Annotated in this window: 49 protein-coding genes and 1 tRNA gene (1 of these 50 running past the window's edge); 31 read left to right on the top strand and 19 right to left on the bottom strand. The window is 45.8% G+C overall.

Annotated features, from left to right (window positions below; translation table 11 throughout):
* The first annotated feature begins 332 nt into the window (after positions 1-332).
* The 8 genes from CVV30_04460 to CVV30_04425 all read left to right on the top strand — a co-directional run bounded on the left by CVV30_04460 (position 333) and on the right by CVV30_04425 (position 10,087).
* Positions 333-2,027 carry a hypothetical protein gene (locus CVV30_04460; protein ID PKL70609.1) on the top strand — a complete coding sequence of 565 codons (1,695 nt, stop codon included), beginning with the start codon at positions 333-335 and terminating at the stop codon, positions 2,025-2,027.
* A 74-nt stretch (positions 2,028-2,101) separates the two neighbouring features.
* Positions 2,102-3,241 (top strand): N-acetyl sugar amidotransferase, encoded by a 1,140-nt coding sequence (locus tag CVV30_04455; GenBank protein PKL70608.1) that lies wholly within the window; start codon positions 2,102-2,104, stop codon positions 3,239-3,241.
* Positions 3,242-3,260: 19 nt separating this feature from the next.
* Entirely contained in the window at positions 3,261-3,875 is a 615-nt protein-coding gene (gene hisH / locus CVV30_04450; GenBank protein ID PKL70965.1) for an imidazole glycerol phosphate synthase subunit HisH, read from the top strand.
* A gap of 3 nt (positions 3,876-3,878) precedes the next feature.
* Positions 3,879-4,700 (top strand): imidazole glycerol phosphate synthase subunit HisF, encoded by an 822-nt coding sequence (locus CVV30_04445; GenBank protein PKL70607.1) that lies wholly within the window; start codon positions 3,879-3,881, stop codon positions 4,698-4,700.
* Positions 4,697-5,959: a hypothetical protein gene (locus CVV30_04440; protein PKL70606.1), complete on the top strand. Its 1,263-nt coding sequence runs from the start codon at positions 4,697-4,699 to the stop codon at positions 5,957-5,959. Before CVV30_04445 ends, CVV30_04440 begins: the two co-directional genes overlap by 4 nt.
* Positions 5,959-7,134, top strand: coding sequence for a hypothetical protein (locus CVV30_04435; protein ID PKL70605.1), 1,176 nt, complete (start codon positions 5,959-5,961; stop codon positions 7,132-7,134). The genes CVV30_04440 and CVV30_04435 overlap by 1 nt, the downstream gene beginning before the upstream one ends.
* Positions 7,131-8,294 (top strand): hypothetical protein, encoded by a 1,164-nt coding sequence (locus CVV30_04430; protein PKL70604.1) that lies wholly within the window; start codon positions 7,131-7,133, stop codon positions 8,292-8,294. Before CVV30_04435 ends, CVV30_04430 begins: the two co-directional genes overlap by 4 nt.
* Before the next feature lie 170 nt (positions 8,295-8,464).
* Positions 8,465-10,087 (top strand): hypothetical protein, encoded by a 1,623-nt coding sequence (locus tag CVV30_04425; GenBank protein PKL70603.1) that lies wholly within the window; start codon positions 8,465-8,467, stop codon positions 10,085-10,087.
* 374 nt (positions 10,088-10,461) lie between these two features.
* Here CVV30_04425 and CVV30_04420 read toward each other — a convergent pair whose 3' ends face one another.
* From CVV30_04420 to CVV30_04400, 5 genes are all read right to left on the bottom strand, one after another.
* On the bottom strand, positions 10,462-11,418 hold the full coding sequence (locus tag CVV30_04420; protein ID PKL70602.1) for a glycosyltransferase family 2 protein: 957 nt from the start codon (positions 11,416-11,418) through the stop codon (positions 10,462-10,464).
* A gap of 1 nt (position 11,419) precedes the next feature.
* On the bottom strand, positions 11,420-12,655 hold the full coding sequence (locus CVV30_04415) for a polysaccharide pyruvyl transferase family protein (GenBank protein ID PKL70601.1): 1,236 nt from the start codon (positions 12,653-12,655) through the stop codon (positions 11,420-11,422).
* Positions 12,648-14,042: a 4Fe-4S ferredoxin gene (locus CVV30_04410; GenBank protein PKL70600.1), complete on the bottom strand. Its 1,395-nt coding sequence runs from the start codon at positions 14,040-14,042 to the stop codon at positions 12,648-12,650. Before CVV30_04410 ends, CVV30_04415 begins: the two co-directional genes overlap by 8 nt.
* Positions 14,039-15,577, bottom strand: coding sequence for a polysaccharide biosynthesis protein (locus tag CVV30_04405; protein ID PKL70599.1), 1,539 nt, complete (start codon positions 15,575-15,577; stop codon positions 14,039-14,041). The genes CVV30_04410 and CVV30_04405 overlap by 4 nt, the downstream gene beginning before the upstream one ends.
* A 243-nt stretch (positions 15,578-15,820) precedes the next feature.
* A complete protein-coding gene (locus tag CVV30_04400) occupies positions 15,821-16,792 on the bottom strand; it encodes a gfo/Idh/MocA family oxidoreductase (GenBank protein ID PKL70598.1) in 972 nt (323 codons plus the stop codon).
* Positions 16,793-18,440: 1,648 nt separating this feature from the next.
* On the opposite strand from CVV30_04400, the gene CVV30_04395 reads away from it, so the two are divergent.
* The 4 genes from CVV30_04395 to CVV30_04380 all read left to right on the top strand — a co-directional run bounded on the left by CVV30_04395 (position 18,441) and on the right by CVV30_04380 (position 20,532).
* A complete protein-coding gene (locus CVV30_04395; protein PKL70597.1) occupies positions 18,441-18,725 on the top strand; it encodes a hypothetical protein in 285 nt (94 codons plus the stop codon).
* Entirely contained in the window at positions 18,722-19,531 is an 810-nt protein-coding gene (locus CVV30_04390) for a hypothetical protein (protein PKL70596.1), read from the top strand. Before CVV30_04395 ends, CVV30_04390 begins: the two co-directional genes overlap by 4 nt.
* Positions 19,532-19,868: 337 nt before the next feature.
* Positions 19,869-20,123 (top strand): hypothetical protein, encoded by a 255-nt coding sequence (locus tag CVV30_04385; protein PKL70595.1) that lies wholly within the window; start codon positions 19,869-19,871, stop codon positions 20,121-20,123.
* Entirely contained in the window at positions 20,098-20,532 is a 435-nt protein-coding gene (locus tag CVV30_04380; protein PKL70594.1) for a hypothetical protein, read from the top strand. The genes CVV30_04385 and CVV30_04380 overlap by 26 nt, the downstream gene beginning before the upstream one ends.
* A gap of 82 nt (positions 20,533-20,614) precedes the next feature.
* Here the strand turns inward: CVV30_04380 and CVV30_04375 are convergent, their stop codons facing one another.
* Positions 20,615-21,178 carry an N-acetyltransferase gene (locus tag CVV30_04375; GenBank protein ID PKL70593.1) on the bottom strand — a complete coding sequence of 188 codons (564 nt, stop codon included), beginning with the start codon at positions 21,176-21,178 and terminating at the stop codon, positions 20,615-20,617.
* A gap of 538 nt (positions 21,179-21,716) precedes the next feature.
* Here CVV30_04375 and CVV30_04370 point away from each other — a divergent pair.
* Positions 21,717-22,415: a hypothetical protein gene (locus tag CVV30_04370; GenBank protein ID PKL70592.1), complete on the top strand. Its 699-nt coding sequence runs from the start codon at positions 21,717-21,719 to the stop codon at positions 22,413-22,415.
* Between the two features lie 69 nt (positions 22,416-22,484).
* On the opposite strand, the gene CVV30_04365 is transcribed toward CVV30_04370, so the two are convergent.
* Both CVV30_04365 and CVV30_04360 read right to left on the bottom strand, forming a co-directional pair.
* The gene (locus CVV30_04365; GenBank protein PKL70591.1) at positions 22,485-24,404 is read right to left on the bottom strand and encodes a hypothetical protein; all 1,920 of its coding nucleotides are present in this window, start codon (positions 24,402-24,404) and stop codon (positions 22,485-22,487) included.
* A gap of 308 nt (positions 24,405-24,712) precedes the next feature.
* Positions 24,713-25,225, bottom strand: a complete 513-nt coding sequence (locus CVV30_04360) for a hypothetical protein (protein PKL70590.1) — start codon at positions 25,223-25,225, stop codon at positions 24,713-24,715.
* Between the two features lie 519 nt (positions 25,226-25,744).
* On the opposite strand from CVV30_04360, the gene CVV30_04355 reads away from it, so the two are divergent.
* From CVV30_04355 to CVV30_04325, 7 genes are all read left to right on the top strand, one after another.
* Positions 25,745-26,005 (top strand): hypothetical protein, encoded by a 261-nt coding sequence (locus tag CVV30_04355; GenBank protein ID PKL70589.1) that lies wholly within the window; start codon positions 25,745-25,747, stop codon positions 26,003-26,005.
* Entirely contained in the window at positions 26,002-27,792 is a 1,791-nt protein-coding gene (locus CVV30_04350) for a hypothetical protein (protein ID PKL70588.1), read from the top strand. Before CVV30_04355 ends, CVV30_04350 begins: the two co-directional genes overlap by 4 nt.
* 22 nt (positions 27,793-27,814) lie before the next feature.
* Entirely contained in the window at positions 27,815-28,666 is an 852-nt protein-coding gene (locus CVV30_04345; GenBank protein PKL70587.1) for a hypothetical protein, read from the top strand.
* Between the two features lie 8 nt (positions 28,667-28,674).
* A complete protein-coding gene (locus CVV30_04340) occupies positions 28,675-29,802 on the top strand; it encodes an ATPase (protein PKL70964.1) in 1,128 nt (375 codons plus the stop codon).
* A gap of 81 nt (positions 29,803-29,883) precedes the next feature.
* On the top strand, positions 29,884-31,119 hold the full coding sequence (locus CVV30_04335) for a hypothetical protein (GenBank protein PKL70586.1): 1,236 nt from the start codon (positions 29,884-29,886) through the stop codon (positions 31,117-31,119).
* On the top strand, positions 31,116-31,583 hold the full coding sequence (locus CVV30_04330; protein ID PKL70585.1) for a hypothetical protein: 468 nt from the start codon (positions 31,116-31,118) through the stop codon (positions 31,581-31,583). The genes CVV30_04335 and CVV30_04330 overlap by 4 nt, the downstream gene beginning before the upstream one ends.
* 3 nt (positions 31,584-31,586) lie before the next feature.
* Positions 31,587-32,363: a hypothetical protein gene (locus CVV30_04325; GenBank protein PKL70584.1), complete on the top strand. Its 777-nt coding sequence runs from the start codon at positions 31,587-31,589 to the stop codon at positions 32,361-32,363.
* A gap of 280 nt (positions 32,364-32,643) precedes the next feature.
* On the opposite strand, the gene CVV30_04320 is transcribed toward CVV30_04325, so the two are convergent.
* The 3 genes from CVV30_04320 to CVV30_04310 all read right to left on the bottom strand — a co-directional run bounded on the left by CVV30_04320 (position 32,644) and on the right by CVV30_04310 (position 36,227).
* Entirely contained in the window at positions 32,644-33,633 is a 990-nt protein-coding gene (locus tag CVV30_04320; GenBank protein ID PKL70583.1) for a hypothetical protein, read from the bottom strand.
* A 180-nt stretch (positions 33,634-33,813) separates the two neighbouring features.
* Positions 33,814-35,100, bottom strand: coding sequence for a hypothetical protein (locus CVV30_04315; protein ID PKL70582.1), 1,287 nt, complete (start codon positions 35,098-35,100; stop codon positions 33,814-33,816).
* On the bottom strand, positions 35,097-36,227 hold the full coding sequence (locus CVV30_04310; protein ID PKL70581.1) for a hypothetical protein: 1,131 nt from the start codon (positions 36,225-36,227) through the stop codon (positions 35,097-35,099). Before CVV30_04310 ends, CVV30_04315 begins: the two co-directional genes overlap by 4 nt.
* A gap of 395 nt (positions 36,228-36,622) precedes the next feature.
* Here CVV30_04310 and CVV30_04305 point away from each other — a divergent pair.
* Positions 36,623-36,694, top strand: a tRNA-Arg gene (locus CVV30_04305).
* Between the two features lie 176 nt (positions 36,695-36,870).
* Here CVV30_04305 and CVV30_04300 read toward each other — a convergent pair.
* Genes CVV30_04300 through hxlB form a run of 3 tightly spaced genes read right to left on the bottom strand, consistent with a single transcriptional unit; the run spans position 36,871 to position 39,630 of the window.
* Complete coding sequence (locus CVV30_04300) at positions 36,871-37,908, bottom strand: peptidase M42 (protein PKL70580.1); 1,038 nt, start codon at positions 37,906-37,908, stop codon at positions 36,871-36,873.
* A gap of 1 nt (position 37,909) precedes the next feature.
* Positions 37,910-39,016, bottom strand: coding sequence for an aspartate aminotransferase (locus CVV30_04295; GenBank protein ID PKL70579.1), 1,107 nt, complete (start codon positions 39,014-39,016; stop codon positions 37,910-37,912).
* A gap of 14 nt (positions 39,017-39,030) precedes the next feature.
* Entirely contained in the window at positions 39,031-39,630 is a 600-nt protein-coding gene (hxlB, locus tag CVV30_04290) for a 6-phospho-3-hexuloisomerase (protein ID PKL70578.1), read from the bottom strand.
* Between the two features lie 72 nt (positions 39,631-39,702).
* On the opposite strand from hxlB, the gene CVV30_04285 reads away from it, so the two are divergent.
* Positions 39,703-40,554 (top strand): DNA methyltransferase, encoded by an 852-nt coding sequence (locus CVV30_04285; protein ID PKL70577.1) that lies wholly within the window; start codon positions 39,703-39,705, stop codon positions 40,552-40,554.
* Positions 40,555-40,592: 38 nt separating this feature from the next.
* Here CVV30_04285 and CVV30_04280 read toward each other — a convergent pair whose 3' ends face one another.
* Both CVV30_04280 and CVV30_04275 read right to left on the bottom strand, forming a co-directional pair.
* Positions 40,593-42,107, bottom strand: coding sequence for an MBL fold hydrolase (locus tag CVV30_04280; GenBank protein ID PKL70576.1), 1,515 nt, complete (start codon positions 42,105-42,107; stop codon positions 40,593-40,595).
* An 88-nt stretch (positions 42,108-42,195) separates the two neighbouring features.
* Entirely contained in the window at positions 42,196-43,314 is a 1,119-nt protein-coding gene (locus tag CVV30_04275) for a hypothetical protein (protein PKL70575.1), read from the bottom strand.
* 129 nt (positions 43,315-43,443) lie between these two features.
* Between CVV30_04275 and cdhC the strand changes: the two genes are divergently transcribed.
* Genes cdhC through CVV30_04245 form a run of 6 tightly spaced genes read left to right on the top strand, consistent with a single transcriptional unit; the run spans position 43,444 to position 51,502 of the window.
* Complete coding sequence (cdhC, locus tag CVV30_04270; protein ID PKL70574.1) at positions 43,444-45,474, top strand: CO dehydrogenase/CO-methylating acetyl-CoA synthase complex subunit beta; 2,031 nt, start codon at positions 43,444-43,446, stop codon at positions 45,472-45,474.
* 7 nt (positions 45,475-45,481) lie between these two features.
* Positions 45,482-46,438 (top strand): acetyl-CoA synthase, encoded by a 957-nt coding sequence (locus CVV30_04265; GenBank protein PKL70573.1) that lies wholly within the window; start codon positions 45,482-45,484, stop codon positions 46,436-46,438.
* A 1-nt stretch (position 46,439) separates the two neighbouring features.
* Positions 46,440-47,774 carry an acetyl-CoA synthase gene (locus CVV30_04260; GenBank protein ID PKL70572.1) on the top strand — a complete coding sequence of 445 codons (1,335 nt, stop codon included), beginning with the start codon at positions 46,440-46,442 and terminating at the stop codon, positions 47,772-47,774.
* Positions 47,775-49,676 carry a ferredoxin gene (locus tag CVV30_04255; GenBank protein PKL70571.1) on the top strand — a complete coding sequence of 634 codons (1,902 nt, stop codon included), beginning with the start codon at positions 47,775-47,777 and terminating at the stop codon, positions 49,674-49,676. It begins immediately after the preceding gene.
* A 3-nt stretch (positions 49,677-49,679) separates the two neighbouring features.
* Positions 49,680-50,714: a hypothetical protein gene (locus tag CVV30_04250; GenBank protein ID PKL70570.1), complete on the top strand. Its 1,035-nt coding sequence runs from the start codon at positions 49,680-49,682 to the stop codon at positions 50,712-50,714.
* Between the two features lie 20 nt (positions 50,715-50,734).
* A complete protein-coding gene (locus tag CVV30_04245) occupies positions 50,735-51,502 on the top strand; it encodes a carbon monoxide dehydrogenase maturation protein (protein PKL70569.1) in 768 nt (255 codons plus the stop codon).
* A gap of 22 nt (positions 51,503-51,524) precedes the next feature.
* On the opposite strand, the gene CVV30_04240 is transcribed toward CVV30_04245, so the two are convergent.
* Together CVV30_04240 and CVV30_04235 are read right to left on the bottom strand one after the other, a co-directional pair.
* On the bottom strand, positions 51,525-52,067 hold the full coding sequence (locus CVV30_04240; GenBank protein ID PKL70568.1) for an arginine decarboxylase, pyruvoyl-dependent: 543 nt from the start codon (positions 52,065-52,067) through the stop codon (positions 51,525-51,527).
* A gap of 142 nt (positions 52,068-52,209) precedes the next feature.
* Positions 52,210-52,893: an HAD family hydrolase gene (locus CVV30_04235; GenBank protein PKL70567.1), complete on the bottom strand. Its 684-nt coding sequence runs from the start codon at positions 52,891-52,893 to the stop codon at positions 52,210-52,212.
* Between the two features lie 129 nt (positions 52,894-53,022).
* Here CVV30_04235 and CVV30_04230 point away from each other — a divergent pair, with 129 nt between their 5' ends.
* The 3 genes from CVV30_04230 to CVV30_04220 all read left to right on the top strand — a co-directional run bounded on the left by CVV30_04230 (position 53,023) and on the right by CVV30_04220 (position 56,351).
* Positions 53,023-54,336 carry a hypothetical protein gene (locus tag CVV30_04230; GenBank protein PKL70566.1) on the top strand — a complete coding sequence of 438 codons (1,314 nt, stop codon included), beginning with the start codon at positions 53,023-53,025 and terminating at the stop codon, positions 54,334-54,336.
* Positions 54,337-54,422: 86 nt separating this feature from the next.
* Positions 54,423-55,790: an MBL fold metallo-hydrolase gene (locus CVV30_04225; protein ID PKL70565.1), complete on the top strand. Its 1,368-nt coding sequence runs from the start codon at positions 54,423-54,425 to the stop codon at positions 55,788-55,790.
* A gap of 84 nt (positions 55,791-55,874) precedes the next feature.
* Positions 55,875-56,351, top strand: a complete 477-nt coding sequence (locus CVV30_04220) for a pyridoxamine 5'-phosphate oxidase (protein PKL70564.1) — start codon at positions 55,875-55,877, stop codon at positions 56,349-56,351.
* Here the strand turns inward: CVV30_04220 and CVV30_04215 are convergent.
* Positions 56,320-57,671: the 3' portion of a thioredoxin domain-containing protein gene (locus tag CVV30_04215; GenBank protein PKL70563.1), read on the bottom strand. 814 nt of this gene lie beyond the right edge of the window; the window shows 1,352 of its 2,166 coding nt (coding positions 815-2,166); its start codon lies off the right edge, out of view; the stop codon is at positions 56,320-56,322. The genes CVV30_04220 and CVV30_04215 overlap by 32 nt on opposite strands.

The following is a 57,671-nucleotide window of genomic DNA, read 5'->3' as shown; positions in this document are numbered from 1 at the left end:
TCAAATAAAAAAATGTCGATCTGATTTTGGCACTATTGGATTTTGTCGGACCTGAGAATAATTCTGTTCAGGACGACAGAATGTTGTTGAGGGGTCGGGAATTGGATGATAAAGTAAAATGTAGTGGGGAGGGAAAATTTTAACCTTTTTTTTAATGGAATTTTTGAAAAATCATTATTAATAAAACCTTATCCTGACCGGTTCTCACCCATATTTTTATTTTAATACTTAAAATGAAAAGATTAAATGGTATAATACCAGAAATATCTTAATTGGTTATTAATTAACATAAATGAGATTTTTTGTATATATCCGGTATTTCACGACCTCCCATGAACGAAAACACCGTGTCTTCGGAACAAAATAAAATATTAGATTCGCAACATCGAAATGACATGCAGGATCTCCGGATCAAGGCAGAAGAACCTGCAATAATTCCAGAGCCGCGACTGGCAGTTGTCATCCCGGTTCAAAATAGCGAATTATCTATAGGTAGTCTTGTCCTTTTTGCTCGGCAGTATACCCCCCATGTTATCGTTGTTGATGATGGCTCTCATGACCAGACCATTGCCATTGCTGAACATGCCGGTGCGGTTGTCCTCAATGCCGATCCATATGGTGGAGGCAGGGTCTATTCGATACTGGCAGGTTGCAGGCGTGCGCTGGGGTATGGATGTACCGCTGTTGTAATTATTGACCGTTTCAGTAAACACCTTACCCGGGATATTCCGCGACTTGCAGAGCCGATATTATACGGGGAAGCAGATCTTGTCATCGGGTCCCGGTATACCCTGGGAAGAAAAGGCATTCCCCCGTTCCGTTTCAATAATGGAAAAAAATCCTGTGAAATACCGGAGAGATCCGAGGAATTCCACAGCACAGATCCGGATTCAACATTCCGGGCGGTCAGTGTAAAGGGAATTACCCTGCTCGACCTGCTTCCTGACAATGACCAGTTTGAACCCTTGATGATCTCCCTTTTTTCCCGGCGCCACCTTGCCATTCAGGAAATCCCCCTGGGTCAAAGGATCGAGCTTCCGACACCGGGGGACAATGGGGAGGAATATCCCCATTATCGCGGGAGCAGTATCGCAGTTGTCGTGCCGGCATACAATGAAGAGTTGCTTATCGGTGACACTCTTGCCGGGATACCGGATTTTGTCGAGCGCGTCTATGTCGTAAACGATTGTTCCACTGACAGGACCCAGGAGGTTGTTGCCTATTATGCAGCACACGATCCTTCTGTCATTCCGATCCTGCACGAGAAGAACCAGGGTGTCGGCGGTGCGATCATAACCGGTTACCGAAGGGCGCTGGAAGACAACATGGACTGTGTTGCCGTTATGGCCGGTGACAACCAGATGGACCCGGATTTCTTAACTGCCCTCCTCGATCCCGTCATTGACAAAAAATGTGATTATTCCATGGGCAACCGCCTCATCAGCCCGGAGTACCGCAAAGGGATGAGTAAGTGGAGATACCTGGGAAACAGTGTTCTCACCCTGCTCACCAAAATTGCGAGCGGCTACTGGCAGATGATGGATCCCCAGAACGGGTACACGGTCATATCCAAGCGGGCGCTCGAACGCATCAACCTCAACGGAATCTATACCCGGTATGGGTACTGCAATGACCTTCTCGTGAAACTCAATGTTGTCGGTTTTAGGGTGATCAATGTCCCGCACCCTGCCCGCTATGGCATGGAGAAATCAAAGATCAAATACAGCACCTACATCTGCCGGGTCTCATGGCTTCTCCTGAGGGATTTTCTCTGGCGCTTAAAGATGAAGTACGTGGTGCTGAACTTCCATCCGCTCGTCTTTTTCTATGTAGCGGGGGCGATATTTACGGTCCTCGGTATCGTTGGCGGAATTTATGCCTTGCATTTTAAATTTATCCAAGGATATCCAATCTTTGTGCCGTTGATCTTATCAGTTATCATCTTTGGCATGGGCATACAGGCGATGTTCTTTGCGATGTTCTATGACATGCAGCAGGAGAAGGTTGCGAACGGGTGGTACGCGTGATGCATCGGAGTGAGATTTGTACTAAATTTTTCAAATCCATGATTGACAAAATAAAAAAAGAAGGGTGAAATAACTTGGTTTCTTCAAAAGGACAAATTTGTACGCGATGCATCCTTGATACTACTGTACCAGAAATTTCTTTTGATTCTAAAGGTGTATGTTCCTTTTGCAAAATCCATGACTCTCTAGAGAAGACTCATCCACTCCATGAAGAAGGAAAAAAATATTTTACTTCCCTTATTGAACAAATCAAAAAAGAGGGCGGGAACAATGCATATGATTGTATTGTTGGAGTGAGTGGAGGGAGAGACAGTACATATACATTATATACTGCAGTTGAAATGGGATTACGACCACTTGCGGTTCATTTTGACAACGGCTGGAATTCTGAAATCGCTGTCAACAATATTAAAAATGCGACAAATAAACTTGATATTGACCTTCACACGGTTGTTGCTGACTGGGAGGAGTTCAAGGACCTCCAGAAGTCATTTCTGTCGGCATCGGTTTCTGATGCTGAAGTTCCTACAGACTATGTAATTATTTCTGTCCTCATGCAGACCGCAAACAAATTTCACGTGAGGTATATTTTTAATGGCCATTCTTTCCGTACTGAAGGTGTAGCACCAATAGGCTGGACCTACATGGATGGAAAGTATATCCGAAGTGTCCATGCCCGTTTCGGGAAACAAAAGATAACCAGTTTTCCCGTTATGAGCCTTTCTGAGTTACTGTATTACACATTTATCAAACGCATCCGAATGATCGATGTCCCGGAATTCATCGAGTACAATCAAGCGGTTGTTGATGATGTCCTAAAGAACAAACTCGGGTGGAACTACTACGGGGGTCATCATCATGAGAATGTTTTCACAGAATTTTTCCAGTCATTTTATCTTCCGAAAAAATTCGATATCGACAAACGGAAGCTGGAGTATTCTGCCCTTGTCAGGTCAGGCCAGATGAAGCGTGAGGACGCCTTAAACGAAGTACAGCACCCATATTCGTACAATCCTGAGATTATCGATTATACTCTTTCCAAAATGGGGCTTAGCAAGGAAAAGTTCCAGGAAATTATGGATGCTCCAAGAAAATCGTTTAAAGATTACCCCACATATTACCCAATTATCAAAGCTGCCCGGTTTCCCATCGGACTCGCTTGTTCTCTTCATCTTCTCCCACCGGTTTTTTATGAAAAATATCTCGGTGGATAGTCAGGAGGATTTTTCGATGATAATTACAATTGTTGACTATGGAATGGGAAATCTCGGCAGTATCCGGAATACATTTCAGCGTCTCAACATCGAAACTAAGATAACCTCAAATCCCCAGGATATTCTCGATGCAGAAAAACTAATCCTGCCCGGGGTCGGAGCGTTCGACCAGGGTATGCACAATCTCACCGAGCTCGGGCTCCTTCCGGCTCTGCAAAAGAGCGTCCTTGCAAACCGGGTTCCAATTCTTGGCATATGCCTAGGGATGCAGTTACTCTCAAAAAGGAGTGAGGAGGGCCATGCCGAAGGATTGGGATGGATCGATGCAGAAACAGTTCGATTTGGTTTTGATATAGCAGATAATCACCGAAAAATCCCCCATATGGGATGGAACAGTGTAAATCCCGTACGAGAAGGTCCGATTGTGAGCGGTGTGGATGCTGGGGATCGGTTTTATTTTATCCATTCGTATCATATTTCGAACATTGATGAAAAACTGGTAACCGGTACAACTGAATACGGGTACTCCTTTCCCTCGCTTATCCGGCAGGACAACATTTTTGGCATCCAGTGTCATCCGGAGAGAAGTCACCGGAGCGGTTTTAAAATCCTCCAGAACTTCATGAGGTTTTGAATCATGTTCCGCCCACGCATTATTCCTTGTTTGCTACTCAAAGAAAAAGGACTGGTAAAAACCATCCAATTTAAGGATCCCCGGTACATCGGAGATCCCATTAATGCTGTTCGGATTTTCAATGACAAAGAAGCAGATGAGCTGGTTTTCCTTGATATTATGGCCTCGCGAGGCGGCGGTTTTCTCGGTTTGCGCAGGCAGGCTCCTATTGCATTCGAACTCATTGCAAAAATTTCCCGTGAATGCATGATGCCGCTTTCCTATGGCGGAGGCATTACCACTACGGATGAGATTAAAAAACTCTTCGGCATTGGTGTAGAAAAAGTGATTATCAACACCCAAGCGATAGAAAATCCCGAATTCATCAAAGAGGCGAGTGATATATTCGGAAACCAGAGTATCATCGTATCTATAGATGTTAAGAAAAATTCTCTGGGAGAATATGAAGTATTTATCCGGGGAGGTACCAAAGCAACGGGAAAAGATCCTGTGCAATTCGCCCGTGATATAGCAGCGATGGGGGCCGGTGAACTGATGATCAATTCAATCGACCAGGATGGAATGATGACCGGATATGATACAGTGTTGATCAAAACAGTTGCCGATGCGGTCAGTGTCCCGGTCATTGCCTGTGGCGGTGCAGGAAAGATTGAGGATCTTTTTGATGCATACGAGAATGGCCATGCATCGGCAATGGCTGCCGGAAGTATGTTTGTGTTCCATGGCAGGAAAAGGGCGGTCCTCATCAGTTATCCTACCCACAGTGAACTCGAGGAAATTTTTTTAAAAAAAAATTATAAATTGGTGTGCAGGAAGAGAATATGACTAAAATTTTGATTATCACCAGTGCATTTGCAAAAAACAAAGACGATCCGGGTGATTTCATTTTTGATCATGCAAAAAGTCTGAATCAAGGAGAGATGCAAATAGAAGTCCTGACACCACATATCGATGCATCAAAATTTTGGGAAGAGATTGGGGACATTAAAGTTTTTAGATTCCCATATTTTTTACCTTTAAAAATGCAAAGACTTGCATACGGCAATGGCATTCCATATAATATCAGAAACAGTAATTTAGCTATAATACAAGTACCATTATTCATTGCTTCCGAATTGGCCCATACAATAATAATCATTTTTAATCGAAAAATAGAAATCATAAATTCTCATTGGTTATTACCACAGGGATTAGTCGGGGGAATTTGTAAAAAGGTTCTTCAAATACCTCATATTGCCACACTCCATTCATCTGAAGTGACAATGCTCAGGAAAATACCTTTTGGGAGAGTATTTTCTCAATTTATCGCAATGAATAGTGATAGAATTATTTCAGTTAGTAAACATAGGGCTGATGAATTTGTATCATTATTGGCTCCAAGATATCGAGAAAAATGTAAACAGAAAATTGTAATAATTCCGATGGGGATTAAACACAGCACATCTAAAATTTTAATTGATACAATAAAACTGCGTTCTCAATTAAATCTTAATTCAAGACACATTGTTCTTTTCGTAGGTCGCCTTGATGAAGTAAAAGGATGCGAATACTTAATTGAAAGTTTTAGAACAGTTATTGCGCACAAGACAGATGCTTTGTTAATAATCATTGGCGGTGGTTCTTTAGAGGAAACCCTAAAAAAGAGTGTATCTGAGTATGGTTTGGACAATTGTGTTCGCTTCGAAGGATTTGTTGAACATGATAAAATATGGGACTATTATGCTCTTGCAGATATTGTTGTTATCCCTTCAATAGTTGACTCTTCTGGGTATGAAGAGGGCTTACCAGTTGTTTTATTAGAAGCCATAACTGCTGGAAAGGCAGTTATTGGAACAAATGTTAAGGGAATCTGTGAAGTGATCCAGGATGGGGAAAACGGTCTTTTAGTCAATCAAAAAAATTCAAAACAACTTGCAGATAAGATACTTGACCTTCTAAAAAACGATGAATTGCGTAATACACTTTCACAAAACGCATTATCTTGTGCAGATAATTATAATCAAGATTTTATCGCAGATAAATACACGGACATTATACATGAACTTATTTCATTGAAAAAAAGGGAGAGGGGGGGTATTGAGTAATGGTCTCAGTGATTATGTTAATAACATCGCTCGCTGGAGGGGGGGCCGAAAGAGTCGCTTCAGAGCTGAGTCTAAACCTTGATTCTCAAATTCAAAGGCAAATTGTTATATTAACTAATGAGGTGTCTTATGCAAGTAATAAACCCCCGATATCATTGGATTTTAATTTTCGATCTCCAAAAATATTGAGTATATTATGGGCTTTTTTATTCGGCACTCTAAAATATAGAAAACTCATGGTTGAGCACAAACCAGAAATATCAATGAGTTTTTTAACATTAGATAATTTTATTAATATTTTGGCCAATTTGAGGAATAAAAGGATTAAAACAATATTACAGGTTCATATTGCATTGTCAATGAAGTTTAGAGATTCTATTCTGGATGAAATTGCAAAGCACTTAATTACTATTTTATATAATCGTGCAGATTTGATCATAGCTGTTTCTGAGGGAGTGAAACAAGAACTAATTCATGAATTTAAGATAAATCCAGAGATTGTGAAGGTTATCTATAATCCGAATGATATTGAAAAAATTAAGATTTTGGCGGATCAGCCTGTTAATGATGAATGGTTCAATGGAGATATTCCTATAATATTTAATTTAGGTAGATTGACTGAGCAAAAAGGGCAATGGCACCTTATTCGGGCATTCTCAAAAACAAGAGAAGTCGTTTCTTGTAAATTAGTAATTCGTGGAAATGGGAATTTAAAACCATATTTAGAAAAACTAGTGTTAAATCTCGATTTATCATCTGATGTTAAATTTTTAGATTGGCAAGATAATCCATATAAATATCTCTCGAAAGCATCAATATTTGTATCGTCATCGCTTTGGGAAGCATTGCCATATTCAATTATCGAAGCAATGGCTTGTGGGTGTCCAATTATTGCTTCAGATTGTAAATACGGCCCCAGAGAAATATTATCTGATGGAAAGTTTGGAATTCTAACGTCTCCATTAGATGGAATAATGTATAGTGCTCTTGATCCTTTAACACCCCAAGAAATCGAATTATCAAATATGATGGTGGATATCATCCGTAATAGAGAATTGCGTTTACGTTATTCGAGAACTGGGATAGTAAGATCTAATGATTTTAACCTGAATATATCCACCGAGGCGTATTCATCCGTCTTTGAATCGATCGCGAATAGGGATAGATCACTATGAGATCAAATGATTGTATATGCCCAAAAGTTGCTATAATAACTGGCAACTGGGATATTAATAATCTTTCAATACGTCTAACTGCTCAAAAATTAGTATTGATTTTTCTGAAAATTTCAAAGAATGTTACAGTGATTTCTGCTAATCATGACATTAATATTGACAATCTCAATTTGACTCACAAAAAAATAAGTTGCGAGACTGATAGTCGTCATTTTGTTATCCGCGGTTTCAATCATATCATATATCAAATAAAAATAGTCCAAACTATATTCAAATTAGTAAAAAATCAGTATACGGTTTTTATTTTTTGTTTTGGTGCAGATTTATTTATTTTACCACTTCTCACTTTATTTATACTAAAGAAAAAAATTTTGATCCGAACAGATTCGCGCCCCTCGACGTCATTGCAATATTTTTGTCAACCGTCATGGAAGATATTTTTATTTGAGACTGTCGAGAAAATTAATTATTCAATTTCTGATATTATTATACCTGAATCTAAATATATGGTAAAATTTTATCATTTGGAGCGATATTCGAATAAAATTTTTATAGGGCCGCTTTTTGTTGAAGATTACTTTTTTAAACATAATATACCCAACATTGACCATAGGCCATTTGATATCGGTTACTTTGGTCGATTTTCTGAAGAAAAGGGTTTTGCAGAATTAATTGAATCGTTGAGAATCATCAGTAAATCTCATGGGCATATCTCCGCATTATTTATTGGAGATGGGCCTATGAGAAAATTATTGATGGATATTCAAAATGATAATAACCTCGATATATCAGTGATTCCGTGGTGCGAAAAAGAAGATATTCCGTCTTACTTTGCAAAAATAAAACTATTTATTTTACCCTCATATAAAGAGGGATTGCCCAATTCAGTGCTGGAATCTATGGCATGTGGCACACCAGTACTAGCAACACCAGTGGGTGGAATTTTAGACGTGGTTATCGATAATCAAACTGGGTTCATAATACCAAATAATTCACCAAGTGAGATTGCAAACATTATTCAAAAAGCCCTTAACAATTCAGATCTTAACCGAATATCATTTGCAGCCCGAGAAAAAGTAATGGAGGAATACAATAATAACTCCGTTTTAAATAATTACACTGATATATTATCTTATGTTTCGACTTCTTCAAAAAGTTGAAAATACTAGAGGAGCACCTTGTGAAATTAAACATTTCAGATCATTTTATAAAATATATAGCAATATCGCTTTTATTATATTCAATTTGTTGTTTATTTATGTTATTTCTTACACCTAGTTCCAGTTATGAATCCTCGATATATTTTTCTGTTTCTCCTTTTTATTGGTCAATGTTAATTTTGAATTTTATTTTTGGGATCATGCTAATATTAATAAGCACTAAAAAATATTTAGGTTTTTTTTTACTCTATCTAACTTACACTCTTTCAATATCAACCCATATTATTCATGGATATGTTTGGTGGAATTTATCTGGAGATACTGGAACACACCTTGGAATAGTTAAAGAAATTCTCTGGAATGGCTTTTGCCCTAAAGATATAATATATCCTGCATCACATGTCCTTTTAGCGGAATATAGCACTATTTTGAATGTTGATATTCAGATTTTGCATTTATTATTACCAGTTTTTTTTTCATTATTTTTCCCTTTAGGGATCTACCTCATCTCCAAAATTTTGCTTAAAAACCCAATAGAAAAAAATATTGCAACAATTATTGGATTTTCATTTCTACCTGGAGTTTGTATTGCTTTTTTTCCAAATGGATTGATTAATTGCCTATTTCCTCTTTTTTTATTTATAATTTTAAAAACAATGTATAACTTAAAATTTGCTTTCAAAATATTAACATTCATAGTTTTTCTATTGCTTACGACTTTTCATCCTTTAATTGGAATGATAATGGCACTAATATTTGTTTCAATGGGAATCAGCATTGTTTTTTTTGATAAGAAATATCATAAATACTTTAATAATAAATATGATCTAAAATTTTTTTCAGTTTTTTTAGTGTTTACAATTTTGGGAATAATATGGATGTCATGGCAAATGCAATTTCAAGAATTTAATATGATACTGTCCAATATTGTTAACACACTTAATGATGAAGAGTATTATAGGCAAGCGATTTTTTTAAATGATATTTCGGCAGCAAACAATTATGGATACAATATTTTAGATTATTTCATAAAAACATACGGGGTATATCTTATATCGATAATAATTTCTATAATTGCGTTAATAATTTTTTTCGTAAAAAAACAAGAAAAAAACAATATTTTTTGGATATGGATATGTTTGAGTTTTTTGTATACATTGGCGGTACTGGGATTATTTTTTGAATTTGGATTTGCACCTACTAGATTCTTATTTTATTCAATGGTATTAACAATTCCATTATTTGGGTATGTCGGTGGACTAGTAATTACAAATGATTTATTTTTCCGTGGCATTAAATTCAAAATTTTCTTTATTATAATTGGATTGTTGGTACTTATGTTTGTAATATTAAATGGGCTTTTCACAATATATCCTTCTCCATATACTCTTAGTAGCAGTTATCAATCTACGAACACAGAGGTAGCTGGAATGAATTGGTATTTTAATAACAAAGACACAGGGTTAGAGATTACTGGAATAAATCTGCCCACAACAAGATTCTATGATTTTATATTCGGAGTAGGAGATAAAAGACTTGTTTTAGGGGGCGTTAACTCCCTTTATAGTCCATTTCATTTTGGATATGACCACCACATATCCCTCTCAAATTCATACGATACTTCCCTTTATCTTGGAATAACTACGAGAGACTTATTCAAATATGTATATGTTTATCCCCAAATGGCCAAATATAGGTGGAACCCACGAGACTTTCAAAGAATAAATCGAGATTCTGGTATACAAAAAATATACACAAATGATGGATTTGAATTAAATTTTATTGGCGGGTGAAATTATAAGGGATATATTTGTACATACCCATTAAATTTTTCCTTCACTATAATTCCTAGATTATCCAGAGATCTTTGGGGAGCTCCGAGATATTCTTTGAATAAAAGTAACGTGTGTAATTAATGATTAGTAAAATTTCTCTTCGAATAGCGTCAAGTGTATTCCGGTATCCCGGTCAGTTTAATTGCATTATGGCACGATGTCAGAAAACAAATATACTTATGATCTGAGAAGAAGTAGTGCTCAATGTTTTGGTTTGCCATAACTTTTACAGGTGCAACTTATACTTAGATCTACCAATAGCTTAGGGTTTCGACAGAACCATCTTTCATACTAATTAAGAGATGAAAATGAGATACTTAAGGGAAAAAAAATCAAAACACTTTTGATTTTATTTTTTTAAGAATTATAAATATCCTCGATGGGACATATGTCCAGAATAAGGTCCAGTATTTTGATTTCCATAAATTTCGGGTTTCACAATTCATTAAAATCCTCCTCGCGAGATCAGGTCTACATGCATCTAAATTATGGCCAGCAGTCTGGATCTGTTTAGAGGCGATATATTCCTGAAGATCTTCTTGGAACTCACGAGGCACTTTTCCAGCTAGTATCGCTCTATGAGCGGAGGTTACAAAGATATTTTCCAATACCAATTCAATCTTTTTGGAGGCTCTATTTAATGATTCTGTGTGATAGATCCCCATGCCATCCCAACTAAAAGCAACAGGATACTTCAAAGCAATTCGTCCCCAGAGATCCGTATCTTCCCCCCACCATTCATTTGAGATAAAACCATCCATTTCTATTAATATACTTTTTGGGATCGCGACTGTTGATGATGATATTGGTGAATAACCAAGGGTTGCAGATTTAAAATAACTGGGGAGTAGACCTTCCCAAGGTTTCTGGGGTATTTCATTACTAAATGGTGCGATTTGAGCGGTCGCAAACTCTTTTTCTTTTATTAGATATGCTGTCCCATATGCCCCAGCCTCAGGATATCGGTTCCATAATCTCAATAAGGTTTCAAGATGATTCGGCAACCATTCGTCATCAGCATCCAGAAACGCAATCAATTCAGATCTCGTCTCTTCTATACCCCTATTCCTCGCGACTGATACCCCTTGGTTATCCTGCAGGATAAGCCGTATCCGAGGATCCTTAAATTTTTTAACAATCGTTGCTCCTTTATCCGTGGAGCCGTCATCGACAACTATTACTTCAAAGTCTTGAAAAGTCTGGGAAAGGATCGAATTTAACGCACGAGCAATGTAGGGGCTTTTATTATAGAGAGGAATGACAACCGAGATACTTGGTATCTCTGGCATATTAGTTTTCTCCAATGAGTCGTTTCAATTCCTTCCCGGCGTGCATTGCCGATCTCTGGATCACTGGGATCCGATCATGAAGATTCTTCTTAATCGAAGATTCTTGGCCGAGCATACAATTAATCTGATCAGTAACTTTCTTCGCATTTAGATCCTTGGGATCCATACAATAGTCAGTGTGACCGAAAATATCTCGGTTAATTCCCTTGGCCTTGATACTGTACGCAAAACTTAGGGTCGGAACACCCGATGAAAGCGCAGCAATGGTCGCGTGTGTTCGTGCCCCAGCAAATAACGCCATTTGACCAATGAGCCACTTTATCTCTGCAGCAGTATAATGGGGGGATACAAGTGTAATATTTTCTTTTCTCTCTGGAATCAAGGATAGTGCACTCTGCATGAAAGTATAATCATTAGAGCCTGAATTAGTCACATGAGGGATTAAGTAAACTTGCATCTCTGTTTTCCTAGCCACTTCACCAATGATCGAAGCTGCCATTGCTACCCACTTTTCAATATTGCCACTGGTAACAAATTTTCCCATCAAGGGGCTAAAGTTAAGACCGATGGCACCCTCCACTATGGGAGTATATACCTCCGGTTGAACCGGATCCATCAGAAAAGCCGGATCAGCGACCGGGTACACATTCTCACTCACTCCAATATTTCTCAAATATTCAATTGAAGCCGATTCACGAGCGAAGATTCCCGTGACTTTTTGAAGATGGTCTATCATAAATCGCTCGTATTCAGGGATTGCACTGAACGGACCTATTGAAGCCCCCCAAATCACAAGGGGCTTTTTACGTTCAAGAACAATGTCATCAATTGCAGTAAAGAGGGTCGGTACTCCATAGTCAAGGGAGTAGTTGTCCCCCCCAATGGAGAGGACTGCGCGGGCCTCATCAAGATACGGAAACATATCAGCATAATAGAATTTATCACGGTCAAAAAAATATTGAATGATTCTAGACCAAGTTTCTGGTTTCCAGATATTTTTGATTACTCTTTTTTTACTTAACAGACTTGAGGAGTGGTGGACAATCGCACAATCTGTTTCATGAAAACACTGTTCTTTATATTGTACGTCATTCAGGAAGTGGCTTATACAAATAAAACGAGGATCCGTAAAGGATTTCCGCAGGATTTTCGTCGTTCCCCTAACGATTGCTTCACAACCTCTGTTTTCATAAGGTCCATTTCCAGCTAAAATGAACAAGGGGCTTTCTTTATTCATTTAAGTATTCCTTGAAACGATAGATAATCCGAATTGGAAAGGTAACGCCAGACGAAAATTTTTGGAGCAGGTGAATTTGATTAATGTAGTGATTCATCGATTTACGTAGCATCTCACTATTAAAAACCTCATTTCCATTTACTGCAGCAGGATAACACCGCGTAGTAATTCGCATTTTTTCTTTTAATCTAATTATCTTGAGTATGAATGGATTCATTTTTTTCCCCATATCAACTCTTTTCTTAAGCGGAGTAATTCCATTTTTGTTCAACAAATACAGGTGATATGAAAGGTGATCTCTTTTTACAGCGATAACTCCTTCCTGACTTTGAACAACGTCCCCTATTGAAATTTCGTCAACATTAATAGCATGGTTCATTATTGCACCTTGAAAAATTTCGAGAGCTCGTTGAGAACGCACAATTATTAGATTTGTCCCCAGTGGATCGCTCGCATACTCAGGCAACCAAGCATCCATAAACGACACATCTGCGCACTCAGCGAAGATATCATCGCAGTAATTACAGGCATTTTGTGTAAACCATCTGTTCCCCCATGCTTCGGAAATACCGTCATTCCGATGAATTCTAAATTCTTTTCCGGAATTATCTTTGAATGAAAAATAGTAATTATTTGCAGTCTGCTTATAATCTTTTCCTCTAAAAAAAACTCTGGTTGGAGCAGCATTCAAGCCAGATAGCGCTCCAATATACGATGTGAAATATTTATTTTTTAGTTGGCCACACGTAAGTCCAAGAATAACTACAATCCTCTCACGCAATTTTTTGTTCCTCTGTTGTGCAAGTCGTATCGACTTTACAAAACAGGGAAGACCGATGATTGCATATTTACCAGGATTATCCAAAATAAATCTAATCACATTTGAGAGTTCAACCGGATAGTATGCAGAACCTGAAGCCGACCGTATCTCTTCAACTGAAGAAAAAATTGAAAACTTAAAGAGTTTCTCCGTATCAGGGTTGTGCGTTACACAAGCAACAGCATCGACAATTCCATCCTTGAGCAATGTTTCAAGCAACCATGTTGCCATTCCCCCCGACGAACCATGCTCACGATTTTCACCAATGTTTGAATACCCCGCATATGTTGCGAGAAAATAACCGGTCTCTGACCGGTGCTGAATATGGGCAATATTGAAAAAAAGTTCCTTTCCAATATCATCTTCATCCGGGTTTCCATCTGCAAACGGACAGACTTTCAAACAGAGCCCACATTCCTTAGTACAATCGCCTTTACTAACTGGGGTATACTCTCCAAATTTATTAAATTGTATTTCAAGAATTTGATCCGGGCATATGCTTGCACATACCCCACACCCAATACAGAGATCACAGTCAACGACAGAGGAAAGCACTGCGGGTTTCATTTGAAAAATCTCCTGACATTCAGAGGTAAATATGATGAGAATATATCCCGTTCAAATACATCAAGACCCAACGGCCAGATGGCGATCAAATAAACTATAACAATTAAACCTCCGGCAATAATGAGGGAAAAGAGACTTGCTATATAAAAGATCTGGGAAATGAAGGCAGCGCAAATTGCGATAATTATTGTTGCAACGATTCCCGGAAACATAGCTCGGGTGAAAGTATTCGTTGGAATGCCAAGAACCCGTGTCGCATACCAGGGTATGAAAAATGTATTTTTTAATGTAAGAACGATTGCTACTGCGATAGCAACACCATAATAACCCCAACCAGTATAAACAGAGAGAATTATTGCAAGTACCAGGTTCCCGATGCCCATAAATAATGTCAGAATACCGGGGATCTTCACTCGATTATAGGCAATATTTATTGAGAACAAGGGAAGAACCGCCAGGTTGATGGCAAGGTTTCCGGTTAGTATTATCATAAGTGGGGCGAGGAAGGAATACTCTTTACCTACCCAAACAGTGAGCAATTCCGGTGCAAAACCACAGATAAGACCGATCGGTAGCGCCATGGAAAGACCCATCATCTTTACGGCACTTTTTGAGACTTTGAGAAGAGATTCAGTTTTTTCTTTAGCATAATATGTCAGTACAGTTGGTGTCAGCACGCCAGATAATGTACCGGCTATTGCATAGAGTAGAGCCACCCATTGGGATGCAATAGCATATTCGCCAGTTAGGGTTGCCCCAAAAAAAAGGTTCACTACAATAAGACTAGAACTGAGAAATAGGAGAGAACCTATTTGATTGACAATCACCCACCACCCCATTCCGCTGAGTTCATGCAATCGAGATCGTTCAAAGAATTGAATATTTATCGTTAAATGAGGATTGTGACGGCGGGAGAAAATTATTGCAAGGACCGATGCGGAAACACTACCTATAAGAAACGCCAGCCCAACAAGAGCAAGCGAAGGTCCAATGAGTGAAAAAAATAATACTATCATCAGTACCTGAACAATGATATTGGTACTACTTACGAGGTTTAACAAGTCGAGACGATTGTACGCAAAAAGCGAGACGGTAAAATTTGCAGACCAGGAACGGATAAGGAATGCACTACTGACGCCAAGGAACAGAAGAATTGTTTCAGTCTCTTGTCCCAATGGTACATTGAATATTGTGGGTGCAAAGAAAGAGAGGGTTAGAACTAATGGCACCATAATGAGAATTAATCCGGAGATCGTGAAAAATGCGGTATTAAATGTTTTATTTGCTTTTGTGTAATCTTCTTTCTGAAGGTCTACGGTAAGAAAACGAGACACTGCGGAATTGAGAGAGTCTGTTAATATCCCTACATAACCGCTCAATGAAGTTGCGAGTGGTATAATTCCATATGCTGCAACGCCAAGTGTAGAGATGAAATAGGGGACGAGAAGAAGACCTATAATAAAATTCACAAAAAAATATACAATATTACCCGCAAGATTTCGGGGTAATTGTTCTTTGGAACTATAATTATTCATTAGTTTCAATATACATCATTAAGGTGATGGGCTTTAATAAATACTACCCAATTCATCCGGATTTATGCTATTTACCAAAAATTAAATGTGGAGCTGTAATAATGTCCTAATCTTTCCCCTAGACCCAACAAAATAAAAATCACATTGCAATCAAACCGGAACCGAGCATTATTGATCGGAATATCATATCACTTTATTAAGCACCGAGATAATCTTCTGACCTCGATACAACATGAACTCCAGTCAGATCCCTTTCTCCACCACCGCAGATCTCATGCCCTCCGGATATTGCACCTGCCCGCACCGGCACATCCCGGTATGGATCTGTTCGCAGAGTACCATATTGTTCAGCCCCTGTTTTGGCGTGACGGGGAACGTCTTCTTGTCCCGCACCGCCCGGAGGAATGTCTTGAGTTCTTTTTTGAGAGGCTCTGATTTATTGACCTGGACTTTTTCAATCGTTGTTTCCTGGGAATACCGCTCTCCTTCAATAGAGAACCGTCCTGGCTTCCGGTGAATATACAGTTCCTGGGCCATGAAGTCCCCCTCAACCGTGAAATGTTCCTCCTCGATGTAAATCCTGCGGACCTTTTTTGAGGATTTGCGGCTTGCCGTCAGGATGGCCGGACATTCGTTGATGGTGAAAAGTGCAGTGGCAACATCATCATTACCTGAGCAGGTAAGGCTCCAGCTCCTGATGGGGAAGAGATTGAAAAGAAGATCGATATCATGGATCATCAGGTCCTCGATAATGGAAGTTCCGGTGATACGGGTTGAAGCGGGATTATGCCGGTTGATCTCGATATAGAGCGGGTGCTTGATGATCTGGGCAAGTTCAGGAATAATAGGATTGAACCGCTCGATGTGCCCTACACCAACGGTCAGATCTTCCGGGATTAAATTCACGAGATCCTCAGCCTCTTTTACGGTCTGGCAGATCGGTTTTTCGATAAGAACCGGAATATGGGATTCGATCATCTGTTTTGCAACCGCAAAATGGTACTGCGTTGGTACACAGATACTGGCTGCATCGACATGCTGGATAAGATCTTCTATAGTAGGGCAATGAGTAACGAATTCACAATGGGACGTCAGGAACTTCACCGATTTTAGATCAGGATCATAAATATAGACCTGGTCGGCTAACTTGAGCTCCGAGTAAATCCGGGCATGGTTCTTGCCCATCATTCCGCATCCGATAACACCAACATCCATATATTTTCACTATCCTGATTTTTTCTTTTGACCTCGAAAGAATATGTTTTATAAAATTGCCAGAATTATTACTATTCTCACAAGTAGTGTAAAAATATTTCGATATTATACTGCGAGTAATAATATTCGGATGAAATTCATCTTTTAAAAATTTTTTAAATATTCATCATACCCTTCCCGGCATACATGAAAATTCGCTTGTTCTGAATATAGATTCTAGAAAGAATAGAGATTTTACCGGCCTTTTTCAAAAGTTCTGAAACCTAAACATCTAATCCCATCATTGTATTACGTGGGAACCTGAGCATACATCATACCAGAGAGGATCTGATGGAAAAACGGTCAAAATACCTCTAAATATTGTTCCGTTTCCCTCCGGAAAATTCCGGTGAACACCCTGCGACGGTTCATCTGTCCACCGCTGAAGAAATTTATATAATTACCCCCGGAATCACCAAATACCGATGAAAACAACATCTTCGGTTTTCTCTTTAATAGTATTATGAGAAGCCTATTTTGACATCCCATTACTCATTGAATAATCAGTTATTCTTCTCCAGGATAGTACAGGTAAAGGTATTTTTTGAAAAAGGAATCGAAAAAAATCTGATAAATAACTGGCGGTAAAAATCCAAAAAGCAGTTATTTCTCCCGGTACCCAGACTAAAAGGATCCAGCCCCCCCACACCACAAATACGCCCAAATTGAGCCCCGTTACCCCTCACCGGAATTTGGCGGACACGGCCATCAGGATCCGCTGTCCACTACAACAAAAAGTCGCAGGAAAATAATGGAAAACGGGAAAACGAAGGGCAAAATGAGGAAATATGTTTACTCTTTACCGGTGTTCAGGAATGGCACTTTTTTGGCCATATTACCGATTGTAAGGGCAGGGATCAGCACACATGACTCCACAGAAAAGACATTTTTACGCGAAGATATTTGCCGAATATGCACGCACCGTTTTTTAAAAGATCCCAACCCTTTCGGCCATCTCAGGAGCCATGCCATTCATTTACACGATCATTCCAGGCAGAATTACTCAACGGCAAAGTTTTCATCAACTAGAATACGTCTCCGGGTTTTCCGGGGGAGAGGAATAGCTCTCCTCAGACTCAAAATAACCCCAAATCAGCCTCCTTTTTCCTTGAGTACATTTTGGTGAACACAAAATCACGGGCCTCTTGTCCACCGCTGGAAAAATACTCGTAATCTGTAACCGGAATCCCCCAATCCCGCTAAAACAGGGACCAGAAATTTTCTCTTTGGCAGTGTTCTTAGAAGGCTGTTTTTGCCACAAATTACCTATTGGATACAAAAAGATCCTGCCACCGGATGCGGCTATGACCGTTTTTTTGAGAGGGGGTAAACGGAAAATCTGGTGGATTAATAAGGGGTGAGGAATATCCGGACAACAGGAACCCTTCTGGCTGCACCTGCCAGTTCCCGTTTTTGCGAATTCAATAACGCTAAATTCAGGCCCCGTTCATCCAGGATCCTTTGGAAAAGCCGTATTTTTGACATGCCAGTAGTTTATTCAGCCAGACCTATCCTGCTGAAGATCCTATACAGTAATGCCACACGGCCTGGCACAAACCGGGCAGCAACCGGGGCGAAACTCTCCTCTGGATGTATCAGCGGATAGCATATGCTCCGGAAATTTCCCGGCCAAACCGGCCAGGCATGCGGCAGGAGAAGAAAAAATATGAGAACTACGGAAGAAACCAAAACGTACACGGCAATGGATAACGACAGGATCGGGAAAATAATCCTGGCGGGAATACAGAGCCCGGGTACACAAAAAAGTTGCAGGAATCCGGTTAGGAAACCGCCCCGGCAACTTCAGGAACAGAAGGTTGAACAAAATGTCATGCCCGGATATTTCCGGTCACGGATCCCGGAACAGGACCCGGTAAATGGTGAGGCCGGATGACCCGGGGATACAAGCCGGTCGTTGCGATCGGCGAGGCCCGGCGCAAGGCAGTCATATGGGGATTCATGCTCATCGAGCTGGTGACAAAAGCAAAGTTGCCGTTCGATTTCGTAATCTGTGACCGGGAATGCCCCAGCCTTGTCCGAATCCGGCGACTGAAATATTCGCAGTATGGGGTTTCAGATATCCTGAGATCCTGCAGGCAGGAGATAGGGGAATTGCGGGCACTCAGAATTCCTGAAGGGATTTACCGGGAACTCTGGGTACGAGGTCCGGACAGGGCCTGGCACCGGTACCTCATCCTGGATGGGAGTATTGAAGTTCTCGAAAATGAGGAGAGCTGGCAGGATGAGGAAAATGAGGAAAACCGGCAAGAGCATAAAAATGAGGAGAGCCGGCTGGTGGAAGGAAATGAAGAAAACCGGAAGAATAATGAAAATGAGAAAACCCGGCAGGTAAATGAAAATGAGGACAACCGGAAGGGGGATGGAAATGAGAAGACCCGGCAGGTAAATGGAAATGAGGATAACCGGAAGAATGATGGAAATGAAAATTCCCGGCAGATAAATGAAAATGAGGACAACCGGAAGGGGGATGGAAATGAGAAGACCCGGCAGGTAAATGAAAATGAAGACAACCGGAAGGGGGATGGAAATGAAAATTCCCGGCAGGTAAATGAAAATGAGGACAACCGGAAGAATGATGTAAATGAGGATAACCGTAAGGAACTTGGAAATGAGGAAAAACGGCAGGAAGAAAATGTGCCAGCCGTAATTCCGGCATTCGACAAACCGGTTGCAGAATAATAAAACTTTTTTTTTCGGAGATATCGCCGGCACTTTATGATCACACTCTTTTCCCGGACTGGGCTTGCATCTCTGGCATGCAATTCAGATATCAAGGGAAAAAACCGGTCTTCATTTCATCCATGCAAAAAAATCACAGAATTCAGTTTATTTCACAAAACACATCAAATAGCATTACTTCAGTCCGACAGAGACCAACAGTTCTGCGGATTCAATTCATTTACAACAGGTATCTGGTAGCATCCTCTCATCTCCGCATATGCAAAACCTTACTTGAGATTTTATTTATTTACATTTCCAATATATTTAAATAAATCAAAAACATATGTAAATGTACATGGGCACCATTACCATAACAGTCGATGATGATACGGAGAGGCGCTTCCGGGAGGCGGCAAAAAAGAAACTGGGCGAGCGGAAAGGGTCTCTGGGCAAGGCAACAACCGAAGCGCTGGAACACTGGGTACAGAAGCAATCCCAGGAAGAGATCGCACGTGACGCACTTGCTCTTCTCGAGACCGGACATCGTCTCGGCAAGAGACTTTCAATGGAACGAAAGGATCTCTATGATCGCACTACCGGCTCTTATTGATACGAATATCCTCTGCTATGCCCTTGACGCGGGAGAGCCGGAGAAAAGGGCAGTGGCAGCAGAACTTCTTTCCCGGTGCTGGCGCTCCGAGATCGCTCTCTGTGTTTCAGTACAAAACCTTGCTGAGTTTTCCGTTGTTATGATGGAAAAAGTGAAACACCCGGTACCGGATACGGTTGTTACACGGTTTATCCGGGATATTGTCTCGTTCGATAGCTGGACGGTAATCGGCTATGATTCCGGGACGATTATGGATGCTGTTGATATCCGGAGTAAGCACTCCCTCCATTTTTGGGATGCCTTGCTAGCCGCAACCATGAAACAGCATAATATAGATACAATCTATACAGAAGATTCTCATTTTACCAAGCTTCCGTGGATAACCGTAATCAATCCATTTACCGGATAATTACCTGTTCTGGAATATTTTTTTTAGATTTCTTTATAAAAAAGATATCCCGGGATTATTAGGAAAAAAACCCCTCGAGTTTTCAGGAGTTATCATGATTAAGAATGATAACCGGTGGCACATCCTCAGTAACTACCGCTTCATCTGCCACCCGGGCACCGGCCCCGACACAAACCCCCGGGCTGATAACCGCATTTTTCCCGATGATACAACCCTCTTCAAGAATGATCCCCGGAGGTCTCGACGAAATTGCACCTGCATCGAAGGACTCGGACAGGAACCGGACACCGGGGCCGATAACCACATGACTGCCAATCCAGGTTGATCGGGGTACCCAGACTTCATCGCCAATGGTAACGCGGTCGGCTACCACAACATCGTTATCGATAAAAGACCAGTTGCCGATCGAAACACCGTCTCCCAGCGAGGTGTTGTCGCGAATGAGTACATTATCGCCGCACCTGAACTCATCCCCGATAAATACATTGCCGTAAATGATGCAGTGGTTTCCTATAATCGGATCCGATCCAATCCGTACACCGGGAAATTTATCAGACCTGATGGCAGATGGCGAGGGAAGGCCAATCAGGGAGGATTTGACCATCCGGAATGACAGTTGATTGTTCAGACAGTTATCGGGAATCATGATGAATACCTTCGCATCCTGTTAAGTCCGTGAAAATTATTGTTTATATTTTATTATAATAATGTCTATATGATAATGTTTTTCATTTGTATTTTTGAAAATAACGTTTTTATATGAGAGGCATAGGCAATCACCAGGGATTAACTGATGATATCTCTGCCCGGTAATTTTCCTGTCATTGATGCTTCTCTTACCCGGTAACAAAATCTTTGGATCGATTATCCTTGACCTATAAAAGAGAAAAATTTAATTACGCACCGTAAAAGGAAAACTTTTGATTTTTTTTTAAGGTTACACCAAATACTCAATTCTTATCAACGGGTAAACCTCGGCGATCAATAGTGATGATGGATCCTGTTTCAGAAATCGGTTCCAGAAAAATCTCCTGGTCCCAATAGTTAAAATTTTTATGAGATCTTTTTTCATTTCAGGTAAATCGCATTACCGATAGAGATACTGATCTTGCGATGGAGATACTAATCTTTCGATAGAGATACTGATCTTTTAATCGAAGAACGGTAATATATCAAATACCTCCATGTATTTTTTCTTCCACCTCCTCACCGGTCTCATTCTCGGGTTTCTTATCAGCGATCTCCTGGATGACCGACGATGGCTTATTCCCTGTACGGTTGGTGCAGTTCTTCCGGACCTGATCGATAAACCGATAGGCTATCTTCTTTTTCCCACAACAATCGGGTACGGCCGCATTTACTCCCATACCCTTCTTGTCGCCATGCTTGTCCTGGCATGCGGTCTTGTGATCTGGAAACTCAAAAAAGATCCCGGGGTCATGGGAGTTGGCGTGGGGATTCTCTCGCACCAGATCCTTGACCAGATGTGGCTGCAACCCCCGAACTGGTATTACCCGCTTCTCGGAAATTTTAAAGGAGTGGGAAACAGCGATTACTTTTTTTTCATGCTGTCCCAGGAACTCAAAAATCCCTTTGAACTGGTCCTGGCCGTCATACTTGGGTCTGGCGTCCTGCTCTTTTTTTACCGGCAGGATATAACCGGAATAGTCAATCAAAACCGCCCGGTTTTTTCCCTGGCCGCAACCGTATGTGCACTCCTGCTCTGTATCCTTTCAGGCATAATCATTGGATGGGGAATCACACAACATTCCCTCTCGGAGATCGGTTGGAGCAAACCCGGAGAATTAATTATCGGCGGCATAGTTATTGCCCTTTCAGCCGGTCTGGCCTGGCGTTGGCAGACTAAAATCAGCAAACGGTGAATTATGGCAGGAAATATCGGGTTCCCTGTAGCTCCCGATCAATAGTAATCATCAGGAAAAAATATCTTTTTAAAAAAGGGTTTTCACCGTACTTTTTGTCATGCCATTGGTTACTTTTTTGCCGTACATTAACTGTAATGCTTTGAGATCGATATCATCAAGTTGTGTGGCAGTGACGGTACCGGTATAAAACAAACTGCCAGGATATTTTGCCGTTTCCCCGTAAAATCCCAGGTTATTTAAAACCGCACGTAAAATCCATCGCGATCGTTCAGCTCCTTTTAAATCGGAGTTCACATAGGTTTTATCGTCCGTGCGAAGGAAATAATAATCTCCGGTCTGCATATTTTTATAAGAATATGTTATCTCTTCATCCTTTATCTGGGTTAACGCATTTCCCGGTAAAAAATTAAGCCAGATGTCCGAAGCACCTGACAAATCAATATTTTCTGATAATTTTGTGGTGGAAGAATACGTATTAAACTGGCTGATTAGATTATTCACAAGAACAATATCATCTTCATTATAGGTTCCTGAAATGGAGATTGCTACCCGGTCTTTTGTGGGTTTTTGAATTTTACTATTGTCAGGACCAAAGGCAATTTCCATAAGATGGTTCCCGATATCCGCTGAGCTATAGCTTTTTGGGGTAGGGGTGGCAGTGGGTTTTGCGGTCGTAGCTTTGGGTACAGCGGTAGCAGTGGGTTTTGCAGTAGTGGCTTTGGGTACAGCGGTAGCAGCAGGTTTTACGGTCGTAGCTTTTGGTGCAGTTGTAGCAGCGGGTTTTGCAGTTGTAATGTTTTTATCGATCACCGTAGTCGAGTTGGTGGTATTTCCTGCACCAAAAAGATCCCAGTCACCGGAAACAAACATGGTTCCGAAAATAAATAAGATGATTATTGCGACTCCGATAAAAACCGGTGCAAATTGCACTATTTCGGGTTTTTTCAGGGGTGTGTCAGACACCGTAGAAACGGTAACCGGAGACTCTGCCTGATGGGAAAATTCCGGACTTACACCGATATCAAATATTTTGAACCGGTTCGCCCGGGGTTCATCGGGATATGATGGAGACGGGACACCGGCAGGATATATCCCGTTATTGGATGATGTGGTTCCCACGGGCAATACCAGCGAATACTGGTCGGAAAGTTTCGCATTGCGCTCAGCCCAATGATCTCGCTGGACGGCAACCGCATCGGCAATAACTTTCAGCGGCTCAAAAATTGCGTCCCAGTTTATTTCCTTAGTTTGATCGTTTTTCAATATATCCGGCGTCTGGTTCAGGAGCGCTTCGAACTCCTCGAGTTCGCTGTCCTCATAATAGGACGGCAGTACCGAACGAATCTCGCGGAAGTCCACATCCTTGTTAAAATGAGATACAACTGCGGGTCCAACGAGCTGGAGGATGTCCAGGTCAAATTTTGGTTCCGGGTAGAGCTGGTTGAACCGGGCTGCAATAAAAGTTAATTCACGAAGAACCGAACGCCAGTTACGGTCGGTCCCCAGCCTCATCTGGATTATCCCGGCAAGGGGTTGTGCCAGGGTTTCGATAACTTCGCTCTTCAGCTCGTACCTGCTAACGGGATGTGAGGAACGGTTCTCTTCAATTACCCGGGAAAAAGTGCCGAGAATCATTAAGTAATTTGCAGAAATCCCCTGTTTCTGGATGAGACGGTAAATTTTTTCCAGGTCTTCGATAAACAAAAGAAGATCCGAACATACCCGCAGCTGGAGGAGCATGGTTGTATCTCCCTTCTCCCGGGTGCCGTTATCCTCTTTTTTTAAGTCATTGCATTTTAGTAAGAGGAGTTGCCGGACCTTGTTAATGTCCTGCTCTTCGAGCGGAATAATACCTTTTTCAAAAAGATCGAGGAATGCATGCAGGGATTGTATCCTCATGGCATCATGAATCTGGTAATATCTCAAACAATAATCATAATAGATCTTATAATCAGATTCTTTAAACTGAATCTGAATTTTTTCCATAAAATATTATCAGATGTCATAATATTCATCCGTTTTGGTTTTGTATCATTTACCCATCACCCTAGGATTGATCGATAGCAGCAGTATTCACTTTTAAGTTCGGGAGAACGCCGGAGAAATTCTCTGCCGCAGGAGCTGTTTATGTTTTAAAAAAAGGAGCGATAACCGGGAGTTAATGGAGAAAAGGCTCTCTGAAGAAACCCTCAGTTGAAATCCCAATAAACGTTTTCTTACTTCGATCATTGCAATATAGAGCAAAAATCAGGAAGGGTTTCAACAGAGCCGGATAAAAAGGGAAAATGGGTTACTCAGGCGGGCATGACCAGAGTATGGTGAACGGAAGGAATAAGATCCCGGTTATAAAACTCTTCAGAGTACCCGTCGGGGAAACTGACCCGGGTGATCTCTGGTGAGAAATCCGGACTGATGAATGAGGCAAACCAGTATTTCTTCAATACTTTATCCGCATTTTTAAAGGAGAGCGACGGCGTATTCAAAGAAACGGCCCCATCGTTAACCGCACGGGAGGCAAAATTTTCCACCTGGAACTGGGCAGAATTTCCCGTAACAGAGGTTACCTCCACATTTTTTTTAAACTGGGTCCGGAGCGCTTTTGCCAGCTCTGTGCCGGGATCTGCTATCCGGGAAAAGACCGCGATGCTCTCATACCACGAGAGATCATAGCTGAAAGTGATTATTGCATTGGTATTATCCTGGATGGAAATATCAAGGTTTTTTGCCGAGAAGGCCTGAACCGGGCACACGATTATTACCAGCACGAGAATAAGGATTCCCATGCCGGCGAGAGGATATTTTGTCATAGATATCTACCGTTCTTTATTATTGCCTTAATATGTAAAAAGTTTCTCTAAAAAAATCATGGTTTTTTAAGTGGGTATGAAACACCCAGCACTTTTCTTCGTATATTGGGGAGAACCATGGAAAACGTGCGGGAATTATTCACTCGAATACAAGAATATTAAACGGGACCCTCATTACCCGAATCGATCAAATTTCATTTTCCCGGACGAAACACCGGCAGATTCATTCCAAAAATATCCCGGGGGAGTATGCAGTTTCATGCCTGATGACCGGTGATTGCCGGGCATTTCCCGGACTGGACACCGGCAGATTCATTGCAAAAATATTCTTTGGGGAGTATGCAGTTTCATGCCTGATGACCGGTGATTCCCGGGCAACTCCCTTCCTTTTCATAATTATTTCTTATCGACATTGAGATACGGGGAATAAAACAATTATTAAGAGAGAGGGTATATCAAATCCGGCATATAAAAAAGAAAATTACCTATAGCCGGGATTCCTAACACTTAACCTGAACGATGAAAAAGAAGGTTCTCGCTGTCGTCATCATAGCAATCTGGCTCCTGATTATCTGCATTTTCATGCTCCTTGCCCAACGCATTGACATGGAAATCTTTTTTGTCCTCTGGTTAATCGGACTTCTCGTCATTGTTGAACTGATGGACACACGATTTTCTCTTCCTCCTTACATGAGATATCTCAAATATGTCGTTGCAGCAGGAATTCTCCTGTTCGGCGGGATTGTAGCATTAAAAGTCCTGGAGATATTACACAAATGAACACAAACGTTCGTTATGCAATTCTCGCAGTCCTTATTATCACGATACTCCTGGCGTTCTTTCTTACTACTTCAAATCCCCTCATCTATTCCCTTGAAAAAGACACGTTTCCTTCCTCGTTTCATGAGAACAGGGAAGCATTGAAACAACAGTCGCAGAACAGCACTACCGACATTCTACCGGAGATACAGGATTTCATCGATTTTACCGGGCCGGTTTCCTTAAATCTCCGGATCCATGATATTGAACAGGCCCGCAGGGATCTTGAACGCTTTGGAAAAAGCCGCGGATCGATAAAAAACCTGATTGTCCGGCTGGATATGAATGAGAGCGAGATCCAGAAAATTGAAGAGAACACAGCCCTGCAAAAAGAGATCCTGGAATCCCTGTTAAACACGTCAGCTTCATTAGATTCCCTGCAACTGATGGAGATCCAGTACAACAGCCAGAACAACCAGGATATGCTCTCGACCGTCAGGTTAAGGGGAGATGAGTTACGCAAGAAAGTGCGGGGCCTTAAGGAGCGCTACACCAATGCAACAGAAAATATTGCTGCAGCCAGTTCAAAACTGGGTCTCGATACAACCAAAAACAAAGAGAGCCAGAGCCAGGTCGCACAGATCGTTCAGGATATTGAGCAGCCAAAAACCACGTCGTTTCTCCCTGTTGACACATCGCTCATTCCCGGGGAAGATCGCGTATCATTGTTTGTCAAACCCGAATCGGGAGAATACTTAGATATTATTGAGTACATGGGAATCTCCCTGACACTCCGGGGAAACACGACCCTTCGTGCGGAGAACAAACCCATCATTCTCTATATCGATGATCAACCCGTATCAACGATCGCAACGGATATGTTCGGCTACTATAATGTCAAACTCCCCATTGAACGAATCGATGCTGGTACCCATACCCTGTATGCCCGATCCCCCACATCCCGCTCGGTGAACCGGACCCTCACCGTTATCCCGGTTGATTCAGTCACCAATCTTACGATAAGTAAACCCGACCAGAACGGTAACGTGAACTGTTCGGGTACAGTAATGGCAAATCACCCGGTAAGATCTGCAACAATCCAGATCTCGTGGGATAAGACCCATGTCATTGTTACCAAAACAGATCTGCACGGACAGTTCTTCCGGCAAATCCAGCTTCCCGCCGGAAGACATACCCTGATTGCAGGATTCTCAGGGGACGGGTACCCGGTGAATCCTTCAGAAAGCGAACCCCGTATGGTGGATGTCTCGCTCATTCAGGGTTTTGAGCCGGATTACGGCCTCATCGGGCTTATTATTTCCATTATTGCAATTATCATCCTCTTCTTCGGAGTTGCAGTATTCTACCTGCGCCGGATGACAAGGAAAAAAATCCCGGTGCCGGGGATTCCCCGTTCAGGACTCCCTGATACGGACAACAATTTTTCGTTATACGAGCCGGAAAATAAAAACCCGGATGATGATACAAGGGACCCGGGAAAAGAGACCCTGATCGAATATTATACCCGGCTTTTGAAAGACCAGGGATTGAGTACCGCTTCAAGGAAGGTCTATGAACAATTAATAGTGCGAATTGCCCGTGACTTCCATATTAAACGGTATAAGACGCTGACTGCACGGGAGATGTCCCGTAACTGCCGGGGAAAGCCGTATTGCGGGACTTTTGCCCGGTTTATCTCTATCTACGAGCGGATCCGGTATGGAGGAAATGTTTCGGTAAAAGAGCAGGCAATATTCGAGACGGCGATGCAATCAACAGATGACCTGATGGGAGGTGAAAAACATTAGGACAAAAACCTGGATTGCAGGAATGATACTCCTTGCAGCCGTGTTCATCCTTATCATACATATTTCTGCCAATAACATGGAGTTCTCGCGCTATAATGTTGGCTGGAATGGCACCTCTTCGTTTTTTTCCGATCTCGACCGGCACCGGTGCGTGGAAATTTCAGATCCGGATAAACTTGCCGGTTACCCACGCAATACTACTCTCCTGATTATTGCGCCATACCGTCATCCTGCAGCCGGGGAACTCACGGCGTACCGTGCATTTCTGCAAGGAGGCAACACGATCTTCCTTGCAGATGATTTTGGAACCGGAAATGAGATCCTGGACGGGATTGGCAGCAGCATTAAGATCCTTCCGGGGAACCTGTCGAGTCTTGACCGGAGTAATGCTGATCCCTATTCGGTCATAGCGTACCATTCTGCGGAAAAAAGCCCGGTAACTCTTCCCGAGGATATAGCATTAAACCGTGCCGCTCCGCTGGATGGCGGTTCTCCGCTTATGCTGACTTCAGTTATGAGCTGGAGCGATGGCAATGGGGATCGCAGGCTCAATACGGGAGAGAACATGGGAACTTTTCCGGTCATGACCCTTGATTCAATAGGATCCGGTCAACTCATCGTTCTCTCCGATCCGAGCATCTTTATCAACAGTATGTATTCCCCGGCAGAAAACGAGAATAACCGTTTCCTTATCCGGAATATTGTTGCCGGTGATAATTCAGTCCTGATCGACCAGATGAATTCCCGTACCGGCAATGCCGATGGAGTGGGCGAAATATTTCATGTAATAAGAAACACAGTAAATATAGAGATTTTCATATTATGCCTGTTGATGCTGGGCATGGCATGGGCATGGAAAAAGAAGATAATCTAGGGGGCAGGATGACGCAGAACAACCTGGAAAAAAAAATTGCTGACATATCACGAATCTATGCACGTGAAGAGAAAAAGGATAAACCGGACGGTTCCCGGGGATCTGCCACAACCGGGATTGGAGCAGATTCCCCCAAAATAGAGAATCCGGATATTGCCCGGCTGTCTGCATCCGAACTGGAAAAAGAGATTGGCGAGATTACCCGGTTATCTGCCGCAATCAATGAAAAACTGAATGAATTTGTTGTCGGTAACCAGGATATCATCGATTTGATCCTGATTGCCCTTCTTAACGAGGGCCACATTCTCGTAGAAGGAGTGCCAGGTACGGCAAAAACAACGATTGCAAAAACCATTGCGTTAATCACCGGTTGCAGTTTCAACCGTATTCAGGGGGCAATAGATACCCAGCCTGCAGATATGCTCGGGGTCCGGATCTATGATACCAATAAAAAAGAATTTGTCCTGCGGAGAGGGCCGGTCTTCACCAACATCCTGCTCGTTGATGAAATCAACCGTATCAACCCGAAATCGCAGAGTGCCTTTATCGAGGCAATGAGTGAACGCCAGGTAACCCTGGATGGGATCACCCTGCCGATGCAATCGCCTTTTTTTGTTATTGCAACACAAAACCCCCATGAATTCGAGGGAACATTTCCGTTAATCGAAGTGCAGCGTGACCGGTTCATGTTCAGCATCCGGTCGGACTACCTGAGTGCTGAAGAGGAACTCAGCATTATAAAACGTGCAAATGCCGGTCAGCTTCACTGGGATTCTTTTTCCAGGACAATCAGGCCGGTTCTCAATCCGCAGATTCTCAGGCACTATATCCAGGTAGTCAGGCAGGTCACTGTCGAAGAGCCGGTTTTAAAATATATCCGGGACCTGGTTGTTGCAACACGAACACACCCGGATATTGAACTTGGCGTATCAACCCGTGCCTCGTTAGCCCTCATCAACGGGGGTAAGACACTGGCTGCCCTGAATAATCGCACGTATGTCATTCCTGATGACATCAAGCATATTTCCAAAGAAGCGCTCTCCCATCGCATAATACTCTCCCAGGACGCAGAGATCGAGGGAATCACGCGGGGTCAGGTATTGGATGAGATACTGGCAAAAGTCGAGGTGCTCTGAGTTTTGCTGCTAAGACGATGTACCCAGGGATTATGCCTTACCGGCATCCTCCTTATTTCCTGTTCGCTTATCCTCGATGATATGGGGATATTTTTTGCCGGGGGTACACTCATCACCGCCATTCTGGGGCAGTACATCCTCTTTGAGCACCGCATGCAGGAAATTGTCAGGTCAGTAGAGATACAGCGGACACTCAGCCGGAATCCTGTCAGGAAAGGGACAAAACTCCAGGTGGTTTCCAGCATCTCGTTCAGGGGATTGCCCCGGATGCAGGTGCTGGTTTCAGATCTGCTTCCCTCGGGTACAATCCTTGCAGAGGGTGAAACAACAATAGCAACCCGTCCTGATCACTCGTTACCGGCACACCAGTGCAGTTACCAGATCATTCCTCTCACCCATGGATCTCATCCTTTCTCCGGGGTGTCGGTGACGGTTCGGAATCTTTTTTTTGAAGATTCTCTCTGCCTGGCACGGGAATCTGATCGACAGCCCGTTCTTACCGTCCTGCCGACAGGATTGTTCGCAGCACCGGTATCGGAGTTATCGGAAGGTACAAGGGATAACCGGAAAAAAAGTGTGCGAAGTGGGTTAGATATCCATTCCCTAAGGGAATATTGTCCCGGCGATGACCTGCGGCATGTTGACTGGAAGATCTCTGCCAAATACGACAAACTCTTTATCCGGAAATATACCGCGCTGATGAATCATCCCCCCCTGATTATTATCGATCTTCCCTGGTGTGGCGCTCCCTATCCGGAGAAGGAGTTCAACAGGATGGTATCTGAAGCTGCCGGCATGGTGAAGCAGACTATAGAGAAATACCAGCAGGTATCGGTGCTCATCATATCAGGGCCCAATATTCTTCACCTGATACGGGAAGAAAAGAACATTTCCCGCTGCATGTCCGAACTCCTGGAATGGATGCATCCGGCAGAACGACCGGTTCACTTCTACCACATGCCGGACCGTTCAGATCTCCGGTCACATGTCCGGGATAGTGAAAAAGCACTCCGGCTGGCTGAAGATTCGCCGGTAAAGGAATTTTATGAACTCCTGCGCAACCGATATCTCAGCATCCTGCAGTACCAGAGATCCCCCCTGTTTTCCGGGCAGGTTGCCCGGACACTCTCCCAGCTCCTGATGACTGAAGCCTATATCTTCTCGCTGGGATGCGGGGACAACAGCCATATCCGGCACGTGGAACGACCATTAAGATCCCAGAATATCCGGGTGCAGGTCAGGATTATGGATTCCACACGCCCGGGTAAATCCGGATTACGGGATTATCCTGAAAATAATCTCAGGGGGCATGCATGAAACCTCTCCTGCCGGAATACTGGTTTTTCATGGCCCTGGCTGCCGGGATCACCGCCATTACTATCTTCCAGGCTTTACCGGAGTGGTATCTCAATATGATCCTGCTCATCATCTTTTTTTTCGTCCTCATGCTCTCCCGAACAGGGCAGGATCGCGGGTTCTACCTGGCATGTAGTGGTGAAGCCCTTGTGGTTGCATGCAGTATAACAAATATCTGGGCGGGATTATTTGCCCTCTGCATGCTTGCCGGAATCATGAGTGGAGTATTGGGAATCCTTGAATCCCGCCAGGATTTTAAAAACCTGGCATTTTTCTTTGGCAGTTCACTGATTGTCGCACTGCTCGTCCAGGTCTCAAACCATGTGCTGTCCTTGCTCCTGGTTCTCGGGAGTATAATTATCCTAATCCTCGCGTTCCAGTCGGTCCGCACCTACCAGTTCAGGAAATATTATACCGGAACATAAACCATGAAAATTCCCTCATTAAACCCCAACTACCGTGCAGCACTGGTCCTGGTTATCATGGCAGGTGTCCTGATCAGCACCGCAATCCTGACCAACCGGGGCGATTTTACGAGTGCCGCGCTTGTCGTAGCCGCACTGGTATGCCTGCTGACGGGCATCTTTTTTGCAACATTATCCGGAAGCGATCCTCTTGATCTCCGGTACATGAGCCTTCTTCCGGTCCAGGGAAGTATTAACCTTGTAAGAATTTGTGCGGACCTGGGTATCCAGGGAAATGCCTGTTTCATACCAGAGGTTACGGAAAATAAAACTCATTCGGTTCAGTTCCTGCCGGTAGCAGAATACCATGGCGTGCCACTCTCGACTGAATCGTTTGTTATGGGAACGGATGCGGCCGGTCTCATGACAGAGCCGTCATGCGCACCCCTGCTCCGCCTTCTCCGGGAACGGGAGCATTTCACGATTCCCTTTGAGATGACGGCACTTCATAATCTGATTAAGGAACTTGGCGTAGAAGTTCTCGATGTGGCAGAACGGGTAGATTCCACTCACCAGGAGGAGATAATTACCGTGACAATGGAAAATTACCGGCTCATCAACGGGTGCAGGGCTATGATCCGGGAGTCTCCCCGATGCTGCATTGCAAACCCCTGCCCGGTCTGCAGTCTCTTTGCAACGGTTTTTGCCGAGGGAACGGGAAAAGTTATCCAGATGGAACGCTGTGCACCCGACCCCAAGCTCCCGAATGTCACCGCTGTCTTTTCGGTACTTCCCGAATAATTTTTTTATTTCCAGAGCGGGTGTGATCAAGTCAACGGACGATTCTTTTTTAATTTTCTTCATGAATGATTCTGACCCTACCGGTGCGGGGGAAAAAATTTGCCATCATGGCGGATAATAACCCGACCTTGTGTTCCCTTGTCAGGCAGCATCAAACGGGTGTAATAATTCGATGCGGGGAAAAATAAAAAATATTTCCGGTGCACGTTTTTTTTAGAGCCACGATCCGGGGAATACCCCGCGGATTCAACCGGGTAATTCACCGGAAAAGTCCTGCGTATCAGGGTACCGACCGGACCGTAACCCAGAGATGCAGGTCCCGGTAACTCTGGTTGATCCGGTCCATCCCCGTGATCTGGTCGTCAGGAACGGTTTCATTGAACAGGAGAAATTCTAACCGGTTGACGGATGTCGTTGTAGGAGTGAAAAAATACGGGTTGATGACCGTCTCGTTATGAGGAACCGATACCGTGAACCGGTCGAGACGATTCATGGATTCAAGGGAGGAAGTATTGGTCCTTTCATCGAAATTCATAGTTAAAAAATAGGTCTCAACGGTATAATTGACGGTGCGGTATTCATGGTTGCCAATGCCGATAAAAAGAGAATTGTTCATGCCAGTCATAATCCGGGTCGGGTAATCAGCGGCCTTCTGCTTTTCACCAAGGATAAAAAATTCCGAAAACTTCTCACCCTCCTTGGGAACAACAATCACATAAACGGTAGTCCCTACTGCCGCAATAATCGCGATGAGCAGGATGATGGAAAGAATACGATCGGCAGGGGAGCTTCCCTCTTTTTTGAAGAATTCATCGGAAATTGCCCGTTGTATTTCCCGGAATGGGACAGTGAACCGTTCTTCTTCCGGCAACCGGGCCCTGCGGTACTGGGCTGCAAGACATAATCCGACCGTAAGGATACTCAGGCAGGTCACAATAGGGTCAAGCCGGATCCCCCAGGGAGTATAGTTAAGCGCAAGACCGGTAAGGGGGACAATGGCAATGGAGAGCCCGAACGATAGTGCGACACGTTCGATCCCATCAATGTCCCGTGCAGCGGGAAAGAGAGCGGCGATAAGAGCATACCCCGGGATAAACAATACGAGCGGCACACCAAAAATAATCCGCAAAAAGGATTCATTCAGGAATGGCAGGTAGATCGCAAGAAGAGCTGCGGCAAGCCAGAGTTCACATACAAGAAGGTCCCGGGGGATCTTCATCAGGACGAATGCATCGATAAGAGTATCGTAGGGGTGCTGCATCCGTACCATGTAGTATCGGTTATGTAGTCTGACATATTATTTTTGTCGAATAATACGTTTTGACCGGCAAATGATATGTCACAGCATCGTTTTTCCGGGAAACTGAGATCGCTAAAAATTCATCAAAAAAATTACCTGGGCCGGAAAATCAGTTCCCGGATGGCGAGAGAATTCCTCTCCGGGATCCGGTTACAAACTGAGTTCCGGTAGCCCCTTGGATCTGAATGCTTTGTTAATTTCCTGCCGTAACTGTTCAACACGTTTTTCATTGACCCGGGTGGTGACATGCATGTGCTCGATAACCGCCTTGTCGTCACGGTTGCTCTCATCCGCCCACACGGGAGTACCCTCAGGTCCCTGCAGGATATCGATGATTCTCTTATTGACCGATATGCGCCGGGAAAGCTTGGCATATTCACAGAACATTTCCTTGTCAACACCGGCTTTTTTGGCTAAGACCAGGGAATCTTTCAACTTCTGTTTTCGTTCAACAATATTATCAATTGCTGCATAGAGATCATTGGGCTGGAAGGGTTTTGTGATATAATCATCGATACAGATATTGTATTGTTTTGCAGCACCTGCAGTGAGTCTTTGTCCGGTGAGCATCAGGACCGGGATCGATTTGGTTTCCGGGTTTTTCTTGATCTCTTCGAGCGCCTGCCACCCGTCCATGGGTTCCATCCGTACATCCAGAAGTATCAGGTCAGGAATTTGTTTCCGGAGAATGTCGAGACATTCCTTTCCACTGAAGGCTTTGAGCGTTGCATAGCCTTTTTTATCAAGAAGTATGTCTATGAGGTTGACAAGATCCGGTTCGTCATCGACAATGAGGACTACCTCTTTTTCAGGAGTCTGCACTTTGGTCTTGCGACGGATAGTCAGGATCGCCATTATCGCTGCGCCAATAACAGAGGCGGATAAGAGAGCAACAAGGACAAGACTGGTACCTGGATCAGGTACTGCAGATTTTGCTGCAGGGACTTGCGCAAGGCAATCGGGATCATAGGGATAATCGGTGCAGAAGGCTGCAACCGCAGGGAGGAGATCCGCTGAAACTAAAAGACTGCCATCCCGGGTGTCAGACAAGCTGAACTTCTGCATATCCTGCTGATATGGAATTGTGAGAACCATGTTCCCGTTCGCGGGACTCTCGGTAAATCCGATAAGACTGTCGCCACCCGCAGGCCCTAAAATATCTCCCTGGGCAACTCCCGGCGCCTGGAACGAGAAGGATTTTAATTCATTTCCCTTTGCATCGAGAATTACTCCTTTTAAGTTTCCGGTCCGGATATTCAGGTTGGGAGATTTCCCGTAGGTGATTTCCGGTGAAGATATGGAATACCTGCCATCCTGGTAATCCAGGTGTATCTGCAGAATTTTTCCATAATCGGGAAGGGGTTGCGCTCCGGAGACCGGATTACAGGCTAATCCTGTGAGAATGAGTAACAGACAACAGAGGGTGATCCATCTCATGGTCGTTCAGCTCCCGATTGTGACAGGACATAGTTGATTCGTTGTGTGGAAGCATCCCCGAATTTTCCGCCATACCCGTTAGCCATGATGTCCGGCATGGGATCCCATTGCCAGAAATCCTTAATGCACGACGTTGAAACAGAATTTTTTTTCTGTATCTGGCGGCACAGGTCCGGATCCCGGTTATTGGTTTGTGCATCAGTCCTGCACGACTCTTCTGAGGCCCAGACATTTGCGTGGGGATCATTCTGGTAATAATAGGTAGAGCCGCAATAGGTATCGATCAATTCGAATACCGCGTGTCCCGACTCGTGTCTGAATAACATCACCTGGTCAGCAGGGGCCTTCATCACGCTGCGTCCCGGCCCAAAGTTCTGGAAGCATCCTGTAGGCTGGCAGGTGGAATCCGCATAAATCCCATAATATTGCGGGTAAAGGATAACCGTCACGTCACTGAAGGTGACATCGTTCCAGTAGCTCTCAGGCACGGTTCCGGCACAGCCGGAAAATGCATCCGCCGGTGCAGACGGGTCATAATAATAATAAAAATTGAAATGATCCCGGTAGTTTTCAGGAAGAGGATTTGAGGGGGAAGTATACTGATCCATATTCATAAAAGAGTTATCAATAAGGTTCATCGCGTCCTCCTTAAACCGGGTCTCATTGGTCATATAGAGAGGGGTAGAAACTTTGGCATGGTCTTTGCAGTTATATGATGTCGATGAAGGATAGAAAATAATATTGATTGCGTTTTTTGCCGGACCCTCCGGGTTCAGGGAGACCAGGGATCCTTTGGATATTGATACTTCAACGGAAGGTTCTGCAGGGAAAGCAATTTTTTTCGTAACCTCCTTAAACCCGGGCCGGGTCACCCGCACGGTATGGGTTCCGGTTTTTACATCCTGGATCACCAGTGTCCCGGCCCCATTCGCAGAAGAAGTTGTTCCACGGTATCCGCCGTCAAAATAAACCTGGGCATCGTCCAGAGGTTGCTTGGTCCGGGTATCCTTCACCATCACAATCACAGAATTTGCCGCAGAAACCGCAGAAACCGTGTAGGTAAGAGCAAAGATCATGATAACGGCAAGAACCAAACCGGATTTTCTGAGGTACGAGAGCCAGGTCATAAAACGGGAGTGAACCTCGGTGTCTGAATAATTTGCAGGCTTTTATACTAGTATTTTATTCCATGATATATAGTATATTCTTTATTCCCTTTTTGGGGGATATCTTTGTTTAAAACCATTCCGGGAACCTGCCTAATCCGGATTGATGAACCGGTTTATAATTCTGCGATTGGCCGGATGGCAGGTCCTGATTCAGCTTTAAAGAAAGGAAAATAATACTCAATGTTCACTCCCACGCGAGAGCTTTAATACCCTGCGAGGTATTGTTATTATAGAACCGTGAATCATTGCAACCAGTGCAGTCTTTCCCGTCGTTGCTGTGCAGATAATTTGCAAAGCGTTACGCGTGCAGGGACAGGCAATGGATTGCAGTGCAGACAAACACGGCAATCTGTGCCTCGGTAGGGTAGCGGACATCCTAGAAGCCTCCGGAGCTTTTGACCCGGGTTCAAGTCCCGGCCGAGGCGTATTGTTTTATGGTTTTTTCTGGAGAGAAGCGGAATATTTCTCACGATTCATTCATCCCAGGAAAATTATGCGGGGAATTCTGAGAGAGAGTCTGAAACCTCTAAAAAAATTGCCAAAGGATTTTTTAGTATCCGGGCAAAGCCTGGATTTTCAATAAAAAATAGGGACTAAAAAATTATAAAACCGGCTTCTTCTTGAGTGCAGCTACCAGCATTTTCACACCGGCTTCGATATCATTGCAGTCCACCACTTCTACCGGTGAATGGATGTACCGGGAGGGGATACTGACCGTAGTGCTCGGAATTCCACCCTTGGTCAGGTGAATTGCGGTTGCATCCGTAGTCCCGCCACTGCCAACTTCCATCTGCACGGGTATTGAATTCGAGTCTGCGGCTTCCTTGAGCCACTTGACAACTTTGCGGTTGGCGATGAGTCCCCTTCCACTGCTATCGACAATAGTGATGACCGGTCCCTTACTCATCAGGACTGGCGCATCTTTCAGATCAATGCCCGGGTGATCGCCAGGGATTGTGACATCGGTGGCAATCGCACAGTCGGGATCAAGAGCAAACGCGCTGGTGCGTGCACCTTTCAGGCCAACTTCTTCCTGCACAGTAAAGACACCGAAAATAGTGAGCGGGGAGTCGGTCTCTTTCAAGGTTTTGATTAACATTACGACACCGGCCCGGTTGTCGAAAGCTTTTCCGGTAACCCTTGAATTCGCCAGCTCGCAGAATTCCCGGTCGATCGTCACCGGAGTACCGACTTCAATGCCGAGATAATCGACCTCATCGGGGTTTGTTGCGCCGATATCGATAAAGAGATCATCGACTTTGACCCCCTTCTTGCGCTCCTCTTCATCCATCATGTGCGGGGGTTTGCCACCGATAACCCCGATGACGGGACCGTTTGCGCCATGGAGGACTACGCGCTGGTTGTAGAGTGTGGGGCCGTACCAGCCGCCAAGTGCAACGAACCGGATGAATCCTTTCTCCTCCACGTACTTGACCATGAGCCCGATCTCGTCCATGTGGGCGGCCAGCATCACCTTGAACTTGTTGCCATGCTTGATGGCAATGAGGTTGCCCATAGCATCCTCGCGGATCTCATCGACATGCCCCTTGAGCTCCTTTTTGATCAGTGCACTTACGCTGCCTTCACTGCCCGAAACACCGTGGGCGTTGGATAATTTACGTAACAATTCTTTGACCATGTTAATCACCTATTACTTTTTGGATCCTATCAAGGGCACGCTTCAGGTTCTCCCGCGAGTTGGCGTAACTCATGCGGGCGTACTCCGGCGCATTGACCCCAAACGCAGAGCCCGGGACGATCACTACACCGGCATCAATTATTTTCTGGGTAAGCGCAGGTTGCATCGGCACAAACGCATAGAATGCACCTTCGGGAAGCGGAAAGTCCAGACCGAGGGCAGACAATCCTTTGCAGAAGAGATCCCGCCGGGCCTGGTATTCATCCCGCATCACCGAAACGGGGTGCTGGTCTCCCTCGTATGCCGCAACTGCCGCATACTGGGAAATGGAAGTGGCGCATGCCTGGCAGTACTGGTGCACCTTGATGCACTGGCTGATAATCTCGGGGGAGGCAGCAAGGTAACCAAGGCGCCAGCCGGTCATCGCGTAGGTCTTGCTCGTCGCATTGATGGTAATGACATTATCCCCGAACTGGCCGGCGCTCCAATGCTTTTTGCCGTAAATGAAATGCTCGTACACCTCATCGGAGATGATGGTTACACCAGCATCATCAGCATATTCAACAAGGGCTTTGATGGATTCTTTGCTCTCGACAGCCCCGGTCGGGTTTCCCGGGGAGTTGATGACAAAAAGTTTTGCCCCGTCCATCAGTTCCTTGGCCTTTTCCACATCGAGGTGTAAATCTTTCGTGAGAGGAACACTGACCGGGTGAGCACCCGCGAGAGTGGCAAGGGATGCATACGATACAAAACCCGGATCCGGGCAGAGCACCCGGTCTCCATCGCCGACCATGGCCTGCATCACGATATGGAGCGCTTCGCTTGCACCGGCAGTAACGATGATCTGGGCCGGCTTGTAAGAGAGTTCGTTCTCCCGTTTGAATTTTGCACTGATCGCATTACGGAGTTCAGGAATGCCGTTGTTGCCGGTATACCCGGTCTTTCCTTCCTGTATGGCCCGGATTGCAGCATCCTTGATATGCCCGGGCGTATCAAAATCGGGTTGCCCGAGCCCGAGGTTAATGGAATCGGGACCCGCGGCCTCGAACAATTTACGAATCCCCGAGATCTCGATATCTTTTACCCTTTCTGCAAATTTCATACTCATCGCAATCCACCATTTTATTCAATATTCGTATGCCGGTTCTTGAGCGCACTCTCGTCGGTCTTGGTGATCTCCATGAGGCGTGACACCACTGCATCGGCAAAGATCATGGATACCGTTTCAAACAGGGTGCCCAACGGGGCAAATGATTTGTGTTCGCCCATCATCTGCCGGATCTCAAATTCGACTGCATCGTTTTCAACGGAATCCCGGTGATGCTCAATGATAACAATGCAATCCGCTATTTTTCCGATACGCGAATCTGCATTTGACGAGATAAGGCAGATTCTTCCGCCGATATCCTTTGCGGTTTCTGCAAGGTCAGCAACGGTCTTGGTCCTGCCCGAACCGGAAAAGATGACCATCAGGTCACCCTTGTTCAGTGCAGGAGTGATGGTCTCTCCGACAACGTAGGCATGGAACCCGAGGTGCATGAGGCGCATGGCAAACGCTTTTGCCACGAGCCCGGACCGTCCTGCCCCGATCACGTAAATGCGTTTTGCGTTTAAGAGTTCGGTGATGAACTTCCCGATATCATCGTCTGAAATGGTATTGGCAATTGAGCGGATCTTCGATGCCATCAGCCGCATCATTTCCTGTACCCTGTGGCTCTCCATACTTCTCCCACACAAGATGCTATTGCATAGTAGATGAGAATTTCGTAGTATAAGCCTGAATACCCCTTAAGTATTAGTAATAAAAAATGGGTAGATGTGATTACACCGTTGCTGAAATGGGCGGGTGGAAAACGGCAGTTACTGGATAAGTTAGGAGAACGGCTTCCCCATGAATGGGATACCTACTTTGAACCTTTCATTGGCGGTGGAGCATTACTGGTAAAACTGCACAATGAACACCGGGCAGATAAGGCAGTAATTTCCGATCTCAACGGTGAACTGATCAACCTGTACAGGGTAGTCCAGAAAAAACCTGAACAATTGATTGAAGAGTTGCAGGATCCTGTTTTTCAGAATGATGAGATTACCTTCAAACAGATTAAAGCCGATTTTAATGAGATCATCGGCACGACAAAAGAACCGGTGAAGCGGGCAGCTTTTTTGGTATATCTCAATAAACACAGCTACAATGGATTATGGCGGGTAAACAACAAAGGAAAATATAATGTCCCATTCGGCCGCCATGCAAAACTGAGTCTTCCAACGGAGACCTCGATTTTAAAATTTCACGCCATGCTTGAAAATGTTACCATATTAAACAAGGATTTTGCTGAGACCGTTAAAAAAGCCGGAAAAAATGATTTCATATATTTCGATCCTCCTTACCACCCCATATCAAAAACTGCACGTTTTACCGATTATAATTCAAATGGTTTCAAATTCCAGGACCAGGAACGACTGGCGGATCTGTTTAAAAAACTCGATAAGCGGGGAGTTTTTGTGATGCTCAGTAATTCACTGAACCCGGTTATCGAAGACCTGTACCGGGAATTCACGATACAACCCGTTGAAGCAAAACGTTACATCAATTGTAACGGGAAACGCCGGAACGGAATTTTTGAAATTATCGTTACCAACTATTGACCGGGAATGGATGGGCACGGGAAAAAACCGGAAATAAATTATCCGGATTTCCCTGCTCCATACCGTTCAATCGATCCGGTCACCGTAAGTTTGCCGTTTTCCAGTACGGATACGGCACCGTGCCCCCCGCAGATCAGGCACCTTTTTCCGGAAGCGGCAAGATAGTCATCCGTTACCTGTGCCAGGTCAGAAAGTCCTTTTCGTTCCTTTTTTGCACTGTCACTGTCAACATTGACCGAGGTCACGAGAAATGCCGCAAGGGAACTGTAGTCTGCCCGTTCTTTTGAAAGGCTTGCAAAATTTATCACGCTGTCGGCAGGAAACAGCAGGCCATATTCACGGGAGTACAGGAACACCTGTCCGGCGGTATGCCCGCTGAGACCATCGAGTATCTCCAGTTCAATATCGCCAATCTTGACTGCACCGATGACAGGAAATATACCGCGGGTTGCACCTTGCGGGGCGGAAATGCATTCTGTCTTTTCCGGGGTGTTGAATTTCGAGAACAGGTTGATCATCTTGGTATAGAATTCATCAAGGGAAGCGTGATCGCTGCGGGAGCCATAGGCCCGGTTATTTGTCCGGATGATCTCGAGCGTACTGCTGTGCATCAGCGCCGGTGCAGTAAAGAACCCGGCAGCACCGCAGTGATCTGCATCGGCGTGGGTAATAACAATCCGGCCGATCTTTTTTGCATCCTTGATACCATACCGGGAGAACATCGTCAAGACGTCATTATGGTAGATCCCGTACCCGGTATCGATCATCAGCAGTTCTTCTCCGGATTGTATCAGGAAGATATTCCCCCCGCAGGGCACCTGGAAGCAGAACAAGGTCGTGCGGGCATCGATCTGAAATTGCTGGATATCCGCGTAAAAATGCTCTCCCGTGGTCGCTTTCATTGTCTGGCCGGATGCAAGCACGCTCTCAAAAACTTTTTTGGGATCGCACCCCCGGTCCATCAGTTCCTGGGCCATATGGTTGGTATCGGCAAGGAACGAGAGCAGGAATGTATCTTCCGATTCCCCGATAAGCTCACGGATTGCCTGGGCGTACCGGACGTAAAAGATGGTATCATCCAGTTGTTTTCCCGTGGTATCGTACTCGATAATATCCAGCCGGTACAGGGATTTTAACTGGTTGAGCAACTGTTCGACTACTGCACCCTGTTCCAGGTTCAGGCTCACCATAAGGCGATCCGGGTGCCGGCTTTTGTCATCGAAATCCAGAAACGAGATATTTGCGCCAACTGCCGTGGTCAGGCCCAGGAATTCATACAGGGCTCCCGGGCGGTGGGTCAGGTATACGCAGAACTTTAAGAAACTCTGGGGTTTTATGGTGCTCTGGAGATACCCGATCTCTTCGAGATTCCGGGTAATCTGGGTATAGGATTCGGCCGGGGCGGTAACTTCGTAAAAAACGGTCCCGGAATCTATGCGCCGGTCAAACTGTATACGATTGATATTCCCGTCATATTGCTTGATGATCTCGGCTGCACGGTGCAGGGATCCAGGAGTGTCGGGCATGTGAGCAATAAAAGAAAATTTCTTCACGGAAATCACCGGTTATGCCAGTACAAGTTACTGTTAAAATCGATATAGGTTATGGTAAAAATATCTTTAAAAAAAAGATTATTAGTTTTTACATTCTTCGCCATATCAGGGCGATTGCACCGGTAATGATAAGCCCGATAAGTACTGTCACGGGTGAAAGCGGGATTGCTGAGGGAGTTTTCTGGAGAATCGGCGACAGGGTAACCCGGGCACCATCGGTGAGAGTAACCTGAAGAGAATAGGGCTGGTATCCGGGTGTTTTTAACTCGATAAGGTGGCTGCCGGAAGGCAGGTTGTTCAAATCCATCGGTGTAGTTCCCATCATTACCGAATCGAGGAATACTGAAGCTCCTGTTGGCGTTGATGCAAGGGTGAGTGTCCCTGTACCGGGTAGATTCTGGGGAAGCGCAACCGGGTTCATAGCTGGCGTTGCTACACTGACGGGAATAATTCCCGGGGTCGTGTTCGCTGAAATCAATGCTTGTGGCGAGGCGATGGTAAGATCCATCTGGAGAGGGATTTTTATCGCCGGATTGCTCACCCGGACAAAATACTGGCCGGGTTGCATGTCAACATGGAAACCATAATTGAAATATCCGGAACCACTAACTGGCGATGTGTAGGTATGATAAATTTTACCGGAACTGTCGGTCACATCAATCTGGACATAAGACACTCCGCGTTCGGATGAACCGGTTATCGATACATAGTCATCCGTTGTTGCTGGATTCGGCGTGGTTTTCGCATAAAATTCAGCTTTTTTCATGACTAATGAAGTTGTTGAAGATATTTCAGGGTGAGTGAGGTCAGCAGCAGTAACATAGTAGCGTGCGGTCTGCATCTTTTCAACGGCTTTAATGTTCGATGTATACCATGCAATCTTCCAGGTACCATCAGGATTTACTTCAACGGAATTTCCCGATCCGGGTTTCCCATTGAGATCATATATGGGGACACCCTCGGAGGGAAGACCGGGGCCGGTGATCCGGAGAAAGGTAATATTACCGGCAGTATTCTGACCATCTAAAATCACCGTATCGCCAATGTAGCTGCCACCGGAACCCCGGTACGCTATGCTTACGGTTCCATCGGCACCCATCACCGGCTGGAACATACAGATTGCTGCAATCAGCAGCACAAGAATGGAAAAAACCTTGTTAATTCGCACAATGCTCATTTTCTGGCCTCTCATTAAAGAGAATAGCATTTAAAAGGGATATATATTTTTGTTATTACCGGCTGCAGAGCCGTAAAGCAGGTATTTTTTTTCCTGTTACCTTATAACGAAAGTATATCAATATTACAAAGAATACGTTGTATCCGAGGGACTTTTACCATGACCGACGTTGAGTTGGCAATAAAAAATGGACAACTCCATTTAAAAACCGCGATAACGACAATTGAAGGAACATTTTCCTATGACGATACCGCTTATCATCTTCCCATATCTTATGCCCTGACCGGCATACCGGTGCATGACCGCGATACCCTGCTGGATGTTTTTTCCCGGACAAAGGAGAATTCACTGGTTGCCTCAGAAATAATTCTTGCAAAAAAGACCGCACAGGAGGGAAAAGAGGCCTCGCCCTATACCGGTTTTATTGGCGATACAATTATCCGGAAACTCGGGTACTCCCTTGTTGACGGCAGTATTCTCGGCCTTGCCCTCATTGTCGGAAACCCCCGGAGTGCCGGTGCTGCTGCTGCGATCTGCCGCGAACTCCAGGAAAAATATATGCTCACGTTTCTTGCCGGCCCGGTCGTGCCTTCATTATCGTCTGCCGGTGTAAAACTGGGTCTCGATTATCGCCTAATCCCCCTTGGATCCAGCACGCTTCATGGGGTGCACTTTGTCGATATCATTGCCCGCGTAGCGATGATGTTTGGGGGAGTCACCCCGGGCGACATGCACCGGCTGCTGACCTATGCAGCGGAGCGGGCAAAGGCAATTGTGATCGTCTTTCCGGGGCTTTCCGATGAAGAGATCGCCCTTGTCGATGGTATGCGGGTGCTCGGATTTCCCATCCTGTCACTCGATGATTATTCCGGCGGCGCATGGATCCCGGCTACTGCTGATGATGTTGTCCGGATCGGCATGGAATCAAAAGGCATTCGTGTCACCGTGACCGCAATCCCGATCCCGATGGGATGCTCCCCTGCCTTTGAAGGAAAAAGCATCCGCAAAGAAGAGATGTACGTGGAGTTTGGTGGCGGCAGGTCACCTGCATTCGAACTGCTCCGGATGAAAAATACCGGAGAGGTCAAAGACGGACAGGTAACCGTCATCGGCCCAGAGATCGATTCCATGGCAGAAGGATCCGCAAATCCGCTCGCAATTATTATTGATGTTGCCGGTAAAACCATGAAAAAAGATTACGAGCCGGTGCTCGAACGAAGGATTCATAATTTTGTCAATTATGGCGAAGGATCATGGCACGTTGCCCAGCGGGATCTCATCTGGGTCCGGTTATCGAAAGAAGTTGTTGCAAAAGGCGTGAAGATCGAGCATATCGGCAAACTGCTGGCCAGCAAGTTCCGTATGGATTTTCCCCAGTTACTGGATGCCGTCTCGGTCACGCTGATCACGGATAAGGAAAAAGTCCTGGCGGCAAAGAAGGAGGCAGACCAGGTCTATGATGAACGCGACGCCCGTATCAAGGGCATGCGTGACAGTGATGTAAACACCTATTATTCCTGCACGCTCTGCCAGACCTTTGCACCGAACCACGTCTGCGTGATCACTCCCGAACGGCCCGCCCTGTGCGGGGCCATCAGCTGGCTGGATGGCAAGATCGCGTATGAAATATCGCCATCCGGAGCGAACCAGCCGATAGAGAAAGGCCAGGAACTCAATGCCCAGAATGGTGAATTCGAAGGCGTCAACCGCTTTGTCAAGAAAGCCAGTCACGGGGAAGTGGACCGGTGCTCACTCTACAGTGTGATGGAATACCCGATGACCTGCTGCGGGTGTTTTGAATGCATTGCCCTGATGCTGCCGGAAGTGAACGGGATCATGGTGGTGAACCGTGAATTCAAAGGGCTGACTCCTTCGGGAATGTCATTTTCTACCCTTGCCGGTACCATCGGCGGCGGTGCACAGACCCCCGGGTTTGCGGGAATATCCAAAGGCTACATTCTTTCAGACCGGTTCTTACAGGGAGAGGGGGGTATCGAACGGCTCGTCTGGATACCCGCACAACTCAAAGAAGAACTCAAACCCCGGCTGATAAAAATACTGGCTGAACGGGGCAAACCTGACCTGTTTGAAAAGATCGCAGATGAGACAACGGCAGCCACAATCGAAGATCTCATGGTATATCTTGAGAAAATAAAACACCCGGCCCTGACCATGAAACCGCTGGTGTGATGCCATCATGGGATTTGACCTGAAATTTGACTGGAGTGGATCCGTAACCGAAGTGACTCTCGGTGCAACAAAAGCAGAAGGGGGAACCCGCCGCATTTCCTACCGGATTGGGGGAGGAAAAACACTCCCGTTCCTTGAGACAATCCCGGACTCACCCGCTCCACTCATAGCCTATGAGATTTGCGATAACCCGCAGTACTGGTCCCCGATTGTCCAGGCCTTTTGCGGGGATCTCGTAAATGATTGCGGGAGTTGGGCACATGCAGCAGATACGGTCTACAAGGCAGATATTGTCCGCCTGTTCCTGACCAGCACCCGGCAACGGGATTTTTCCGATATGGCATCGGTGGGAAAGAACGTAGAGACCGTGCTCTCTGCAACAAGCCTGCCTCTCATCATAGAGGGAAGCAATGAACCGAAAATTGACAGCGAGGTGTTCTTAAAATGCGGGGAGACCGGCCAGGGTGAACACCTGCTTTTAGGAACGGCTGAGGCAGGCAGGTACCGCAGTATCGCTGCTGCAGCCATGGCTTACGGTCATTCGGTAATAGCCCAGTCCCCGATAGATGTCAACCTGGCAAAACAGCTCAACATCCTGTTAAAGGAGATTGGCGTAACCCGGGACCATATCATCATCGATCCCTACACCGGCTCGCTGGGGTATGGCTTTGAATATTCCTATTCTGCCATGGAGCGGATCCGGTTTGCTGCGTTGAAAGGCGATGCCGATCTTGCCATGCCACTCATCTGTTCTGCGATTGACACACTGACCGCAAAGGAAGTGCGTGAGGCAGACCCGGCGATCCAGGACGATATTGCGGTCCAGTGGGAATTCACTACCGGTCTTGCCGCTGCGGCAGCGGGTGCAGAGATTATCTGTGTGCGGCATCCACGGACTATTCCCCTGCTCAGGAAAGCTTTTTCCAGCCTGAATACCGGAAAAACTACCGGGGGGGAAACATAACATGGCGCTCAAGGCACTCGACATCTACAAACTCCTGCCCAAGAAAAACTGCAAGGAATGCGGTGACCCCACCTGCCTTACATTTGCCATGAAACTTGCCGGGGGCAAAGCGGATGTGGACCTCTGTCCCTACCTGGATGATGCTGCCAAAGCTGTGCTGGGTGCAACGACACGCCCGCCAATCAGGCTTGTGAAGCTCGGAATCGGGGAACGGTCCTTTGCTGTTGGTGAAGAGTTTGTACTCTACCGTCACGAAAAGACGTTCTATCACCCCCCGGGTATATTGTTTAAGATTAGCGACACGCTGAGTCCTGATGAGATTTCAGCAGTAACAGCGCGTGTCCGGGACGAGTCATTTACCCGGGTGGGAGCGGATCTCCGGTTTAACGGGATTGCGATAGAAAATGCCAGCGGCTCTCCCGAACAGTTTGCCCGGGCTGTCGAGACCGTTGAAAAAACTGCCGACCTGCCACTCATACTGATGGCAACGGACACAACAGCCCTTTCAGCAGCCCTGGCCCATTGTGGTACCTACCGCCCCCTGATCCATGCGGCAACGCAGGAGAACCGCAAGGAACTCTGTACCCTGGCAAAACAGCACGGGTGCCCGCTGGCAATCCGGGGTAAAACAATCGAAGAACTCGTGTTACTGGCAAAAGACTGCACGGCTGATGGCGTGCAGGACCTCATTTTGGATCTTTCTCCGGAATCATTGCAGGCATTTATTGTCCGTTCTACCACGGTACGCCAGCTTGCTATCACCCGGGAAGCCCCCGATCTCGGGTACCCGGTATTTCTCGATGCTTCTGTCATGGATCAACAGGATGCGGCAATTACCTTAGGCATAGCAAAATATGCTGCCGTGATCGTTTCCACTCCCCTTCCCCCGGCAACGACAAAAGCCGTCCTGACCCTGCGCCAGAATATTTACACCGATCCCCAGAAACCCATCCAGATGAACCCGGGCCTGTACCGCGTGGGTAACCCGGGAAAAGATGCACCCGTCCTGATGACTGTGAACTTTTCCCTCACGTTCTTTACCCTGCAGGGCTATCTCGAATCCACCCGTATGCCCTGCTTCATGCTGATTGTCGACACGGAGGGGCTCTCGGTACTGACAGCCGTTGCCGCAGGAAAACTGAGCGAGATACTGGTACGGGATTCGATAAAGAAATTCGCAGTCGAAGACGAGGTATCTCACCGGAAACTTATCATACCGGGCTACGCATCCCCACTTTCGGGAAGGATTGAAGAGGCAACCGGGTGGAAAGTGTTAGTCGGTCCACGGGACGCTGCCGAAATAGGGGAGTACCTGCACGAGGAGTGGAAGCAATAAATGCGGACCGTCACGTTCCTCCCCGGGTATCGCAAGATCGAGATCGCACGGGGCAGCACTATCCTCGATGCGGCCCAGCGGGCCGGGCTGAACATCAACGTTGTCTGCGGGGGCCAGGGGAAATGCGGGAAATGTGTAGTGTATGTCCAATCGGGAAAGACTAGCTTTGATGCGCAAAAATACGGGCGGTTTATTACCGAAGATGAACTCAAACGGGGTGCCTGCCTTGCCTGCGAGACAACGATCGATAGTGATCTGCAGGTGTTTATTCCCGAGAGCACGTTGATACAGGAACAGAAGATCCTCATCGAAGGCCAGGATACTGCCATTGAATTTCACCCGTCTGTCAGGAAATATTACGTGGAACTCCAGCCCCCCACACTCTCCGATCCTTCACCGGACCTTTCCCGTCTGCTCTGGGGCATCCAGAAAAGCGGGGGTCCGGCCGCTGAAAAGATGTATGTGCCATTGGAAGTGCTCAGGGAAATCCCGGCAATCCTGCGCCATGCCGAATGGAAATCAACCGGCACAGTCTCTCTTGTACCGGGAGGATACCGTCTTGTGGACCTGCAGGAAAATGATACCTCCAAAAGACTCTATGGTGCAGCAGTTGACCTTGGTTCTACAACAATTGTCGTGTACCTCTGGGATCTTGTATCCGGCAAAATTGCCGGGATTGCATCGAATTATAACCGCCAGATCAGTTGCGGCGAGGATATTTTAGCCCGCGTAAATTTTGCCCGTAAGAACGGGCTTAACAAACTCCAGGCACTGGCGACCGAGAGTATCAACACTGCGATCACTTCGGCATCCAATACCGCAGGAGTCGACCGGGAGGATATCTACGAAGTGGTTGTGGCAGGAAATACCGTAATGACTCATATGCTGCTTGGCATCGATCCGGCATACATGATCGCAGAACCCTATGTCCCGGTAGTCCGCAGGGCACTTTCGGTGGCTACGGGCAGGATCGGCATTGCCTGCAATAAAAACGGCGGGCTCTTTGTTTTCCCCGCGGTAAGCGACTTTATCGGTGGCGATATCATAGCCGATATTCTCACCTGCGGCATGGGTGAGAGAGAAGAGATCTCCCTCCTGATCGATATTGGTACCAATTTTGAAATCGTGCTTGGCAATAACGAGTGGATGTTCTCGTGTGCGGGCGCAGCCGGCCCCGCTCTTGAAGGTGGCGAGGTACTATTTGGCATGCGGGCAAACCCGGGGGCTATCGAGAAACTGACGCTCGATCCGGGCACGCTCAACCCGGTCTATTCCACGATCAATGGCATCAAACCCCGGGGCATCTGCGGATCCGGCCTTATCGACCTCCTCGCAGAACTTCTCTGCACCTGTGTCATCGACCGCACCGGCAGGATCAACACCGGTATAGCCAACCCACGGATACGGACTAACGGTCACTTCCCCGAATTTGTTGTTGCCTGGGCAGCTGAAACCGATCTGGGAAAAGATATTGTCATAACAGAAAATGATATCAAAAACCTGATCATGAGCAAGGCATCGGTGCATGCGGCCTGCCTGACCCTGATGAAACAGGCCGGCATTACCCACCGGGAAATTACCACCATCTATTTTGCCGGGGCATTTGGCAATTACATCAACAAGAAGAATGCCACCATCATTGGCCTGATACCGGAGATAGGCATCGACCGGATTATCAATATCGGCAACGGTGCAGTAACCGGGGCCAATATTGCACTCATCAACCGGAGAAAGAGAAAGACCCTTGATGAGATTGCCTGCCGGATTGCCTATATCGAGCTGAATGCCGAGTCGTCATTCATGGATGAGTACACCTCCAGCACATTCCTGCCCCATACGGACCTGACGCTCTTTCCCATGGTCCAGAAACTGCTGGATACCTGCCGGATTGCAAAGGAGTGAAAAATGGCAAAGATGATCACTTCCCCCCATTCACAGGCAACCGGTGTCGGTGCCCTCCCCCACAAGGATCCCCGCGAAGCATGCAACGATGTTTTGGAAATCTTTCCCTCCTTTCCCTACATCCCCACATTACCCGACCGGGGACAACTGGAGAGTATCGTCTTTAACGACTCCGAACAGTTGCCCGGGAGGATTATTCGCGATGACCGTCTCCTCTTTGACAGCACCACCGACCAGACCGCAGCAATGGAACAGGTATACATGGATTATGTTGAACAGAATTTCACTCCTTATGCCCTGCACAAGGACTATGCCTCAGCATTTTCCGAGATGATGACGCGCGATCTCGCCAATACCGGTATATTGAAATTCCAGGTAACCGGTCCGGTCACGTTTGGCATGCAGGTCGTAGACGCAGACAAGCGCCCGATCTATTACGACAGCCAGCTCGCCGATGTGCTGGCAAAGATGCTGGCCTTAAAAGCCCGCTGGTGTGAAGTCGAGATGCAAAAGCAGACCGGAGTGAAAGAGACCTTAATCGTTCTCAATGAACCCTATCTTGCGTCCCTTGGGTCTTCGGTCGTGCCTGTTGACAAGGAGACGGTGAAAGCCGGCTGGGAAGATATCGCATCGCTGGTAGAAGGAGGCCTCGGCATCCACTGCTGCTCGAATACGGATTGGGAATTTGTCCTGGGACTCAATCCTTCGGTTGTCTCCATCGATGCCTATACAACGGCAAAGGAATTCCTGCTGTACGCTGATACCATCACCGGCTATATGGAACGGGGCGGGGTTGTGGCATGGGGCATTGTTCCTGCGGATTTTCGGATCTTTGTCACCGAGACTAACGGTTCTTTGTACCAGAAATATCTCGATATCCGCACGCAGCTCTGCGCTCGCATGCCCGAAGATCTCTTCGATGCGCAATCCCTCATCACGCCGAGTTGCGGCATTCGTTTTGCCGATCGCGCCTCTGCCGGTTCCATCATGCAGGCTGCCGCGGAAATTTCAAAGCGAGTTCACACCATAAACAGTTGAACTTAAAGACAGGTTTTTTTATGCTCCACCACCCATTCACGATAGTTGTTTCCGGTAAAGGCGGAACCGGTAAGACTACTCTTAGTTCCCTGCTCGTGCGTTCATTCATCGAACTCGGGGATAAACCGGTGCTTGCCGTAGATGCGGATCCGAATGCAAATCTCCATGAAGCGCTTGGCGTGACCATCCATGAGACCCTTGGCAGTATGCGCGAGGAGGCATTTACCCGGAAGATCCCTCCGGGTATGAACCGGCACGGTTATGTCCGGTTCCGGTTCCGGCAGGCACTTGTTGAAGCCGAAGGATTCGATCTGGTTGCCATGGGGAGACCGGAAGGCAGCGGGTGTTACTGTTTTGCAAACGATCTCCTGTCAGAATGCATGACCGAGCTTGAGCGGGAGTATCGTTTTATTGTTATTGACACGGAAGCGGGCATGGAGCATATCAGCAGGGGGACCATAGGAAAACCCGATATGCTTCTTATTGTAAGTGACCCCGGTGCCCGTGGACTGAGAACAATCTCACGGATACGGGAGATTGCCACCCAGCTCGGGTTGGAACCTGAAAAGATCCATATTGTTTTCAATAAGTACAAAACCGGCACGGCACCGGTCGATATCGGTACGGAAACTCCTATTGCATTACTCCCGGATGATCCGAACGTGGAGGCAGCGGATCTTGCTGCAACACCGGTCTCACAAATCCCTGTTGGGAGCCCTGCCCGCGTTGCCGTGCTGGAACTGGCAGAGAAAATACGGGCACTCGCAAAAGAGCATTCAACCATTTAAAAAAAATATTTAAAAAAAAGTTTTAAAGGAAAACGGCTACGGCAATTGTTGTCGTCCAGAGGCCGTTTTTGTCCCCTTCAGCGGACTGACAGGTGTTTTTTGTTTTGATAATCTTGCCACTTGCTTTGTATATCTGCTCGCGTTCCTGCCAGGCAAGATTCACATCGAATTCAATACCGAGGGTGGTAGCCAGCATCGTTGCAGCAAGATCTTCGGCATATTCTCCGGTCTTTTCCTGGGTTTCCCCATAAGCATGATGTTCGGAAAGATACCCGTATTCCTCGGAATCTTTGGGCAGGGCAAGACCTATTGCTGAAGAGACCAGGCGGTTGGGCTCGTTGGTATCGTTCCGGGCCATAACACAGTACGTGATACCCCCGGGAAGCAGTTGATTTAACCCCTCTTTCCTGGATACCTGTTTGCAATTGGGAGGGAATATACTTGAAACATACACAAGATTACATTTCTCTATCCCGGCCTTTCTCAGAGCAAGCTCAAAGGAAGCGAGATGATCTTTATGAACGCCTACTCCCTTAGTGAAAAAGATCTTTGTCGGAACAAACATATTTTAAAAATATTATCCGTTTCCCTTTTTAAGTTTTGGACATTATAATCCAAATTACATCAAATCAAAGGTTTTTGTCAGCGAAATATCCTGCCGCGCCCTTTCAGATTTTTTGACCGGGCAGCCTTCAACCACAAAAAAATCATTTTGAAGCAAGACCGGCAATAATTCCGGGCAACTCATCCATTGCATCGATGGTAAAATCTGCTTCAGATGCGCTTTTGGCATCAGAGAACCGGTCACCATAACGGGCATAGACCGAACGAATGCCCAGCAGCCTGCAGGGCTCGATATCCCGCCGCAGGCTGTCTCCCACTAAAAGCACCTCATGGGTTTTTGCCCGCATCATCTCAAGGGCAAAGAGGAAAGGGTCAGGTGCGGGTTTCTTTACCCCAACCATATCGGACGTTACCATGCCACAGAAAAACGGGAGAAGCCCGACTTTTTCAAGACGGAGGGTCGCATCCTTCGAATGGGCGTCCGTGATAATTCCCATCGGGTACCCGGATTGCCGGAGCAGTTCAAGCGTTTCTTTTACTCCGGAGTAAGGCGTAATGGAAAGGAGTTTTTCCGTCTCGTAAATCCGGCATGCAGTTGAATACATTTTATCCGGAGAGAGCGAGTTGTCCGTCATGTAATCGAGAATATTTTCATGTGCTTCAAATCCCCGTACAGGGCGCAGGAAATACTCAAACAGTGCGTCACCGTCTCCAGTTCCTAAGAACTCTGCGACCGCATGGCAGGACGCGATCTGTGCGTCGACCAGATCAAAAAGAGTATTATCCATGTCGAAGAGGAGTGTTGTTATTTCCCTGCCCTTCTGCATTTCCGGCATTATCATTGCTACCATAATGGTATTGCCATAACCAAAGGATTATTGATCAGGGCATTTTTCTGATCAGAGAGTTAACATAAAAATGCGTCATCAAAAAGGATATTGACCGGAACCCTGACCATGGAAGATACCTATCTCATTGAGATCCGTCTTGGAAAGACCAAATGGCGGGTAAAAGAGACAGTTTTTGCTATCGGTAGGAAATTCCACCTGGGGCCATTTATCGAACGGCATCCTCACGTAACCCTGTTCGGGCCATTAACTCTCAATGACGGTATCAGTCAGGAACAACTCCTTGATACCATCGGGAAAATTGCATCGGGATTTGATCCTATCCCTTTCATGATTGACGGATGGGAAAAACGTGAGGGCATGCATGGCAGTGTCATTGCCTTTCCGGTAAAATCCTCAGAATCCTTACGGGAGCTTACTGCATTGCTCGCAAATGCCCTTACTCCCCTTACCCAGAGCCATAATGGCTGGGATGCATATCCTGACAAGAAATGGTTCCACGTGACTGTGGCAAACCGGCTCGAACTAAAAAAGGCCGCAGATATTTTTTCTGTTATTAGAAAATCAGCAGATGTTCTTCCCCACATCGATCGATCACACTTTCGAAAACTCTCGGGTTTTCTGGCAAGGCTGAAACAAACCCTGCACCTGAAACACAGGATAATTATCTGGCCGGTTACGCTGGATGAAACCGGGCTCAGGATTACCGTTATGCACGGAGAAAAGATCGAGGCCGAATACGATCTTTTATTGAAATGCTGGGTCTTTGGAGAGGGCAGCCATTCTTCCCAGTCATGGCAAAAAACGCTCTGTCACTATCGCTGCACAGAGGAATTTGAACGTACTGACAGAAAACCGGAAACTTCTGATGACCTGTTTGTGATTTCAGATCTTCATCTGGGTCATGCCAATATTATCCGTTATTGCTCCCGGCCATTCCTGTTTTCCGATCCCGGTGAGATGGACCGCGTGCTTATCGCCAACTGGAATTCTGTAATTTCTGAAACGGGGAGAGCATATTTCCTGGGTGATTTCCGCTATGGGGCCCATGCACAGGTGGCTGATTATTATCGTGAACAACTGCAGGGCAATATCACCTTTATTGCCGGGAATCATGATGGAACGGATCTGGATGCAATTCCGTGCTCGGAACTCGATTACCAGGGATTTTCATTTCTGTTGATCCATGATCCCGCAAATGCCCCGGCAGATTTCAAGGGCTGGGTGATTCATGGTCACCACCATAACAATGATCTTCATCATTATCCTTTCATCAATTTTTTAGAGCGGCGAATCAATGTGAGTGCAGAAGTGATTGGGTATGTACCCATCAGTTTACGCGAGATCTGCCAGATCATACAATCCCGTCTGGCGAGCGGGAATACAGAACCGTTGCTCCTGAAATATCCCTATACAAGATAGGCGTGCAGGTCCTGATACGAGTCCTCCACTCTTCAGAACATTTTTACCAACCGGAAATATAGTTCCAGAGTACTGGTGAAAAGACAATGTTGTTTGAGCGGATTATTTCTGAAGGAATTTCTCATATTTCCTATCTTATCGGTTCAGGCGGGCAGGCTGCGGTAATTGACCCGCGCAGGGACTGTGAGATTTATCTTGAAATTGCCCGGAAAAATGATCTGGTGATCACCCATATTTTCGAAACGCACCGGAATGAAGATTATGTCATCGGATCGCAGGAACTTGCTTCCCGCTGCGGTGCTGCGATATACCACGGTGCAGCCATGGCTTTTTCGTATGGCAGACCCGTTCGGGAAGGCGATGTTTTCCGGTTTGGTTCGCTTGAACTCAGGGTAATAGAAACCCCGGGACATACGGAAGAGAGCATCTCTCTTGTCCTCACCGATAAGGAAGTTTCACCACAACCCTACATGGTTTTCTGCGGCGACACTCTTTTTTCCGGCGATATTGCCCGGACAGATTTCTATGGCACGAATCGCAATGCAGAGATGGCAGCAAAAATTTACCAGAGCATCACGACAAAAATCCTCCCGCTCGGGGATGGCACCATCATATGTCCAGCCCACGGTGCCGGCTCAGTGTGTGGGGGGGATATTGCCGATCACCCGTTTACCACAGCCGGATACGAAAAAATAACAAACTGCTGGCTCCTGATGGACCAACAGGCGTTTGTCTCTGCAAAGATCAAAGAATCTCCCTATGTTCCCCCCTATTTCAGGAAAATGGAGCAGTACAACAAGGAAGGTGCCCCGCTCCTGCAGAGAATTCCTGATCTCAGGCCCCTTTCGGTCAGTGAAATAAATACCCTCAGGAAATCGGGATGCCAGGTACTGGATATCCGTTCACCCACGAGCTTTGGCGCAGGGTATATCCCGGGAAGTATCTCTATCTGGCGCGAGGGGCTCCCCGCGTTTATGGGATGGATCCTCAATTACGAGCAGCCGATCGTTATTATCGATGATTTTAATCTCTCGCTTGATGCCGTGCAGCGTCATTTCATCCGGCTGGGTTACGACAATATTGCAGGATATCTTACCGGTGGTTTTCCCCTGTGGACAAAATCTGCCCAGGAGATCGCTGTTCTTCCCACCTGCTCCGTGCAGCAGCTCAGGGCACGTCTCGAGAACGAATCCCCGTATATTCTTGACGTAAGGGATAGCAAAAACTGGAATTCCGTGGGTCATATCCGGCATGCGCACCACCGGTATATCGGAGAACTTCCCGATCATTTCGATGAGGTCCCAAAAGATGTACCGGTTATCGTCATCTGCGATGCAGGTTACAAGGGAAGTCTTGCAGGAAGCATCCTCGCCTTCCATAACTATACAAACCTGACCAATGTGCTGGGAGGAATGACCGCGTGGAAACGTGCAGGATTCGCTATTGAAAAATAATTACCGGGATCTTTTTTTTTTATCCGGGCAAAAATTAACAAGGTTTATCTCCTTTGGTAAGGAAATGCAGATTGTTGTGAATATATGGAAATAATCAAGATCCCAAGGATGGAAAAACAGGAATACGACCACCTGATCGAGAAAGGATACATCTGCCGTATCGCATTCCAGGGGGAAAAATACCCGTATATAGCACCGTTTTTATACGTTTTTGACGGTTCGTTTCTCTATTTCCTCTCGACAAAGTACGGGAAAAAGATCGATTATTTCCGCAAAAGCCCCTATGTATCGGTAGAGATCGAAAAATACACAAAAGATCTCTCATCCTACACGTTTGTGACCCTGCAGGGATATTTAGAAGAAGTCCACGATTCGATCGAGAAGAAGATCATCCGGGAAAAGTTCGTGGACCTTATTGTCGAACGTAACCTGTCGTGCAATATCCTTGCAGCACTGGGTCATTCACCGCTGGACCCCCCGGCTGCAATCGGTAAAGAAGAACGCTCGCTTGTCTGGAAACTGGTCGGGGTCAAGGATCTCGTAGCGCTGAAAAATCTTTAATTTTTTTATCCTTTTTTGATAAATCCAATGTTGAAAGGAATATTTCGGGATCCGTGACCGGTAACGAACAGGCATGACCGGAACAGATATAGGCAGTTGCCTTTCCCTCGATCATGACAAGGTCCCGGGTAAAGGAGGCGATATCTGCGATTGCCGATGCCTGCGGGCCGTATGAAATCTGCATGATGGTTACCGAGGGCAGGTAATCCGATCGCAGTGCGAGAATCAACGCCTTCGTGTCCTCGGCATTACGATCGCCAACAATCACTACATCCTGGGACAGGAGAACCTGATCGAGCCCGCAGAGGAACCATGAGTACGATGACGGGGACTGGCTCAGGGTTCCGGAAAAGCTGCGCGAAAGGGCAGATGCTCTCTCTTCTAACAAAGCATCACCGGTCAACCGGGATAATCGCACCAGGTTCATAAATGCAACAGAGTTCCCGGAAGGAATGGCACCATCATAAATCTCCTTCTTGCGAAGGATCAGTGCTTCGGCAGTATCCGATACGGTGAAAAAACCATCATTTTTTCCATCCCAGAAATGCCCGGAAAAATAGCTATTCAGTTCCAAAGCGGTGATAAGGAATTGTTCATCGAAGCTGGATTCATAGAGTTCGATGAGCGCATGGATGATGAAGGCATAATCATCAGCAAATCCCGGAATTGCTGCATCCCCGTTGCGGTACCGGTGCAGGAGACCCCCGTCGCTGCTGCGCATCCGTGTCAGGACAAACTGCATGGCTTTTTTTGCAACTTCTTCATAGGCCGGATTATTAAAAACCCGCCCGGCCTGTGCAAGTGCTGCAATGCACAACCCGTTCCAGTCAGCGAGCACCTTGTCATCGAGCAAAGGACGGGGCCGCTGCTCCCTTGCTGCAAAAAGCCGGGTGCGAATCGATTCTATGCGTAGAACCAGCTCCGGCTCAGCAATTTCCAGGGATGCGGCAATAGCGGTGAGTGGCTGATGACGGGACAGAATGTTATACCCGGCACCCCGCTCAGGATCCTGGAAATTGCCCTGCAGGGTCACCCCATATACCAGCGCTGCAAGCGCGGCATCATCGGTTCCCAGCACCTGTTCGAACTCTTGCAGGGTCCAGACATAAAATGCGCCCTCTCCCCCCGGGCTGTCAGCATCTTCAGCCGAGAAAAAAGCCCCCTCGGGTGAATAGAGTTGCCGCATGATATAACTGATTATATCCTCAACGATCTTCTGGTACTCCGGGTTCTTTGTTGCCTGGTACGCTTCAGTACCTGCCATCACCAGCAGGGCCTGGTCGTAGAGCATCTTCTCAAAGTGAGGCACATGCCATTTTG

It is taken from the genome of Methanomicrobiales archaeon HGW-Methanomicrobiales-1, from assembly GCA_002839675.1.
In the GTDB taxonomy this organism is placed as follows: domain Archaea; phylum Halobacteriota; class Methanomicrobia; order Methanomicrobiales; family Methanospirillaceae; genus Methanoregula.
Note: the sequence above shows the minus strand (reverse complement) of the source record. Positions and strands in the feature narration are given on the sequence as shown.

Coding starts and splice junctions, on each gene's coding strand:
- CVV30_04365 (PKL70591.1), bottom strand. CDS start 24,404: ATGGAAAAAATTCAGATTCAGTTTAAAGAATCTGATTATAAGATCTAT.
- CVV30_04375 (PKL70593.1), bottom strand. CDS start 21,178: ATGATTCCCGATAACTGTCTGAACAATCAACTGTCATTCCGGATGGTC.
- CVV30_04235 (PKL70567.1), bottom strand. CDS start 52,893: ATGCAGAAGGGCAGGGAAATAACAACACTCCTCTTCGACATGGATAAT.
- CVV30_04410 (PKL70600.1), bottom strand. CDS start 14,042: ATGAAACCCGCAGTGCTTTCCTCTGTCGTTGACTGTGATCTCTGTATT.
- CVV30_04460 (PKL70609.1), top strand. CDS start 333: ATGAACGAAAACACCGTGTCTTCGGAACAAAATAAAATATTAGATTCG.
- hxlB (PKL70578.1), bottom strand. CDS start 39,630: ATGGAGAGCCACAGGGTACAGGAAATGATGCGGCTGATGGCATCGAAG.
- CVV30_04310 (PKL70581.1), bottom strand. CDS start 36,227: ATGACCTGGCTCTCGTACCTCAGAAAATCCGGTTTGGTTCTTGCCGTT.
- CVV30_04395 (PKL70597.1), top strand. CDS start 18,441: ATGCTCCGGAAATTTCCCGGCCAAACCGGCCAGGCATGCGGCAGGAGA.
- CVV30_04335 (PKL70586.1), top strand. CDS start 29,884: ATGGGGATATTTTTTGCCGGGGGTACACTCATCACCGCCATTCTGGGG.
- CVV30_04345 (PKL70587.1), top strand. CDS start 27,815: ATGATACTCCTTGCAGCCGTGTTCATCCTTATCATACATATTTCTGCC.
- CVV30_04325 (PKL70584.1), top strand. CDS start 31,587: ATGAAAATTCCCTCATTAAACCCCAACTACCGTGCAGCACTGGTCCTG.
- CVV30_04245 (PKL70569.1), top strand. CDS start 50,735: ATGCTCCACCACCCATTCACGATAGTTGTTTCCGGTAAAGGCGGAACC.
- CVV30_04390 (PKL70596.1), top strand. CDS start 18,722: ATGACCCGGGGATACAAGCCGGTCGTTGCGATCGGCGAGGCCCGGCGC.
- CVV30_04320 (PKL70583.1), bottom strand. CDS start 33,633: ATGGTACGGATGCAGCACCCCTACGATACTCTTATCGATGCATTCGTC.
- CVV30_04240 (PKL70568.1), bottom strand. CDS start 52,067: ATGTTTGTTCCGACAAAGATCTTTTTCACTAAGGGAGTAGGCGTTCAT.
- cdhC (PKL70574.1), top strand. CDS start 43,444: ATGACCGACGTTGAGTTGGCAATAAAAAATGGACAACTCCATTTAAAA.
- CVV30_04340 (PKL70964.1), top strand. CDS start 28,675: ATGACGCAGAACAACCTGGAAAAAAAAATTGCTGACATATCACGAATC.
- CVV30_04380 (PKL70594.1), top strand. CDS start 20,098: ATGATCGCACTACCGGCTCTTATTGATACGAATATCCTCTGCTATGCC.
- CVV30_04370 (PKL70592.1), top strand. CDS start 21,717: ATGTATTTTTTCTTCCACCTCCTCACCGGTCTCATTCTCGGGTTTCTT.
- CVV30_04315 (PKL70582.1), bottom strand. CDS start 35,100: ATGAGATGGATCACCCTCTGTTGTCTGTTACTCATTCTCACAGGATTA.
- CVV30_04435 (PKL70605.1), top strand. CDS start 5,959: ATGGTCTCAGTGATTATGTTAATAACATCGCTCGCTGGAGGGGGGGCC.
- CVV30_04295 (PKL70579.1), bottom strand. CDS start 39,016: ATGAGTATGAAATTTGCAGAAAGGGTAAAAGATATCGAGATCTCGGGG.
- CVV30_04250 (PKL70570.1), top strand. CDS start 49,680: ATGGCAAAGATGATCACTTCCCCCCATTCACAGGCAACCGGTGTCGGT.
- CVV30_04355 (PKL70589.1), top strand. CDS start 25,745: ATGAAAAAGAAGGTTCTCGCTGTCGTCATCATAGCAATCTGGCTCCTG.
- CVV30_04385 (PKL70595.1), top strand. CDS start 19,869: ATGGGCACCATTACCATAACAGTCGATGATGATACGGAGAGGCGCTTC.
- CVV30_04275 (PKL70575.1), bottom strand. CDS start 43,314: ATGCTATTCTCTTTAATGAGAGGCCAGAAAATGAGCATTGTGCGAATT.
- CVV30_04230 (PKL70566.1), top strand. CDS start 53,023: ATGGAAGATACCTATCTCATTGAGATCCGTCTTGGAAAGACCAAATGG.
- CVV30_04425 (PKL70603.1), top strand. CDS start 8,465: ATGTTAATTTTGAATTTTATTTTTGGGATCATGCTAATATTAATAAGC.
- CVV30_04260 (PKL70572.1), top strand. CDS start 46,440: ATGGCGCTCAAGGCACTCGACATCTACAAACTCCTGCCCAAGAAAAAC.
- CVV30_04445 (PKL70607.1), top strand. CDS start 3,879: ATGTTCCGCCCACGCATTATTCCTTGTTTGCTACTCAAAGAAAAAGGA.
- CVV30_04360 (PKL70590.1), bottom strand. CDS start 25,225: ATGACAAAATATCCTCTCGCCGGCATGGGAATCCTTATTCTCGTGCTG.
- CVV30_04220 (PKL70564.1), top strand. CDS start 55,875: ATGGAAATAATCAAGATCCCAAGGATGGAAAAACAGGAATACGACCAC.
- CVV30_04265 (PKL70573.1), top strand. CDS start 45,482: ATGGGATTTGACCTGAAATTTGACTGGAGTGGATCCGTAACCGAAGTG.
- CVV30_04350 (PKL70588.1), top strand. CDS start 26,002: ATGAACACAAACGTTCGTTATGCAATTCTCGCAGTCCTTATTATCACG.
- CVV30_04440 (PKL70606.1), top strand. CDS start 4,697: ATGACTAAAATTTTGATTATCACCAGTGCATTTGCAAAAAACAAAGAC.
- CVV30_04415 (PKL70601.1), bottom strand. CDS start 12,655: ATGAATAAAGAAAGCCCCTTGTTCATTTTAGCTGGAAATGGACCTTAT.
- CVV30_04405 (PKL70599.1), bottom strand. CDS start 15,577: ATGAATAATTATAGTTCCAAAGAACAATTACCCCGAAATCTTGCGGGT.
- CVV30_04420 (PKL70602.1), bottom strand. CDS start 11,418: ATGCCAGAGATACCAAGTATCTCGGTTGTCATTCCTCTCTATAATAAA.
- CVV30_04330 (PKL70585.1), top strand. CDS start 31,116: ATGAAACCTCTCCTGCCGGAATACTGGTTTTTCATGGCCCTGGCTGCC.
- CVV30_04430 (PKL70604.1), top strand. CDS start 7,131: ATGAGATCAAATGATTGTATATGCCCAAAAGTTGCTATAATAACTGGC.
- CVV30_04300 (PKL70580.1), bottom strand. CDS start 37,908: ATGGTCAAAGAATTGTTACGTAAATTATCCAACGCCCACGGTGTTTCG.
- CVV30_04400 (PKL70598.1), bottom strand. CDS start 16,792: ATGGATGTTGGTGTTATCGGATGCGGAATGATGGGCAAGAACCATGCC.
- CVV30_04225 (PKL70565.1), top strand. CDS start 54,423: ATGTTGTTTGAGCGGATTATTTCTGAAGGAATTTCTCATATTTCCTAT.
- CVV30_04255 (PKL70571.1), top strand. CDS start 47,775: ATGCGGACCGTCACGTTCCTCCCCGGGTATCGCAAGATCGAGATCGCA.